The organism is Streptomyces sp. NPDC051452 (genome assembly GCF_044454765.1).
Lineage (GTDB): Bacteria > Actinomycetota > Actinomycetes > Streptomycetales > Streptomycetaceae > Streptomyces.
In genome coordinates this window covers 57,672-114,656 of sequence record NZ_JBITEB010000021.1, presented here as the reverse complement: position 1 = coordinate 114,656, position 56,985 = coordinate 57,672, and the positions used below count along the sequence as shown (strand labels likewise).

Genomic DNA, 56,985 nt, shown 5'->3' with positions numbered 1-56,985 from the left:
CCACACCCCGTACTTCCGCCCGTACACGGAGACCGACGTGGTCGGTTGCGAGCTGGGCGGTGCCGTCAAGAACGTCATCGGGCTGGCCGTGGGCATCGCGGACGGCATGGGGCTCGGGGACAACGCCAAGGGTTCCCTCATCACCCGGGGGCTCGCCGAGACCGCGCGGCTCGGCCTGGCGCTCGGCGCCGACCCGCTGACCTTCTCCGGACTGGCGGGCCTGGGCGACCTGGTGGCCACCTGCTCCTCGCCGCTGTCGCGCAACCACACCTTCGGCACCAACCTCGGCAAGGGCATGACCCTCCAGGAGACCATCGCGGTCACCCGGCAGACCGCCGAGGGCGTCAAGTCCTGCGAGTCGGTGGCGGATCTGGCCCGCCGGCACGGCGTGGAGATGCCGATCACCGAGACGGTCGTCGACATCGTGCACGAGGGCAAGCCGCCCGTGGTCGCGCTCAAGGAGCTGATGTCGCGCAGCGCGAAGCCCGAACGACGCTGAGCGACCCCCCGGCGTCAACGCTGTCTCGGGGCCCTACCACCGGGTACTCTCATCGCGATATGAGCACCGAGAACCTCCCCCAGAGCCCTGAGCAGCCGCGGCGCAAGCCGCGCGTGGCCGTCGTGTTCGGCGGACGCAGTTCCGAACACGGGATCTCCGCGGTCACCGCCGGCGCCGTCCTGGGCGCCATCGACCGGACCAGGTACGACGTCCTGCCGATCGGCATCACCCGGGAAGGCCGCTGGGTGCTTACGGCCGACGAGCCGGAGCGCATGGCCATCACCGACCGCCGCACCCCCGAGGTCGCGGAGCTGGCCGAGTCGGTCGAGGGCGGTGTGGTGCTCCCCGTCGACCCCGGCAACCGCGAGGTCGTCTACAGCGAGCCCGGCTCCGTGCCCAAGGCGCTGGGCGAGGTCGACGTGGTCTTCCCGGTGCTGCACGGCCCCTACGGCGAGGACGGCACCCTGCAGGGCCTCCTGGAGCTGTCCGGCGTGCCCTACGTGGGCGCCGGTGTGCTCGCCTCGGCCGTCGGCCAGGACAAGGAGTACATGAAGCGGGTGTTCACCTCCTTCGGGCTCAAGGTCGGCCCCTACGTGGTGATCCGCCCCCGTGAGTGGGACCGGGACGAGGCCGCCGCTCGCAGGAAGATCGTCGACTTCGCCGGCGACCACGGCTGGCCGCTGTTCGTGAAGCCCGCGCGCGCGGGCTCCTCCATCGGCATCACCAAGGTCGACGACCTCTCCGGCCTGGACGAGGCGATCGCCGAGGCCCGGTCGCACGACCCGAAGATCCTCGTCGAGGCGGCGATCCGGGGCCGCGAGATCGAGTGCGGCGTCCTGGAGTTCGAGGACGGCCCGCGCGCCTCCGTCCCGGCCGAGATCCCGCCGCCGGACGCGCACGCGTACTACGACTTCGAGGCCAAGTACATCGACTCCACGCCCGGCATCGTCCCGGCGCCGCTCACCGAGGAGCAGACCGCCGAGGTGCGGCGGCTCGCGGTCGAGGCGTTCGAGGCGGCCTCCTGCGAGGGGCTGGTGCGCGCCGACTTCTTCCTCGACGAGGACGGCGAGTTCGTGATCAACGAGATCAACACCATGCCCGGCTTCACGCCGATCTCGATGTACCCGCAGATGTGGCAGGCCACCGGTGTTGGCTACCCGGAGCTGATCGACCGGCTGGTGCAGGCGGCGCTGCGCCGCCCGACCGGGTTGCGCTGACCGGACCCGGCGTTCACCGCATGGAGGCGATCCCCTTGGGGATCGCCTTCCTGACCGAGGCCGCGAGATCCGTGAGCACGGTGCTGCCCTCCTCCTGCGCGGACATCCCCTTCGCCAGGCTCACCTGCACATACGCCGTGCGGTTGGCGGTGGTGAACCGCCAGCTGCCGTCGCCCTGCTTCTCCATCAGCCAGTCGACGCCGTCGACCCCGCCCGCGATGGCGTCCGGGTCCGCTCCCTCGGCCACCTTGGGATCGATCATCTTCGGCGGCCGTGTGACACCGCAGCGCAGTATGATCGCCGCGTTTCCCCAGCCCGCCGTGTAGGCGGACCGGGGTTCGGGGTCGTTGCGGCCGTGTCCGTCGAGCTTGGACGGCAGCACCCGGTGCAGCTCCCGGCACACCTTCGCCGTCTTCGCGTCGGGGCTGGGAACCGCCACCGCGGCGTTGTCGTCTGCCGTGGAGCAGCCCGCGACCGCGATCAGCAGCGCGGGCGCGAGCAGGCCGAGGGACCGGTGACGGAAGAAGTTCACCGGCCAAGCGTAGACGGGGGCTACAGATGCACGACCGGACAGGTCAGGGTGCGGGTGATGCCGTCCACCTGCTGGACCTTGGCGACGACCATGCGACCGAGGTCGTCGACCGTGTCCGCCTGGGCGCGCACGATGACGTCGTACGGACCCGTCACGTCCTCGGCCTGCATCACTCCGGGAAGCTTGCCGATCGTCTCCGCGACGGTCGACGCCTTGCCGACCTCTGTCTGGATCAGGATGTACGCCTGTACCACGGAACCTCCAGGGCGGCCACGAGGATCATGTGGGGAAAGGGAACGCCACGGTATCGCGTCGCCGCTGTCCACGGGGAGACCTGCGGGGACCGGGCTTGCGCGCCAGGGTGCCGGCACGACGGAGGTTGACGGTCGTCTCGACCGCGGCGACGGTCACATCGACCGTATCGGGGACACTGATGAAGCGCGACCGGGCACGGCGACGGGGAGACGCGCGACGGGCACGGCAACGCAGAGAAGGGCAGCAAGGGAAATGAAGGGCACTGTTGGTGAGCTCGGGGAGTTCGGGCTCATCAGGGAGCTCACCTCCCGCCTCACCACCACTTCGGCGGTCCGGGTCGGTCCCGGCGACGACGCCGCGGTGGTCGCCGCGCCCGACCGCCGGGTGGTGGCGAGTACCGACATCCTGCTGGAGGGGCGGCACTTCCGCCGCGACTGGTCCACGGCCTACGACGTCGGCCGCAAGGCGGCCGCGCAGAACCTCGCGGACATCGCCGCCATGGGCGCCGTACCGACCGCGCTGCTGCTCGGCCTGGTCGTCCCGGCCGAACTCCCGGTGACCTGGCCCAGCGAGCTGATGGACGGCCTGCGCGACGAATGCCAGGTCGCGGGCGCCTCCGTGGTCGGCGGCGACGTCGTACGCGGCGACACGATCATGGTGTCGATCACCGCGCTCGGCGATCTGCGCAACCAGGAGCCGGTGACCCGGGCCGGGGCCCAGCCCGGCGACGTGGTGGCCGTCACGGGCTGGCTGGGCTGGTCCGCGGCCGGCTTCGCGGTGCTCTCCCGCGGTTTCCGCTCGCCGCGCGCCTTCGTCGAGGCCCACCGGCGCCCCGAGCCGCCCTACCACGCGGGTCCGGCCGCCGCCGGGCTCGGCGCCACCGCCATGTGCGACGTGAGCGATGGCCTGATCGCCGACCTCGGGCACATCGCCGAGGCCAGCAAGGTCCGCATCGACATCCGTTCCGGCGCGATCGACGTCCCGACGCAGATGAACGACATCGGGCAGGCCGTCGGCGTGGACCCGTTGCAGTGGGTGCTGACCGGGGGAGAGGACCACGCGATCGTGGCGACCTTCCCGCCGGACACCAAGCTGCCGGCCCGCTGGAAGGTCATCGGCGAGGTCCTCAACCCCTCGGCGCTGCCCCAGGTGACGGTGGACGGAGCGCCCTGGACCAGCAAGGGCGGCTGGGACCACTTCGGGGACATCGAGTCATGAGCGTGCGCGGGGTGCCGCCGCGTGTACTCACCGTCGCGGGCTCGGACTCCGGCGGCGGCGCGGGCGTCCAGGCCGACCTGAAGACGATGCTGGCGCTCGGCGTGCACGGGATGAGCGTGATCACCGCGGTGACCGCGCAGAACTCCCTGGGCGTCCAGGGCGCCTGGGAGCTGCCCGTGGAGGCGGTGCGCGCCCAGTACCGCAGCGTCGTGGACGACATCGGCGTACAGGCGGTGAAGACCGGCATGCTGGCCTCGGCGGAACTGGTCGAGGCGGTCGCCGAGTTGATCTCCGGCACGGACGCGCCGGCCGTGGTCGACCCGGTGGGCGTCTCCAAGCACGGCGACTCGCTGCTCGCGGCCTCCGCGCTGGACTCGGTCCGCACCAGGCTGCTGCCGGTGGCGACCGTGGCGACGCCCAACCTGGACGAGGTGATCCAACTCACCGGGGTGCGGGTGGAGTCCGCGGACGATCTGCCCCGCGCCGCCGCGGCCGTGCTGGAGTACGGGCCGCGCTGGGTGCTGATCAAGGGCGGCCATCTGTCCGGGGACGCCGTGGACCTGCTCACGGACGGCCGCGCACGGCACTGGCTGCGGGCGCCGCGCCACGACAACCGGCACACGCACGGCACCGGCTGCACACTGGCCTCCGCGATCGCCTCGGGGCTGGCGACGGGCCTGTCCGTGCCGGAGGCGGTCACCCGGGCCAAGGAGTACGTCACCGGGGCGATCGCGGCCGGGTTCGCGCTCGGCGAGGGCATCGGCCCGGTGGATCACGGCTGGCGGTTCCGGTCCCCCGAGTGAGCACGCGGGTACGGCAAAAAGCCGGCCCACCCGAGGGTGGACCGGCTCAGTGCAGCGAACCAGGCAGTGGCCGCGCGCTCAGCTGTAGCGTCAGCGCGAGACCTTGCCGGCCTTGATGCACGAGGTGCAAGCGTTCACGCGCTTCGGCGTCCCGCCGACCACGGTACGCACGCGCTGGATGTTCGGGTTCCAGCGACGGGGCGTACGGCGGTGCGAGTGCGAGATGTTGTTGCCGAAGCCCGGCCCCTTGCCACAGACGTCGCAGTTGGCAGCCACGGGTCACTCCAAAGACTTCAGATGCACTTACGGTTGAACCCGGCATGCCGGGATCAAGGTCCTAGGACCTGAGATCTTGAGTGGCGTTGCCAGGGGGAATGGCCCGATCAGATCGGGCAACCGGAGCAGCATACAACGACTGCGTCCGTACAACGAAACTACCATGGCAGCTCAGGCCCCACTCCCCGCCCTCTTCCGGTCCGCACCGGCTCGGGGTCTACGCTGCCTCCCACGTCCGGCCGGCTCAGGGAGGCGCAGGTGGCGCAGGTGCCGCAGACATTCCTCGATGCTCTCGCGGTGCGCACCTGGTGCTCTCTGGCGCTGCGCGCACTGGGGCGGGCCCGCGAGGAGATCGACGCGATCAACGTCTACCCGGTGGCCGACGGCGACACCGGGACCAACCTCTATCTGACCCTGGAGTCGGCGGCGACGGCCGTGGAGGCGGTGTTCGCCGGGTACGAGACGGGCTCCGGGGAGCCGTCCCTCGCGGACACGGCGCGCGCCCTGGCCCACGGGGCGCTGATCGGGGCCCGGGGCAACTCCGGGACGATCCTGGCCCAGCTGCTGCGCGGCATGGCCGAGGTGCTCGCCGGCGACCCCGGCCCCGGGCGGCCCCACCTCGACGGCACCGGACTGCGGCTCGCCCTGCGGCGGGCCGCCGACTCCGCCCGGCAGGCCGTGGCCCACCCCGTCGAGGGCACCGTCCTGACGGTCGCGTCCGCCGCGGCGGACGCCGCCGAGGAGGCCGAGGGCGACTGCGGGACCGTCGCGCGGGCCGCCTACGAGGCCGCGCGTACGGCTCTGGCGGCGACCCCCGGCCAGCTGGCCGTGCTCGGCCGGGCCGGGGTGGTCGACGCGGGCGGACGGGGCCTGGTGGCGGTGCTGGGGGCGCTGGTGGAGGCGTGCACGGGAGAGGACTGCGCGCAAGAGGTCCCGGCCGCCGCGGACCCCGCCTTCGCCGCGTCGTCCGCCGCGCACGCGCACGAGGCCGCCGCCGCTGCCGCGGAGTGCGCCGACGGCGCGGGGTCGGGCGGCCCCGCCTTCGAGGTGATCTACCTCCTGGAGGCCGACGACACGGCCGTGGCCCGGCTGCGCACCCGGCTCGACGCCCTCGGCGACTCCCTCGTGGTGGTCGGCGGCGACGGGCTGTGGAACGTCCACGTGCACGTCGACGACGCGGGCGCCGCCGTCGAGGCGGGCGTGGAGGCCGGGCGGCCCTACCGGATCCGGATCACGCACTTCGGACTCGGCGACGTCCACACCGGCGGCGAACGGCCACCGCGCGAGCGCGCCCAGCGGGCCGTCGTCGCCGTCGTCCCGGGCGAGGGCCTGGCGGCCCTGTACGCCGAGGCCGGCGCGACCACCGTCCTCGCGCGCCCCGGGGAGCCGCCCGCCAGCGGGGAGCTGGTGCAGGCCGTCCGGCGCGCCCACGCGCGCGAGGTCGTGCTGCTGCCCAACGACGCCGAGCTGCGCCACACGGCCGCCGCCGCTGCCGAGCAGGCCCGCACCGAGGGCATCCGGGTCGCCCTGATCCCCACCCGCTCGGCGGTCCAGGGCATCGCCGCGCTGGCGGTGCACGCCCCGGAGCGCCGGTTCGACGAGGACGTCGTCCAGATGACCTCGGCGGCGGGCGCCACCCGGTACGCCGAGGTCGTCGTCGCCGAACGCCAGTCCTGGACGACGGCCGGCATCTGCCAGGCCGGTGACGTCCTGGGCCTGATCGACGGCGACGTGGCGGTCATCGGCCCGGACGTCACCGCCACCGCCGAGACCGTCCTGGACCGCATGCTCCGGGCCGGTGGCGAACTGGTCACCCTGGTCGTCGGCGACGAGGCCCGGGCCGTCGCCGACCACCTGGAAGCACGCGTCCGCGAGTCCTACCTCGCCGTCGACACGGTGACCTACCCCGGCGGCCACCAGGGCGCCCTGCTCCTCATCGGCGTGGAGTGAGTGGAGTGAGGGCTCAGGCCCCCGGGAGGGTGGCCTGGAGGAGTTGTCCGGCTTCCGCGCGGCGGGCCTGGGCGGTCTCGTCGTCGGTCCCGGTGGCCGGGTAGGCCGCGAGTACACCCTGTGCGCGTGCGGTCGCCTCGGCGGGCCGTCCGAGATCGGCCTCCAGCCATCCCGCGGCGAGTTCGGCACCGGTACGGCCGTGCAGCCCGTCGGCGCCGAGGGTGCCGAACAGCGCGGCCGCCCGGTCCATCTGGACCAGCGCCGCCTCGAACGCGCCCCGGATCACGTCGTCCTCGGCCTCCTCGGCCGCCGAGCGGGCCAGCAGATCGCCGAACTGGCGGTGCGTGTCGGCCAGTTCGGACGTGAGCTGCTCCCGGGCCATCGGGTCGGCCGCGGCCTCCAGCGCGTCCTCGCAGGCGCGCACCGCGTCCGTCATCAGCTCCCGCGCGCCCTCCGCGCCGGACTCCCCGCGCAGCGCCAGCCAGCCCCGGGCACGCAGCGAGCGCACCACGAAGTGCGGGTTGCCCAGCGCCCGCCACAGCTCGCCCGCCCGCGCGTAGGCCCGGTCCGCCTCGTCCGTCAGCCCGGCGCTGCTCAGGGACTCGGCGGCGAGGTGGGCGAGTGTGGCGTGGTCCTGCTGCTCGGGCCAGCCCCGGGCGATGTCGGCGGCCCGCAGCCGGTGCTCGGCGGCCGCCCGGTGCTCGCCCAGCTCGCCCAGGCAGTCCCCGAGCCACCAGTGGGCCTGCACCACCGCCTCCTCGCCGTGCGTCCCGGCGGCCAGGTCCGCCAGCGCCGACTCCAGCACCTCGGCGGCCTCGGCGAACCGCCCCTGACGCAGGAGGAAGCCGCCCAGCTGCTGCCGCGCCCAGGCGCCCAGCGTGCCGCTCTCCCCGGCCTCGTCGGCCCAGTGCGCGGCCTCCAGCGCGTGCTCCGCCGCCTCCGCGGCCTCGCCCCGGGCGCCGATCACCTCGGCCAGCTGAAGGTGCAGCTGCGCCCGCCCGACCGGCTCCACGTACCCGCCGCCGTGTTCCACGGCCGCGCGCAGGGCCCGTTCGGCCCCCGCCAGGTCACCGGCCTGGTGGGCCAGCGCGGCGACCTGCACCTCGTACTCGACCGCGAACCACGGCACGCCCGCCGCCACGTACTCGGCGGCGGCCCGGCGGAACAGCTCCGCGGCCCGCCCGGCGTCGCCGGCGTGCGCGGCCAGCTCGGCGAGCATCGCCCGCGCCTCGGCCGCCCGTGCCGCCAGCCGCACCTCGTCCCCGGCCCGCCCCTCGACCAGCGCCAGCACCTCGCGGACCGCCCGCTCGGCCGCCGCGAGGGCCGCCGGGGCCGCCGGGGCGGAGCCCTCGTGCACCCGCCGCATCAGGATCCGGGCCCGGCTCATCACCACCGCGGCCGTCTGCCGGACCCCGGTGGCCTCGTCGGCGTAGAGCGCGAGCACCTCGTCGTACAGGCCCGCCACCGTGGCGAGGGCCGCGTCCACCTCGCCGTGCAGGGCGTGGACGTACGCCCCGCGCGCGCGTGCCGCCAGGGCCTCGCCGGGGTCGCCCGCCTCGGCGTACAGGGCGGCCGCCCGCTCGAACAGCGCGACACCCTCGGGGCCGCGGGCCATCGCCTCGTGGTCGGCGATCTCCGCGCGGTCGCGGGGCCCGAGGTCGGCCTCCCGCGCCGCCCGGGCGACCGCCGCCCAGGCCTCCAGGGCGTGCGGCCGCAGGGTTTCCGACAGCCGTCTCGCCTCGGCGAGCAGGGCCGCCGGGTCCGGCCCGGCAGGCTCCCGCGGCGCCACGGGAGCGGCCGCCGCCGGTACGGCACGCGCGGTGCGCACGCCCAGCGGCAGCCGCTCCACCAGCGGGCCGCGCGCCATGCGCGCCCGCACCCGGTCGCCGACGTACGAGGTGCCGTTGCGGCGGTCGAACCGCCCGGCCAGTTCCGTCGCCTCCGCGCGCGCGTGGACGGCGAGTTCCCGCGCGGTCCACGTCCGCCCCGCGGGCCCCGGAACCCGCTGCTCGCCGAGCCCCAGCCCGGTCAGCCGGTCCATCAGCAGCGCCACGGCCGCCATGAAGTCGAGCCGGCTGCGCGGATGCCCGGTGTCCGTGAAGTACGCGGGCCGCTCGGCGAGCAGCTCAAGGCCCCGGGCCTCGTTGCCGGTCAGCGCGCAGAACTCCACGTGGTCCGCGTAGGCGCCGCGCATGCTCTCCATGGGGCGCACGAGCCTGAAGCCCCGCAGATGGTGTGCGCGGGCCTCCTCCAGACGGCCGAGGCGCAGCAGCGGGAGCAGCGAGGAGGCCAGGACGGTGTGCGGCTCGTGCGCGCAGCTGTACTCGCCGTCGAGCACCGGCGCCCACAGTTCGAGTGCCTGCGCGTCCCGGCCGCGGCTGACCTGCCAGCTGCCCTGCCCGTGCAGTTCGCAGGCGTGGCAGTCGGCCATCCGGTCCCGGTCGGCGGCCAGCCACGCCGCGTAGGCGCGCTCGGCCCGCTCCAGGTCGCCGATGTGCGCGGCCACACCGAACTCCGCGCCGCGCACGGCCCGTTCGGAGTGCCCGGCGAGCCGGTAGCGGTGCTCCATCTCGCCGAGCCACTTCTCGATCGAGGCGAGCGGAATGTGCGGCTGGTCGAGCATGCCCGCCGACATCCACTTGAAGACCCAGTGCAGCGTGTGCGTCTCGTAGGCGTCGAAGTCCTCGGGCCGTTCGTCCCACAGGCGCAGCAGCCGCGCGAACGGGACGAACATCCTGTCCTTCTCGGAGCTGTAGTTGTAGACCTTCAGCTGGTGTCCGAGCGCCTCGATCACGGCGAGCGGGACGTCCAGCCGCTCCGCCTCGGCGAGCAGGGCCTCCGCGCGCGCGTTGCGTGCCGGCCCCTCCGGCTGTTCGGCGTTCTCCGCCATCGCCCGGCGCAGCGCGTCGAGGTCCGTGATCTCATCCATCAGCGACCGTTCTCCCCATGCGTGGCCCACTCCAGCAGGCCGATGAACGCCCGGTTGAGCAGCGCCGAGTCGGCCGGCCGCAGCGGGCGCTGCGCCATGAGCAGCGCCTGCCCGTACAGCGACTCGGTGGCGGTGCCGATCAGTTCCGGGTCACCCAGCGAACCGATGCGCCGGATCAGCGGGTTGAGGTGGTTGAGCACCAGACGCGCGCGCGGGGCGCTGCCGCGCAGCGAGCCCAGGATGCCCGCCCACAGGTCGTCGGCCCGCTCCTCGGCCTCGGCCCGGGCCTGCTCGTGCCGTGCCGCCCGGTCGTCCAGGTGCAGCGCGGGCACGGACAGCGGGTGGAAGGCGCGCAGTACGACGTCGCAGCCCAGCGGGTCGAGCCTCGCCCGCGCGGCCGCCAGGAAGCCCGACAGCGCCAGCTCCTCGGCCGGGTCCACCGCGTCCAGGTGCGCGGTCACGGTGTCCGCGTCCAGCTCGGCGACCACCGTCCCCGGCCGCACCCGGGGCAGCGCCTCGATCAGCTCGCCGTCGTAGGTGTAGCCGCCGTTGACGACTCCGACGCCCTGGGCGGAGGCGATCGGCGCGACCTGCCGGTACTCCTCGACGGTCCGCGTGAAGTGCACCACCGGGTGCCGGCGCGCGAACTCCTCCAGGGACAGCTGTCCGTCGGTCGTCTCGAACGGCAGCCACGGCAGCATCGTGCGCAGCATGTCGCCGTCGTGCCGGGCGAGGGACTTCACCCCGAGGTGGTGCACGGCGAGGAAGGCCGCGAGCCGCTCCGGGTCGCCGGCGGCGAGCCCGGTCAGCCAGGACCGGATCCGCTCGCCGAGCGCCTCCCGCACCGCCGCGAGGGTCTCGTCCTCGTACAGCGACTCGCGCGAGGCGGTCGGCCGCAGACTGTCGGTGTCGATCACGCAGCGCACGAAGAACGCCCAGTCCGGCAGCAGCTGTTCGGCCCGCTCGGTGAGCAGCATGCCCTTCAGGTGCACGCGGTGCGTCGCCCGCTGGGCCGGGCTGACCGCCGACGGCAGCACGTACGCCACCCCGCGGATCCCGGCCACCGGCACGTCCAGGCCGATCGAGTCCAGCGGGGTGAACCCGAACAGCTCGTGACAGTGCCGGGCCAGCGCCACGCGACGGGCGGCGGGGCCGGGATACGGACGGTCCCAGGGCGCCGGCAGATCGGTGACCGGCTCCTCGTCGACCCGGACGTCGTAGGGCAGCAGCGACCCGAAGTCCCGGGCCAGGGCTCGCACCCGCTCGGGTGACAGCCACTCGGCCGCCCCCGCCCGCGCGGTCAGGTACACCGTCGTACCCGGCTCGGGCCGCTCGCCGTCGGGCAGCGTGCGCACGGTGTAGGACCCGTCGTCCCGGGCCGTCCACTCCACCGGCGGCGCGCCGGGCGTACGGGCGCTGCGGCTGACCACGCGGATCCGCTCGGCGACCACGAAACAGGCGAGCAGCCCGATGCCGAACTGGCCGAGGAAGCCGGAGCGGGCCTCCCGCAGCCCGTCCGCCCGCTTGGAGCTGCGGCCGATGGTCGCCAGCAGCTGGTGCACGTCCGACTCGGTGAGCCCGACGCCGCTGTCCTCCACCCGCAGCCCGCCGTCCGCCGCGTGCAGCCGCACCAGCGCCGGGGCGCCCGGTTCCACGGCCCGCCGGGCGGTGACGGCGTCGACGGCGTTCTGCAGCAGTTCGCGCAGGTAGACCCGGGGGCTGGAGTAGAGGTGATGAGAGAGCAGGTCCACCAGACCGCGCAGGTCGACCTGGAACGTATGAGGCGAATGGGGCGAGGGGGATGACTGGGGAGTCTGGGAGTCCATCGTCACTGCGCCGGCGGGGGAGGAGCGTACGGCGCGGGGTCGGGCGGTCCCGGCTGGAGCGGTGACCGCGAAAGGATGGCAGGAGCGCGCCATCCTAGAGCCGGATCAGCGCGGCTGACCAGGTATTTCCCGGATCCGTCCGGCGGCGCGGGCGCAGAGCGCGCGGCCGCGTCCGGGGAAACCGCAGGCAGCGTCTACGGCATTGTCAGTGCGGTGGTGTGCAATGGATCTCGTGCCCGCACTGGAAGAACCACTGAAACAGCCGCTGAAGTCAGTGCTCGGCCCCGCCACCGCCAAGGTGATGGCCGAGCACCTCGGCCTGCGCACCACCGGCGACCTCCTGCACCACTACCCGCGCAGATACGAGGAGCGCGGCCAGCTCACCCACCTCGCCGACCTCCCCATGGACGAGCACGTCACCGTGGTCGCCCAGGTCGCCGACGCCCGCCTGCACACCTTCGCCTCGGCCAAGGCTCCCCGCGGCAAGGGCCAGCGCCTGGAGGTCACCATCACCGACGGCAGCGGGCGGCTCCAGCTGGTCTTCTTCGGCAACGGCGTGCACAAGCCCCACAAGGAGCTGCTGCCGGGCACGCGCGCGATGTTCGCCGGCAAGGTCTCCGTCTTCAATCGACGCCTCCAACTGGCCCATCCCGCCTACGAGTTGCTGCGCGGCGACAGCGAGGAGGCGGTGGAGACCTGGGCCGGCACCCTCATCCCGATCTATCCCGCCACCGCCAAGCTGGAGTCCTGGAAGATCGGCAAGGCGGTCCAGACGGTGCTGCCCAGCGCCGGGGAGGCCCTGGACCCGCTGCCGGACTCCCTGCGCGAAGGCCGGGGCCTGCTCCCGCTGCCCGAGGCCCTGCTCAAGATCCACCGTCCGCACACCAAGGCGGACGTCGCCGACGCCCGCGCCCGCCTCAAATGGGACGAGGCCTTCGTCCTCCAGGTCGCCCTGGCCCGCCGCCGCCACGCCGACAGCCAGCTCCCGGCCGTACCGCGCGCCCCCCGGCCCGACGGCGTCCTCGCGGCCTTCGACGACCGCCTGCCCTTCACCCTGACCGAGGGCCAGCGCAAGGTCTCGAAGGAGATCTTCGACGACCTCGCCACCGACCACCCCATGCACCGCCTGCTCCAGGGCGAGGTCGGCAGCGGCAAGACGTTGGTGGCCCTGCGCGCCATGCTCGCCGTGGTCGACGCGGGCGGTCAGGCCGCGCTGCTCGCGCCCACCGAGGTCCTCGCCCAGCAACACCACCGCTCGATCACCGAGATGATGGGGGAGCTGGCCGAGGGCGGCATGCTGGGCGGCACCGAGCACGCCACCAAGGTGGTGCTGCTCACCGGCTCCATGGGCGCCGCCGCCCGCCGGCACGCCCTGCTCGACCTGGTCACCGGCGAGGCCGGCCTCGTCATCGGCACCCACGCCCTGATCGAGGACAAGGTCCAGTTCCACGACCTGGGCCTGGTCGTGGTCGACGAACAGCACCGCTTCGGCGTCGAACAGCGCGACGCCCTGCGCGGCAAGGGCAAACAGCCCCCGCACCTCCTCGTCATGACGGCCACCCCCATCCCCCGCACGGTGGCCATGACGGTCTTCGGCGACCTGGAGACCTCCGTCCTGGACCAGCTCCCGGCCGGCCGTTCCCCGATCGCCAGCCATGTCGTCCCCGCCGCCGACAAGCCCCACTTCCTCGCCCGCGCCTGGGAGCGGGTCCGCGAGGAGGTCGAAAACGGCCACCAGGCGTACGTGGTCTGCCCGCGGATCGGCGACGAGGAGGACGACCCGAAGAAGGCCGGCAAGAAGAAGTCCGCCGAGGACGAGGCCGAAAAGCGCCCCCCGCTCGCGGTCCTCGACGTGGCCGACCAGCTGGCCAAGGGCCCCCTCGAGGGCCTGCGGGTCGAGGTCCTGCACGGCAGGATGCACCCGGACGACAAGGACGCCGTGATGCGCCGCTTCGCGGCCGGCGACACGGACGTCCTGGTCGCCACCACCGTGATCGAGGTCGGCGTCAACGTCCCCAACGCCACCGCCATGGTGATCATGGACGCCGACCGCTTCGGCGTCTCCCAGCTCCACCAGCTGCGCGGCCGGGTCGGCCGCGGCTCGGCCCCCGGTCTGTGCCTGCTGGTCTCCGAGATGCCCGAGGCGAGCGCCGCCCGCCAGCGCCTGAACGCGGTCGCCGCCACCCTCGACGGCTTCGAACTGTCCCGTATCGACCTCGAACAGCGCCGCGAGGGGGACGTCCTCGGCCAGGCCCAGTCCGGCGCCCGCTCCAGCCTGCGGGTCCTCGAGGTCATCGAGGACGAGGAGGTCATCGCGGAGGCGAGACGGGAGGCGACGGCGGTCGTGGCGGCCGACCCGGAGCTGGCAGGTCTGCCCGGCCTGCGCACGGCCCTGGACGCCCTGCTGGACGAGGACAGGGAGCAGTACCTGGAGAAGGGCTGAGGCGCGAGCGCCCGAGGGGCGGGGGGCCGTACCTCCGTATGCGGCTACCGCCGTGCGGGCGCGACCAGCCACAATGAACCGTGAAGCCGCCCAGGAAGAAGGACCCCACATGACCCGCGTGATCGCCGGCGTGGCCGGCGGACGCCGCCTCTCGGTGCCGCCCGGCACCGGAACCCGGCCGACCTCGGACCGCGCACGCGAGGCCCTCTTCTCCACCTGGCAGTCCCTCCTCGGCGGCGCGCTGGACGGAGAGCGCGTCCTGGACCTCTACGCCGGCTCCGGCGCCGTGGGCCTGGAGGCCCTGTCCCGGGGCGCGAGCCACACCCTCCTGGTCGAGGCGGACACCCGCGCGGCGAAGACCGTCCGGGACAACGTGCGCGGCCTGGGCCTGCCCGGCGCCGAGGTGCGGACGGGCAAGGCGGAACAGGTCATCCGGACCGCACCCCCCGCCGAGCCGTACGACCTGGTCTTCCTCGACCCCCCGTACGCCGTCGGCGACGACGATCTTCGGGAGATCCTGCTCACACTCCGCACGGGGGGCTGGCTCGCCGGGGAAGCCCTCGTCACCGTGGAGCGCAGCACCAGAGGCGGTGAGTTCCACTGGCCGGACGGCTTCGAGGCGCTCCGGTCCCGTCGCTACGGCGAGGGAACGTTTTGGTACGGTCGCGCCGCCTCTGCGTGCGAAGACGCACGATGACCGGAGTGGAGAGCGAGGGATCACAAGTGCGCCGCGCCGTCTGTCCCGGGTCGTTCGACCCGATCACCAACGGACATCTCGACATCATCGCCCGAGCCTCCCGTCTGTACGACGAGGTCTACGTCGCGGTGATGATCAACAAGTCGAAGAAGGGCCTGTTCGAGATCGACGAGCGGATCGAGCTGATCCGCGAGGTCACCGCCGAGTACGCCAACGTCCGCGTGGAGGCCTTCCACGGCCTGCTCGTCGACTTCTGCAAGCAGCGCGACATCCCGGCCATCGTCAAGGGCCTGCGCGCCGTCAGCGACTTCGACTACGAACTGCAGATGGCCCAGATGAACATCGGCCTCACCGGGGTCGAGACGCTGTTCGTGCCCACCAACCCCACCTACAGCTTCCTCTCCTCCTCCCTGGTGAAGGAGGTCGCGGCCTGGGGCGGCGACATCTCCCACCTGGTGCCCGCGCCGGTCCTGGCGGCCCTGAACAAGCGCCTGCGCAAGGACTGATGGGGCTACAGTCGTCCCGTCCGTCTCCAACCCGGCAGTAGGAAGTGGCGAGCACAGGTGGACGTGCAGAAGAAGCTCGACGAGATCGTCGCCGCGGTCGCCGGCGCCCGGGCCATGCCCATGTCGGCGTCCTGCGTGATCAATCGCGCCGAGCTGCTCGCGATGCTGGAAGAGGTACGTCAGGCCCTGCCCGGCTCCCTGGCGCAGGCGCGCGAGGTGATCGGCGACCGGGAGCAGATGGTCGAGCAGGCCCGGCAGGAGGCCGAGCGGATCATCGAGAGCGCGCACGCCGAACGCGGCTCGCTGATCTCCGACACCGAGGTCGTCCGCCGCTCCCAGGCCGAGAGCGACCGGATCCTCGCCGAGGCCCGCCAGGAGGCCGAGGAGATCCGCGCCGAGGCCGACGACTACGTCGACTCCAAGCTCGCCAACTTCGAGGTCGTCCTCACCAAGACCCTCGGCTCCGTCGGCCGGGGCCGCGAGAAGCTCCTCGGCACCGGGCCCGGCACGGACGAGAACGGCTACGAGGACGAGGACGCCCCCGAGCGCAGCCAGGACCCGCAGACCCTGCGCCACAACGCCGACGCCTACGTCGACGCCAAGCTCGGTGCCTTCGAGGCGGTCCTCGCCAAGACCCTCGACGCCGTCGGCCGAGGCAGGCAGAAGCTGCACGGCCGGATCGCCACCGACGACCTCGGCGCCCTCGCCGACGACACCACGACCTACCAGCACTCCAGCGACGCCGACTACCTCGCCGACCTCGCGGCCCTCGCCGACGCCCCGGCCGAGCGCCCGGCGCCGCCGCAGCGCCCCGCGCAGTCCCCGCCGCAGCAGCAGCCGTCGTACGAGCCGCAGCCCGCCTACGGCTACCAGCAGCAGGACCCGTACGCGGGCTTCCCCCAGCAGCCCGACTACGCCCAGCAGCAGGACCCGTACGGCTACCAGCAGGCCGACCCCTACGCCTATCAGGGCTACGACCAGCAGGCCGCGTACGACACCCAGCAGGGCCAGCAGGCCCAGCAGCCGCACCAGCCCCAGCAGCAGGAGCCCCAGCAGACCCAGCAGGGCTACGCGCTCGACGAGACCAGTCTCTTCGACACCGGCATAATCAGCGCGGAGCAGCTGAGGGCGTACGAACAGGGCCGGGGGCTGTAGCCGCACACCGCGAGCCGCACCGGATTGGGCCCAGAGCGAATGGTCCAGTATCCTGGCTCTTCGGTCGCGTGTATGTCCGCGATCACCGCTGCCCGGAACACCGTCGGGCGGCGCCCCACACGAACTCGAAGATCGAAAGCAGGAATGGCCTCCAACGCGCGCCTCGACCACCGCAACCCCCTCGTGTTCGACACACACGAGCTGGGGCGGCGGCCCGGCGCGCAGCAGCGCCTGACCCGCACGATCGACGCTCCTGGGGACCTCGGTATCGCGGGAGTGATCGGAGTGCCGACAGGCGCCCCGGTCGAGCTCGACCTCCGGCTCGAGTCGGTCATGGAAGGGGTGCTCGTCACAGGCACCGCCCGTGCACAGGCCGAGGGGGAGTGCGTAAGGTGTCTGGAGCCGGTCGAGCAGCAGCTCGAAGCGGACTTCCAGGAGCTGTTCTCGTACCCTGACGCCGACGACCGGGGCCGCGTGACCGCGGAACCGGGCGACGACGCCGAGGACGACGAGGACAGGTTCTACCTCGAGGACGGACTTTTCGACCTCGAACCTCTGCTGCGCGATGCGGTGGTGCTCGCACTGCCGATGCAGCCGGTGTGCCAGGAAGACTGTGCGGGCCTGTGCTCCGAATGCGGAGCGCGGCTCACGGACGACCCGGACCACCACCACGACGCCGTCGACATCCGTTGGGCGGCATTGCAGGGACTCGCCGGTTCACTCGAAGACGGCGAGAAGGACGAGATGAGCGGCGGCGCGCCTCAGTCAGCACGCGCCGACGAGAAGCAGGAGAAGTAGCCGTGGCTGTTCCGAAGCGGAAGATGTCGCGCAGCAACACGCGCCACCGCCGGTCGCAGTGGAAGGCTGCGGTCCCCACCCTGGTTGCGTGCGAGCGCTGCCACGAGCCCAAGCAGCAGCACATCGCGTGCCCGTCTTGCGGCACCTACAACAAGCGCCAGGTCCTCGAAGTCTGAGCCGGCTGGTGAGAGGCACTGTGTCCAGTCCCAAGAAGGCGGAAGACGCCAAGGCGGACGCACCCGCCAAGAAGAAATTGGACAATCAGGCCTCGTCCCACACGCTTCTGGAAGGGCGGCTCGGGTATCGGCTCGAGTCCGCCCTTCTGGTGCGCGCGCTGACCCACCGTTCCTACGCATACGAGAACGGCGGTCTGCCGACGAACGAGCGGCTGGAGTTCCTCGGGGACTCCGTGCTCGGTCTCGTCGTCACGGACACGCTGTATCGCACCCACCCCGACCTGCCCGAAGGCCAGCTGGCCAAGTTGCGGGCCGCGGTGGTCAACTCGCGTGCGCTGGCGGAGGTCGGGCGTGGCCTCGACCTGGGCTCCTTCATCCGGCTCGGCCGTGGTGAAGAGGGCACGGGCGGCCGGGACAAGGCGTCCATCCTCGCCGACACGCTGGAAGCGGTGATCGGTGCGGTCTATCTCGATCAGGGCCTCGACGCGGCGTCCGAGCTGGTTCACCGGCTCTTCGACCCGCTGATCGAGAAGTCCTCCAACCTCGGAGCAGGCCTGGACTGGAAGACCAGTCTCCAGGAGCTGACCGCGATCGAGGGGCTCGGCGTGCCCGAGTACCTGGTCACGGAGACCGGGCCCGATCACGAGAAGACCTTCACTGCTGCCGCCCGCGTCGGAGGCGTCTCGTACGGCACCGGCACCGGCCGCAGCAAGAAGGAGGCGGAGCAGCAGGCAGCGGAATCCGCCTGGCGGTCCATCCGGGCCGCCGCGGACGAGCGAGCCGAGGCGGCGAGGGAAGTCGCCGCCAAGGACGGCGACCCGTCGTCCGCCACCGCCTGACGAAAGCAGCACCGAGCGCCCGCCCCGCCGTTTTCGGATGGGGCGGGCGCTCGGCTCATCCACCGCTGTCGTACGGGGGTCCCGATGCCCGAGTTGCCCGAAGTAGAGGTCGTCCGGCGCGGCCTGGAGCGATGGGTCGCCCACCGCACGGTCGCCGAGGTCGAGGTGCTGCACCCGCGCGCCGTACGCCGGCACCTCGCGGGCCCCGACGACTTCGCGCACCGGCTCAGGGGCCACCACATCGGTACCCCCAGCCGGCGCGGCAAGTACCTGTGGCTGCCGCTGGAGGAGACCAACCAGTCCGTCCTCGCCCACCTAGGGATGAGCGGCCAGCTGCTGGTGCAGCCGCACGAGACGCCGGACGAGAGGCATCTGCGGGTCCGCGTCCGGTTCGCCGACTCCCTCGGCACCGAGCTGCGCTTCGTGGACCAGCGCACCTTCGGCGGGCTGTCGCTGCACGACAACACCCCCGAGGGACTGCCCGACGTCATCGCGCACATCGCCCGCGACCCGCTCGACGAGCTGTTCGACGACGAGGGCTTCCACCAGGCCCTGCGCCGCAAGCGCACCACCGTCAAACGGGCCCTGCTCGACCAGTCGTTGATCAGCGGGGTCGGCAACATCTACGCGGACGAGGCCCTTTGGCGCTCCCGCATCCACTACGAACGCCCGACGGCGAACTTCACCCGCCCGGTCACGGCCGAACTCCTCGGCCACGTACGGGACGTGATGAACGCGGCCCTCGCCGTCGGCGGCACCAGCTTCGACAGCCTGTACGTCAACGTCAACGGCGAGTCGGGCTACTTCGACCGCTCCCTCGACGCGTACGGCCGCGAGGGCCTGCCCTGCAAGCGGTGCGGCACCCCCATGCGCCGCCGGCCCTGGATGAACCGCTCCAGCTACTTCTGCCCGACGTGTCAGAGGGCCCCGCGCGTCTCGTCGTAACGCGCGCGGGAGGTGAGGACGTCGTCCATCGCGCCCTCCACGCAGTGAATGAGCGCCAGCAGCCGCTCGGCGACCCGGCGGCCCAGCGCGGTGAGCTCGTAGTCCACGCGGGGCGGGTTGGTCGGCTGGGCCTCGCGGTGCACCAGCCCGTCGCGCTCCAGCGCGTGCAGGGTCTGCGACAGCATCTTCTCGCTCACCCCGTCGACGCGGCGGCGCAGCTCGTTGAAGCGCAGCGAACCCTCGTACAGCGCGCCGAGCGTCAGTCCGCCCCAGCGCCCGGTGACGTGCTCCAGCGTGCCGCGCGAGGGGCAGGCCTTGGCGAAGACGTTGTAGGCGAGGTCGTCGAGGTCCTGGCTGCTGTCGCTCATACCGGACAGGGTACGCGCAGGCAGCGCTAACCGCTAGGTTGCACTAACTCATGGTTAGTGCTTTCCTTTGGTCATCGTTACCGAGCCCGCCTTCCGAGGAGTGCCATGACCGCCACCACCGCCCCCGTCGTCTCCATCGCCTACCACTCCGGCTTCGGCCACACCGCCGTCCTCGCCGAGGCCGTCCGCGCCGGTGCCGCCGACGCGGGTGCCGAGGTGCACCTGATAAAGGTCGACGACATCACCGACGAGCAGTGGGCCACGCTGGACCGGTCCGACGCGATCGTCTTCGGCTCGCCCACCTACATGGGCACCGCCTCCGGCGCCTTCCACGTCTTCGCCGAGGCGACCTCGAAGCGCTGGTTCGGCCAGGACTGGCGGGACAAGCTGGCCGCCGGCTTCACCAACTCGGCCTCCAAGAGCGGCGACAAGCTGCACACCCTGCAGTTCTTCCAGACCCTCGCCGCCCAGCACGGCATGCACTGGGTCAACCTCGGCCTGCTCCCCGGCTGGAACAGCAGCACCGCATCCGAGAACGACCTCAACCGCCTCGGCTTCTTCGCCGGCGCCGCCGCCCAGAGCAACACCGACGAGGGCCCCGAGGCCGTCCACAAGGCCGACTTGGCCACCGCCGAGCACCTGGGCCGCCGGGTGACCGAAACGGCACACCAGCTCACCCGCGGCCGCGCCACCGCGTAACCCGCCCGCCCACCCCGCCCAACACCCTCCCCGGGCGGACCGGGCGTCGGACACCCCCGTACGGCCCAGAGACGGCCCGTGCGGGGGTGTCGTAGTGCGTGACTCTCGATGCGAACTACGGGCACGGAGGTCGCTGAGGTCTTCCGCCCTGGTTTGCGGGATGCTGACGGCTCCAGGCGGTCAGCTTTGACTGCCATGGTTGCTGTACCTCTGTGCTGTACTGCCATGTCTCCGGACGCAATGATGTCAGCGTGGAGACCGCCAATCTGATCTTGAACTACATCAGAGCCTTAGTCTGGCCGGCTGTCGTGCTGTTTGTCGTGTGGCGGTATCAGAGTCACATCGGCTCCTTGATCCCACGTATAAAGAGCCTTTCGACACCTGCGGGAAGTGTCGAGTTCACCGAGGCCCGAGTGTTGCTGGATCAAGCTACAGCCGCGGCCAACGTGACCGTCCGGGCCAGTACACGTCGTGGCGCACTGCGGCGCTTGGAGCACGCAGCTGAGGTGCTCGAGGGCGGGAAGATCCTTTGGGTTGACGATCACCCAGAGCAGAACACTGCGCTGATCGAACTTTTCCGCACCACCGGCATGGAAGTAGATACCGCCCTGTCGACAGACGAGGCTCTCATGGATCTACGCCGCCACTCGTACGACATCATCTTGAGTGACATCGGGCGCGCCGGAGATCCCCAGGCCGGGATCACTCTCCTGGATGAGTTGGAGCAACTTGGCATCGATACCCCGGCAGTGCTCTTCACGGCTTGGTTCGACGACACAACCGGCAGCCCGCGCCGAGCCTTTGCAGTCACCGAGGTTCCCGACGAGGTGGTCCACTACGTGATCGATCTGATGGAGAGGGCCAGGCTCAGCTGAAGGCTCCTCTGGCACGCAGGGGGTGCGGGGTCACTCGTAGAATCGCGCTGCGCTCAGGGCCCGAGCGATGAACGTCCAGTCGGCGTCGGTCGGTAGCTCCTCGTCGTGGTTCGCGTACCACCCTGGGGCGTCCGACACCCACGCTTCCAGAGCCTCCAGGAAGCTGTCCAGCGTCCGGTTCTCCCACTGGTCGCCGCTCGCTTCGAAGTCCTGCCGAAGGCACCTCAAGAAGCCGCCCAGGGCCTCGAGGTCGGTAAGGCGCTCGTTGGCCTCAAGTCGGAGGGGTGCGCGTTCGTCTCCCCAGTCATCGAGCCTGAGCCTGACTTGGTAGTTGTGCTCCGCGTGATCGACCACGCTCCCACTGATAGCGAACCCCAGTGGGGGAGGAACGGTTCCGGGCGGTGAACTGAAGATCTCTGCCAGCCCCACCGCGTCTGGCACTCCGTCCAACTGCACGAATACGCCGAAGGGCTGTCGGCCGATGACCTTGCCGGTCACGGCGGCGCCCACTGGCAGCGCGCTCACGGTTGCCGGCCAGGCCCGTCGTATGTCCTCGGGCGTCGGATCCCCCACGCCTTTCGGCCACGTGTATTCCGTCATGCGCCGCATCCCCCCGACGATCGTGAACTTGAACCTATGGCCTCATCCCCATCAGGCCGATCGCCGGGGACCATGGGCGTTGACCAACCGGTCCTACGCCTCGGCCGATCGTCCACTGAGGTAGCGTGCGTAGGACTCTGACCTGCGGCTATCTCAGTAGCCGAAGTCCTGCGTCCACCAAGGGCCGCCCGAGCCGAAGTGCACGCCGACGCCGAGGGTCTTGAAGTCGCAGTTCAGTATGTTCGCGCGGTGGCCGGGGCTGTTCATCCAGGCATCCATCACGGCCGCCGCCGTCGCCTGGCCGCGGGCTATGTTCTCGCCGCCGAGGTCGGTGATGCCGGACTTCGCCGCCCGGTCCCACGGCGTCGCGCCGTCCGGGTCGGTGTGGTCGAAGAAGCCCCGCGCGGCCATGTCGTCGCTGAAGGCCGAGGCCAGACCGGTGAGCGAGGAGTTCGCCGCGAGCGCGCTGCAGCCGACCTTCGCCCGCTCCTGGTTGACGAGTGCCAGCACCTCCGCCTCGGCGACGGCCTCGTTCGACACCGTCCCCGGGGCCTGGGTCGCCGCCGGCGCCTTGGTCGCCTCGCGTGGCGGGGCCGTCTTCGGCGGCGCGGACGGCGTCGTCCTCGGCGCGGGAGGCGCGGGCTTCGAGGCCGACGGCCTCGACGGAGCGGGGGTGGGCGACGACGGCTTCGGAGCGGAAGCGGAAGCGGAGGCGGAGGCGGAGGCCGACGGGGGCGAGGCCGTGGTCGGGGAGGTGGACGGGTCGGGGGAGCCCGCGTGCCCGGTGTCGCCGGCGGCGGGGGCGGGGCTCACGTGGCCGTCGGCGCTGCCCGAGGTGCCGCCCTGTTCGCTGGCCGTGTTGCTGGGGGTGCCCGCCGCCGGTGGCCGCTCGCCGCCGGTGGTGTGCGTGCTGCCGCCGAGCTGGTAGTTCTGCAGGCCCGGCACCACGCCGGTGGCCACCGCGGCCGTACCGAGCGCGACGGCCGCCGACACCCCGAGCAGACCCGCGCGCACCGGGCGTCCGGCCTTCCCGCGGTGCCGGCGTCCGCCGGACGGACCGCCCGCCGGGGTGAAGCCGCCGCCGGCGGAAGCGACCGGCAGGCCGTCGTCGTCCGCGAAGAGGTAGGCGTGCGCCCGGGCGTTGGTCTCGGCATAGGCCTCGGGGTTCAGATAGGGCGCGATGCCCCTGGGCGCCTGCCCGTCCGCGGACCAGTGCCGCGGCTCGGCGCCCACGCCGTCGGATCCCTGCGCGTGCGCGGCCGTCGTGGCGCGGCCGGCGGCGGAGCGTCGGTGGCGTCCCATGTCCTGGCCCTCTTCCTCGTGCTCGCGGTCGACCGGTGCCCGCGCGGTGAGTGGCCCCCCTGGTCGACCCACTTCACTCGATCGAGTGAGTTTCATATGAGATGCATCGGGAGCGGACGCTACCGCATGGCGTCTGAGGGCGACGTGTCCCGAGCGACATCGGGCGGTTAGGTTGCACCCATGAGCGAGGAAGTACGGCTGGTCGCCTGGGTGCGTGGACACGTCCAGGGCGTGGGTTTTCGCTGGTTCACGCGTGCGAGGGCGCTGGAGATCGGCGGCCTGAGTGGTTTTGCTCTCAATTTGGCCGACGGCCGGGTCCAGGTGGTCGCGGAAGGGCCGCGCGAGGACTGCGAGGGACTGCTCGACTGGCTCGTGGGCGACGACACGCCCGGACGCGTCGACGGCGTCACCGAGATCTGGGACACACCCCGCGGCGGCTACGACGGCTTCGCCATCCGCTGAGCCGGATCTGCGCAAACCCGCGGGCGAGGGCGTCGCGAACTGCCCGAGGCACATGCGGAAAGCGGAAACGACCTGGTGGTTGCCAAGGACGGCGTGGCGTGGCAGGCTCCGCTGGTACAGCTGATCGCCACGTCCCGAGGGCCCCGGACGAGTCGCGGCGCCGCCGTTCTCCGGCCGCGCGCACCGGGTGTGCCCGCCAATACGGGGTGTGATCGTGTTGACCGTCAAACTTTTTGGTGAGACGCTGAAAGCCCCGCGCACCTTAGCTGTTTGGCATGGAGCAACACCAGAGCAACACCCGGATGTGTCAAGCACGCGGGTGCGAATCCCTCACGACCCACACCGCATCGGTCGGTCACTCAGTGTGGAGGACCATCCATCATGGCAAAGGCGCTTCTCGGTTACGTCGGCGGCTCCGACCCTCGACTCCTCGCCGAGATGCGACGGCTGCAGCAGCGCGTACAGGACCTGGAGTCCGAGCTCGGACGGATCCAGGCGGAGAACGAAGCGCTGACGGCTGCCGCTTCTCAGGACAGGATCATGGAGAGCATCGACGCACACCAGGCGGAGCCTGCGCTCACCTGATCACTGCATCGCTCCACTACGGCAGCACCGTTTGGGCTGCTCGTATCAACCTCAGTTGATCCGGCGGCTGGCGCCCAGCCGTCAGAGTTGCAAGGGACGCTTCGGCGTCCCTTCTTTCTTCCGCCGTGCTTTCTTCCCCCGTGCATCCTTTCACCCTCTTCAACGTACGGTCTGCCCTGCGGGTTCATCGGCGAAACCGCGGGGTTGCGAAGGTTCATGGAGTGAGATAGCGGCGCCCGGTAGAGTCCGGCGGCGTGCACCTCAAGGCCCTGACCCTGCGCGGCTTCAAGTCGTTCGCCTCCGCGACCACACTCCGGTTCGAACCGGGCATCACCTGTGTCGTCGGACCGAACGGCTCGGGCAAGTCCAACGTCGTGGACGCGCTCAGCTGGGTCATGGGCGAGCAGGGCGCCAAGTCCCTGCGCGGCGGCAAGATGGAGGACGTCATCTTCGCCGGCACCACCGGGCGCCCGCCGCTCGGCCGCGCCGAGGTCTCGCTGACGATCGACAACTCCGACGGCGCGCTGCCCATCGAGTACGCCGAGGTCACCATCACGCGGATCATGTTCCGCAACGGCGGCAGCGAGTACCAGATCAACGGCGACACCTGCCGACTGCTCGACATCCAGGAACTCCTCTCCGACTCCGGCATCGGCCGCGAGATGCACGTCATCGTCGGCCAGGGTCAGCTGGACTCCGTCCTCCAGGCCGACCCCATGGGCCGCCGCGCCTTCATCGAAGAGGCCGCGGGCGTCCTGAAGCACCGCAAGCGCAAGGAGAAGGCGCTGCGGAAGCTGGACGCGATGCAGGCCAACCTCGCGCGCGTGCAGGACCTCACCGACGAACTGCGGCGCCAGCTCAAGCCGCTGGGCCGGCAGGCGGCGGTGGCGCGGCGGGCCGCCGTCATCCAGGCGGATCTGCGCGACGCCCGGCTCAGGCTCCTCGCCGACGACCTCGTCCGCCTGCGCGCGGCCCTCGAGGCGGAGATCGCCGACGAGGCGGCCCTGAAGGAGCGCAAGGAGAGCGCCGAGGGCGAGCTGGGGAAGGCACTCCGGCGCGAGGCCCTGCTGGAGGACGAGGTACGGCGGCTCACACCCCGGCTGCAGCGTGCCCAGCAGACCTTCTACGAGCTGTCCCAGCTGGCCGAGCGCGTGCGCGGCACCATCTCGCTGGCCGACGCCCGGGTGAGGAGCGCCACCTCCGCACCCGTCGAGGAGCGGCGCGGCCGGGACCCCGAGGACCTGGAGCGCGAGGCCGCCCGCGTCCGCGAGCAGGAGGCCGAGCTGGCAGCGGCCCTGGAGGCGGCGCGGCGGGCACTGGACGACACGGTCGGGCACCGCGCGGAGCTGGAGCGGGAGCTGGCCGTGGAGGAGCGTCGCCTGAAGGACGTGGCCCGCGCCATCGCCGACCGGCGCGAGGGCCTGGCCCGGCTCTCCGGCCAGGTCAACGCGGCCCGCTCGCGCGCCGCCTCGGCCCAGGCCGAGATCGACCGGCTGGCCACGGCGCGTGACGAGGCACAGGAGCGCGCGGTCCGGGCCCAGGAGGAGTACGAGGCCCTGAAGGCCGAGGTCGACGGACTCGACGCCGAGGACGTGGACCTGGCCGAGCGGCACGAGACGGCCAAGCGGCGGCTCGCCGACGCCGACTCCGCACTGGGCGCGGCCCGTGAGGCGGTCACGGCGGTGGAGCGCCGGCGCGCCGCGACCCAGGCCCGCCACGAGGCACTCGCCCTGGGCCTGCGCCGCAAGGACGGCACCGGCATACTGCTCGGCGCCCGGGACACCCTCACCGGGATCCTCGGCCCGGCGGCGGAGCTGCTCACCGTCACACCGGGCCACGAGGTCGCACTGGCCGCCGCGTTCGGCGCGGCGGCGGACGCCATCGCCGTGACCACCCCGGCCTCGGCAGCCGAGGCGATCCGCCTCCTGCGCAAACAGGACGCCGGCCGAGCGTCCCTGCTCCTCACCACCCCCGCACCCGCTCCACACCCCCTGACACCCACGCCCCCGCCCCACCCGGCGGAGCCCGCCCCCGAGGAGCCCATCCCCGCGGAGCGCCTCGTCCGCGGCCCCGCCGAACTGATGCCCGCCGTACGCCGCCTCCTGCGCGGCATCGTCGTCGTCGGCACCCTGGAGGACGCCGAGGACCTCGTCCACGCCCACCCCGAGCTGACCGCGGTGACCGCCGAGGGCGACCTGCTCGGCGCCCACTTCGCCCACGGCGGCTCCGCCGGCGCGCCCAGCCTGCTGGAGGTCCAGGCCTCCGTGGACGAGGCCGCCGCCGAACTGGCCGACCTGGCCGTGCGCTGCGCCGGACTCGCCGAGGAGCAGGACGCCGCGGCCGAGCGGCGCGCACGCGCGGCCGCCCTGGTGGAGGAGCTGGGAGAGCGCAGGCGGGCCGCCGACCGGGAGAAGTCGGGCGTGGCCCAGCAACTGGGCCGCCTCGCCGGACAGGCGCGCGGGGCGGCCGGCGAGGCCGAGCGTTCGGCCGCGGCCGCCGCCCGGGCTCAGGAGGCCCTGGAGAACGCCGTACTGGACGCCGAGGAGCTGGCGGAGCGGCTGGCCGTGGCCGAGGAGATGCCGGTCGAGGAGGAGCCGGACACCTCCGCGCGGGACCGGCTCGCCGCCGACGGGGCCAACGCCCGGCAGACCGAGATGGAGGCCCGGCTCCAGCTGCGTACGCACGAGGAACGGGTCAAGGGGCTCGCCGGCCGGGCCGACTCGCTCGACCGGGCCGCCCGCGCCGAACGCGAGGCACGCGCGCGTGCCGAGCAGCGCCGGGCCCGGCTGCGGCACGAGGCGGCGGTGGCGGAAGCCGTGGCCTTGGGCGCCCGGCAGCTGCTCGCGCACGTCGAGGTGTCCCTCGCCCGGGCCGAGCGGGAGCGGGCCGCCGCCGAGGCCGCCAAGGCGCTGCGGGAGCAGGAGCTGACGGCCGCGCGCACGGCCGGGCGTGACCTGAAGGCAGAACTGGACAAGCTGACGGACTCGGTGCACCGCGGCGAGGTGCTCGGTGCCGAGAAGCGGCTGCGCATCGAGCAGCTGGAGACCAGGGCGCTGGAGGAGCTGGGCGTCGAACCGGCGGCCCTGGTGGCGGAGTACGGGCCGCATCTGCCGGTGCCGCCCTCGCCCCCCGCCGAGGGCGAGGTGTTGCCCGAGGACCCCGAAGACCCGCGCAACCAGCCGAGGCCCTTCGCGCGCGGCGAGCAGGAGAGGCGGCTCAAGGCGGCCGAGCGGGCATACCAGCAGCTGGGCAAGGTCAACCCGCTGGCGCTGGAGGAGTTCGCGGCGCTGGAGGAGCGGCACAAGTTCCTCGGCGAGCAGCTGGAGGACCTGAAGAAGACGCGCGCCGATCTGCTTCAAGTGGTGAAGGAGGTCGACGAGCGGGTCGAGCAGGTCTTCACCGAGGCCTACCGGGACACGGCCCGCGAGTTCGAGGGCGTCTTCGGCCGCCTGTTCCCCGGTGGCGAGGGGCGCCTGGTGCTCACCGACCCGGGCGACATGCTCGCCACGGGTGTGGACGTCGAGGCGCGTCCGCCCGGCAAGAAGGTCAAGCGGCTCTCCCTGCTCTCCGGCGGCGAGCGCTCACTGACCGCCGTAGCGCTGCTGGTGTCCATCTTCAAGGCCCGGCCGAGCCCGTTCTACGTCATGGACGAGGTCGAGGCCGCGCTGGACGACACCAACCTCCAGCGGCTGATCCGGATCATGCAGGAGCTGCAGGAGGCCTCGCAGCTGATCGTGATCACGCACCAGAAGCGCACGATGGAGGTGGCCGACGCGCTCTACGGCGTCTCCATGCAGGGCGACGGCGTGTCGAAGGTCATCTCGCAGCGTCTTCGCTGAGGCCCTTTCGAGACCATTCCGAGATCCACCACGAGATCAACTGACGGCATGTTCACTTCTTGAACACAGAAGGCCTCGACGTATCTCAAAACTCACAGCCGTCGAACTATTGACTTCGAAACTTGAAGGCATAGTCTCTGCAACGTTGCTTTTACCTTCAGGTGTGAGTGGTGTGAACCTGTGCGCCACTGGATACCTGGAGGAGATCACCCCACCCCGGCAGTGTTGCCGCGGCCCGAGGAGTTTTTCGTGACCAGCACTGCGCAGGCACCTCAGCCAGGAGCCAGGACGGCTCATCCCGAGCATCTCGGGCATGTCATCTTCATCGCGGCTGCGGCCGCCATGGGCGGATTCCTCTTCGGCTACGACAGCTCCGTGATCAACGGCGCGGTCGAGGCGATCCGCAGCCGCTACGACATCGGCTCCGCGGCCCTCGCGCAGGTCATCGCGATCGCGCTGATCGGCTGTGCCATCGGCGCCGCCACCGCCGGCCGCATAGCCGACCGGATCGGCCGCATCCGCTGTATGCAGATCGCCGCCGTCCTGTTCACGATCAGCGCCGTCGGTTCCGCGCTGCCCTTCGCGCTGTGGGACCTCGCCTTCTGGCGCATCATCGGCGGCTTCGCCATCGGCATGGCCTCCGTCATCGGCCCCGCCTATATCGCCGAGGTCGCCCCGCCGGCCTACCGCGGCCGGCTCGGCTCCTTCCAGCAGGCCGCGATCGTGGTCGGCATCGCCGTCTCCCAGCTCGTCAACTGGGCCATCCTGAACGCCGCGGGCGGTGACCAGCGCGGCAAGCTGCTGGGCCTGGAGGCCTGGCAGGTCATGCTCGGCGTCATGGTGATCCCGGCCGTGCTGTACGGCCTGCTCTCCTTCGCGATCCCCGAGTCGCCGCGCTTCCTGATCGAGGTCGGCCGCAAGGAGCGCGCCCGCGAGGTGCTCAAGGAGGTCGAGGGCGACAAGATCGACCTGGACGCCCGGATCGCCGAGATCGAGCACGCCATGAAGCGGGAGCACAAGTCCTCCTTCAAGGACCTCCTGGGCGGCTCGTTCTTCTTCAAGCCGATCGTCTGGATCGGTATCGGCCTGTCGGTCTTCCAGCAGTTCGTCGGCATCAACGTCGCGTTCTACTACTCCTCGACGCTGTGGCAGTCGGTCGGCGTCGACCCGACGAACTCGTTCCTCTACTCCTTCACGACGTCGATCATCAACATCGTCGGCACCGTGATCGCGATGATCTTCGTGGACCGCATCGGCCGCAAGCCCCTGGCCCTGATCGGCTCCGTCGGCATGGTCATCGGTCTGGCCCTGGAGGCCTGGGCGTTCAGCTACCACCTCGTCGACGGCAAGCTGCCGGCCACCCAGGGCTGGGTCGCCCTCGTCGCCGCCCATGTGTTCGTGCTCTTCTTCGCCCTGTCGTGGGGCGTGGTGGTCTGGGTCTTCCTCGGCGAGATGTTCCCGAACCGGATCCGCGCCGCAGCGCTCGGTGTCGCCGCCTCCGCGCAGTGGATCGCCAACTGGGCCATCACCGCGAGCTTCCCCTCGCTCGCCGACTGGAACCTGTCCGGCACCTACATCATCTACACGGTCTTCGCCGCGCTCTCCATCCCCTTCGTGCTCAAGTTCGTCAAGGAGACGAAGGGTAAGTCGCTGGAGGAGATGGGCTGAGCCGCAGCCCCTCGAAGCCCGAGGAGTAGGGCCAAGTCCCCGCTGCCCCTCTCCTCGCACCGTCCGCCGCCCCCGGCCCGGCCACCACCGGACCGGGGGCGGCGGTGTCGTCACCGCCCGTCACCGGCCTCGGCGGAGGCCTCAGCCCGCCAGCGCCGGAACCACACGCTCCGCGAACAGCGCGAGGCTCCGCCACCCCTCCTCCACCGGCATCCCGCCCGCCAGCGGATGCAGCACCAGGCTGTCGAGGCCCTGCGCCACGCACTGCTCCGGAGTGAGGATCCGGTACACGCCCTCCGCGCGCAGCTCCGCCACCGTGCCGGCCGCCGACCGCACCGCCGAGCGGATCTGCTCCGACTGCCACGAGGCGTACGTCCGCGCCTCGTGCAGGAAATGCTCGCCGTACAACGCCCACGCCCGATCCGGGTCCTCGGCGATGTGCAGCAGGGGGGTCTCGGCCGCGGGCATCATGACCCAGCCCTCGGTGCCGAACTCGGTGAGCCGCTCCTTGTAGTAGGCCTCGAGCTCCGGCAGATGCGCGCTCGGGAAGAACGGCAGGCCCAGCCGGGCGGCCCGGCGGGCGGCGGCCTTCGAGGAACCGCCGACCAGCAGCAGCGGGTGCGGATCGGTGAACGGACGCGGGGTGAGCCGAACCCGTCGGCCCCGGTACGTGAACTCGGTGCCGGACCAGGCCTTCAGCAGCGTCTCCAGCAGCTCGTCCTGAAGCCTGCCCCGGCGCTTCCAGTCGACGTCGAACAGCGCGTACTCCTCCGGCCGGTAGCCGATCCCGGCCACCGTGACCAGCCGCCCGCCGCTGAGCAGGTCGAGGACGGCGATGTCCTCGGCCAGTCGCAGGGGATCGTGCAGCGGCCCGATCACCGCCGACACCGTCACGGCGATGTTCCGGGTCGCCCCGAACACCGCGCCCGCGAAGGCGAACGGCGACGGCAGCCAGTTGTCGTCGACTCCGTGATGCTCCTCGGTCTGCACGGTGGTGATCCCGTGCTCGTCCGCGTACGCCGCCATCTCCAGGGCGGCCCGGTAGCGGGCGGACAGGGCGGCGGGGGTGGCGCCGGGAGCGACGAGGTTGAAGCGTACGACCGTGACGGGCATGGGAAGTCCCCCTCCGGTGCGATGCGGTGGAGGGGGACCGTAACTGACGGAGCGTCAAATGGCCATGCGCCGGGCCGGAGCCGGGCGAGACGCCGGAGTCGGAGCGCAGTGGGGACGCAGTCGCGCGGCGAGGGCCGCGGTCGCGGTGCCTGGTCGAAGCGGTGCCCGGTCGGGCCCGGCGGGCGCCGCGTGAGGCCTCGGCACCGGATCAGTGCCGACCCGCACGGTCCGAACGTCATGACACCGGGGGGACATGGACCGCGGGGACCTGCGGAGGGAAACCCGACGCCTGCCGGACGGGTCGGGGCGAGTCGCCGCCCGGCTTCCACGCCGGCACCGCCGCGAGCGCGTACAGCGTCGTCGCCCGTACATCACGCGGGCCCCGACGCTGTGCACCGTCTCTCCGAAGGACGCGGTCAGCGGCAGTCCGGCGGAGACCTCCTGGCGAAGATGGTCAGGGTCTGCGAGGCGATCGCGAGCGGCGTGCCGGGTCTGGTGGCCCGACGCGACGGAGTCGTCATGACCGTGGCCGCGTCCGACGTCTTGGCCGGCGGGTCGGGCGGATCCGGGCGGTCCGCGACCCGGACAAGCCGCGAGCGCGGGCGCGGGATCGCGAGCCGGCCCCGGACTCCGCCGCCCGTCCCGGCCTGGGGGAGCCGCGGCTCGGCCGGGAGACTTGCGCTTGCTCAGACCTCGACGGTCACGCGGTCCCGGGAGACCGCGGTGGCCTCGCCGGCCTCGCCGGCCTCGGCGTCCGGTGCCGCGGTCGTCGCCGACGGCTTCGGCAGTGCCAGGTAGAGCAGGCCCGAGACGATGATCGTCGCGACCCAGCCGAGGCCGTACTCGCCGATCAGGTTGTTCTTCGCGAGCGGTCCGGTGAACCAGTCCGAGGTGGTGAACATCAGACCCGAGAGCAGGCCGACGGCCCAGGCGGCGACGGCCGCGGGGGAGAAGCCGCCGCGGTACCAGTAGGCGCTGGTGCGGGTGGTGTCGGCCATGGCCTCGCCGTCGTACTCCGTGCGGCGCAGCATGTCCGCGCCGAACACGCCGACCCAGGCGGAGAAGGCGACCGCCAGCAGGGACAGGAAGGCGATGAACGAGCCCATGAAGCTCGTCGCCACCAGCATCAGCACGCCGCCGAAGGCCAGCGAGATCACGGCGTTGACCGAGACCGCCCAGTGCCGCGGCACCTTGAAGCCGAGGGTCTGCGCGGTGAACCCGGCCGAGTACATCGACATCGAGTTGATCAGCAGCATGCCGATCAGCGCGATGCACAGGTACGGCACCGCGATCCACGTCGGCAGGATCTCGCCGAGGAAGGACACCGGGTCGGTGGCCGAGGCCAGGTCCGGCGTGGACACCGCCATCACCGCGCCCATCAGCACCATCGGCAGGACCACGACACCGGCGCCGCCGACCGCCGTGCCCACGATCGCCTTCGAGGAGGCCGTGCGCGGCAGGTAGCGGGTGAAGTCCGGCGCGGACGGGATCCAGCTGACACCGCCGGCCGCGATCATGCCGACACCGGTGATCACCGCGGCCGTGGAGCCGGCGCCGTGGTCCATCACCTTCGACCAGTCGGTGTTCGCCACCAGATAGGCCAGGACCAGCACCGAGAAGACGCCGAAGAGATAGGTGGCGTACTTGTTGCACCTCTGTACGGCGTTGATGCCGAGCCCGGAGATCGCGAAGGTCGCCACGACGAAGACCAGCAGCGTCACCAGGTCCAGGACGCTGTTCGCCTTGAGTCCGAACACCATGTCCAGGATGGTGAGCATCGCGTAGGCGCCGGTGACCGCGTTGATCGTCTCCCAGCCCCAGCGGGCCACCCAGATCAGCGAGCCGGGCAGCAGATTGCCGCGCTGACCGAAGACCGCGCGCGACAGCGCCATGCCGGGCGCCCCACCCCGCTTGCCGGCGATGCCGATCAACCCGACCAGGCCGTACGACACGACCGGCGCGGCCACCGCGACGACGAGCGCCTGCCAGATGTTCAGGTGGTACGCCACGACGAGGCTCGCGCCCATCGTCAGCAGCAGCACGCTGATGTTCGCGCCGACCCAGGTGGGGAACAGCTCGCGCGGCTTCGCGGTGCGCTCGTGGTCGGGAACCTGCTCGATGCCGCGGGTCTCGAGAGCGCCTTCGGTCTCGACGGTTTTGCTCATGAAAGAGGTGCCAGTCATGGGGGGACAGGGGGACGAAGGGACTCTACGCGCGTCAACAGAGTCCTCACCATCGTACTTTGCTCCCACTCCTTGCCATAGGTGGCCTTTGTCTCTGGGAGGAAGCCACAATCGGGCTCCCGTCGTGCCCCATGGCTGATACTGGACGGGTTATGGAAACCATCATCCTTGCCGTAGTCATCGCCGTGGTCGTGCTCGGTGCGCTCGGCGGGCTCGTCGTCGGCAGCCGGCGCAAGAAGCCGCTGCCCCCGCCGCCCCCCGCAGCGCCCGACATCACCGCGCCCCCGGCCGAGCCGCACGTCGGCGACGAGGCCGAGACGCCGCGCGACGAACCGCGCCGGACCATCGAGGAGGTGGACCTTCCAGGCGGCCCGGCACCGGTCGTCGTAGAGGAGCCTCCCACTGTCGAGGCTCCCGGGATCGAGATCCCGGAGCCCACCGCGGGCCGCCTGGTGCGCCTGCGCGCCCGCCTGTCCCGCTCGCAGAACGCCCTCGGCCAGGGCCTGCTCACGCTGCTCTCCCGCGAGCACCTCGACGAGGACACCTGGGAGGAGGTCGAGGACACGCTGCTCACCGCCGACGTCGGCGTGCAGCCCACCCAGGAACTGGTCGAGCGGCTGCGCGAGCGCGTGAAGGTGCTCGGCACCCGTACGCCGGTGGAACTGCGCGGCCTGCTGCGCGAAGAGCTGCTCAAGCTGATCGGCACCGACGTGGACCGCGCGGTGAAGACCGAGCCCGAGGACCGCAAGCCCGGCATCGTGATGGTCGTCGGGGTCAACGGCACGGGCAAGACCACCACCACCGGCAAGCTGGCCCGCGTGCTCGTGGCGGACGGCCGTACGGTCGTCCTGGGCGCCGCCGACACCTTCCGTGCCGCCGCCGCCGACCAGTTGCAGACCTGGGGCGAGCGGGTCGGTGCCTACACCGTGCGCGGGCCCGAGGCCGGCGATCCCGCCTCCGTCGCCTTCGACGCGGTCAAGGAGGGCAAGGAGATGGGGGTCGACGTCGTCCTCATCGACACCGCCGGCCGCCTGCACACCAAGACCGGCCTCATGGACGAGCTGGGCAAGGTCAAGCGGGTCGTGGAGAAGCACGCGCCGCTGGACGAGGTGCTGCTCGTGCTGGACGCCACCACCGGTCAGAACGGCCTGGTGCAGGCCCGCGTGTTCGCCGAGGTCGTGGACATCACCGGCATCGTGCTGACCAAGCTGGACGGCACCGCCAAGGGCGGCATCGTCGTCGCGGTCCAGCGGGAGCTCGGTGTGCCGGTCAAGCTCATCGGGCTCGGGGAGGGCGCGGACGATCTCGCGCCGTTCGAGCCGGAGGCGTTCGTGGACGCGCTGATCGGCGAATAGCGCCCACTGGTCTCTCGTATGGCACGGATTCGTTCCGGACGGCGAGAAGCGCCCGCCCCCGAGGTGCAGTCGGGGACGGGCGCTTCGCTCTTCCCGGCGCGGCACGCGTGGCGCGGCGCGGGGGCCGAACCGGGCTGCGCGCCGGCCGCGCGCGGTCAGGTCACGGCTCGCGACCGGTGGGCCACATAGGCGAGGGTCCCCAGCAGCAGCCGCGCCGCCGGGGGCTTCGTCGCCGAGTCCAGCGCCGGCGGGCGCAGCCAGCGCACCGGGCCGAGGCCGCCCTGGTCGGAGGGCGGCGCGGTGATGTACGTGCCCGGGCCGAGGCCGTGCAGGTCCAGCGCGCGGGGATCGTCCCAGCCGGTGCGGTAGAGCAGCCGGGGGAGTTCGGCGGCGGCACCGGGCCGGACGAAGAACCGGGCGCGGCCGTCCGGGGTCACGGTCACCGGACCGAGCGGCAGGCCCATGCGCTCCAGGCGGACCAGGGCGCGGCGCCCGGCGGCCTCGGAGACCTCGAGGACGTCGAACGCGGTGCCGACCGGCAGCATCACGGCGGCGCCCGGGAACTCCGACCAGGTCCTGGTCACCTCGTCCAGGGTGGCCCCGGCGGGCACGTGGGGCGCGAAGTCCAGCGGATGCGCTCCCGGGGCCGGGCAGTCGCCGTGCCCGCAGGAGCAGACGCCCGCCGCGGCCCGCGCACCCGGCACCACGTCCCAGCCCCACAGCCCGGTGAACTCGGCGACGGCGGTGCACTCCGAGGAACGGCCGCGCCGACGGGTGCCGGAACGGATCTCGCGGATGCCGCCGATCGTGAAGCCCATGCCCCCTCCAACGGGTCCAGCGCGCCGGTGGTTACGACACGGAGCGAGACGGAAGCGGAACGTAACGCTACGGCTCCGCTTGCCCGGTGTGACCCGAGGCCAAGGTGGCGCATCGAAGCTCGGGTGGTGGCGCACCGGAGGCTGTGCGCCCCCGGGTGCTTCACTCCGCCCACTCCCGGACGTCATGTGTCAAGTGAATCGCGTGGCGGCGATCGTGAGTTCATTCGAAGGGGTGGCGAATGGTGGCGTTTCCGGGATCCCCGTGGCTGGTGCGGTGATCGTGGGATTACTGTGAGTGTGCGAGGCCAAGGGGCACATGCACTCGCGGGTATGCCGGAGGCAAGTCGTCAGCTCGTTCGAGGGGTGAGAACCGGCGGACGGGAGGCCGTATATACCGGCATTCTGATAGGGCTTGGCGCAGTAGGCGACAAGTGGTGCGAGGGATGGGGGCGTTCCGGTGGGCAGCAACGGCGGTAGCGGGGAGAACGCTGACAAGCGCCCCAACGAGCTGCTCGGTTCGTGGTTCGTGCGGAGCGGCTGGTCCAAGGGCGAGCTCGCCCGCCAAGTGAACCGCAGAGCACGTCAGTTGGGTGCCAACCACATCTCCACCGACACCTCGCGTGTCCGGCGCTGGCTGGACGGGGAGAATCCGCGCGAGCCGATCCCGCGCATCCTCTCGGAGCTGTTCTCCGAGCGTTTCGGCTGTGTGGTCTCCATCGAGGACCTCGGCCTGCGCGCCGCCCGCCAGTCGCCCGCCGCGTCCGGCGTCGACCTGCCCTGGACGGGCCCGCAGACGGTCGCCCTGCTCAGCGAGTTCTCCCGCAGCGACCTGATGCTCGCCCGCCGCGGCTTCCTCGGCACCGCCCTCGGGCTGTCCGCGGGGCCCTCCCTCATCGAGCCCATGCAGCGCTGGCTGGTGCCCACCCCGGCCTCCCCGGTCCCGCCCCAGCCGGAGAGCGCGTTCGACTCCCGGCGGCCGGGCCGGCTGTCCACACCCGAGCTGGACCTGCTGGAGTCCACCACGCAGATGTTCCGCCAGTGGGACGCCCAGTGCGGCGGCGGACTGCGCCGCAAGGCGGTCGTCGGCCAGCTGCACGAGGTCACCGACCTCCTCCAGGAACCCCAGCCCGCGGCCACCACCCGCAAACTCTTCAAGGTCGCCGCCGAACTGGCCGAACTGGCCGGCTGGATGTCGTACGACGTCGGCCTCCAGCCCACCGCGCAGAAGTACTTCGTCCTCGCCCTGCACGCGGCCAAGGAAGCCGGCGACAAACCGCTCGGCTCCTACGTCCTCTCCAGCATGAGCCGCCAGATGATCCATCTCGGGCGGCCCGACGACGCCCTGGAACTGATCCACCTCGCCCAGTACGGCAGCCGCGACTGCGCCGGCCCGCGCACCCAGTCCATGCTGTATGCGATGGAGGCCCGCGCCTACGCCAACATGGGCCAGCCCGGCAAGACCAAGCGCGCCGTCCGCATGGCCGAGGACACCTTCGCCGAAGCCGACGAGTGGGACGAGCCGGACCCCGACTGGATCCGCTTCTTCTCCGAGGCCGAGCTGTACGGCGAGAACTCCCACTCCTTCCGCGATCTCGCCTACGTCGCCGGCCGCAGCCCCGCCTACGCCTCGCTGGCCGAGCCGCTCATGCAGCGCGCGGTGGAGCTGTTCGCCAAGGACGCCGAGCACCAGCGGTCGTACGCGCTCAACCTGATCGGCATGGCCACCGTGCACCTGCTCCAGCGCGAGCCCGAGCGCAGTACGGAATTCGCCTCGCAGGCCCTGGGCATCGCCAAGAAGGTCCGCTCCGAACGTGTGAACACCCGTATCCGAAAGACGGTCGACACCGCCGTGCGCGACTACGGCGACCTCGCCGCCGTCATCGACCTCACCGATCAGCTCGCCGTCGATCTGCCCGAGACCGCCGAGGCCGTCTGATCCGCCCGGCCCGCCCAAGCCCCGGCCGCGGCCGGTCCTCCCGAACTGCCCGACTCGGCTCCCCCACGCCAGGTCATCGAGAGGCCCGCCGCGGCCGGTCCGTTCTCCCGCGGGATCCCTCGGCGCGACGTTGCGCCACGATAACGATCCCGCCCACCGGTATCCGGCACTTCATCGACGCGTAACACGCAGGCCGCCTTCGTCACCCCGGTGAAACACCGAGGGGCCTCGACCGAAACCGCGCTGCGTCAGTCTCAGGGCGCATAACCGGCCACCCCCTCCACCGACCGGACCGCTCAGGCACCGCCCGCACGGGGCCGTACCAACCGACGAGGAGACGCCGATGGCACCAGCCATCACGCTTGCCGCAGAGGCACCCAAGCTGTCCTCCGCGAACACAGGCTTCATGCTCATCTGCTCCGCCCTGGTGCTGCTCATGACCCCGGGCCTGGCCTTCTTCTACGGAGGCATGGTCCGGGTCAAGAGCACCCTCAACATGCTGATGATGAGCTTCATCAGCATGGGCATCGTCACCCTTCTCTGGGTGCTCTACGGCTTCTCGCTCGCCTTCGGCACGAACAACGCCTTCATCGGCTGGAACCCCGACTGGCTGGGCCTGAGCAACATCGGGCTGACGCAGCTGTGGGACGGCTACACCATCCCGATCTTCGTCTTCATGGTGTTCCAGATGATGTTCGCCATCATCACGCCGGCCCTGATAAGCGGCGCCCTCGCGGACCGCGTGAAGTTCTCGGCCTGGGCGCTGTTCATCGCGCTGTGGGTCACGATCGTCTACATCCCGGTCGCGCACTGGGTCTGGGGCGCCGACGGCTGGGCCTACAAGCTCGGTGTGATCGACTTCGCCGGCGGCACGGCGGTCCACATCAACGCCGGTGCGGCCGCCCTCGGCGTCATCCTCGTCATCGGCAAGCGCGTCGGCTTCAAGAGGGACCCGATGCGCCCGCACAGCCTCCCGCTGGTCATGCTCGGCGCCGGGCTGCTCTGGTTCGGCTGGTTCGGCTTCAACGCCGGCTCCTGGCTCGGCAACGACGACGGCGTCGGCGCGCTGATGTTCGTCAACACCCAGGTCGCGACGGCCGCCGCCATGCTGGCCTGGCTCGCCTACGAGAAGATCCGGCACGGCGCGTTCACCACGCTCGGCGCCGCCTCCGGCGCGGTCGCCGGTCTGGTCGCCATCACCCCGTCCGGCGGCGCGGTCTCCCCGCTCGGCGCGATCGCCGTCGGCGCCATCGCCGGTGTCGCCTGCGCGGCGGCCGTGGGCCTGAAGTTCCGGTTCGGCTACGACGACTCGCTCGACGTCGTCGGCGTCCACATGGTCGGCGGCATCATCGGCTCCCTGCTCATCGGCTTCTTCGCCACCGGCAAGGGCCAGTCCGCCGCCACGGGCGTCTTCTACGGCGACCACACGTTCGGCCAGCTGTGGAAGCAGTGCGCCGGCGTCTTCGCGGTGCTCGCCTACTCCCTGGTCGTCTCCGCCGTCCTGGCCTTCCTGCTCGACAAGACCATCGGGATGCGCGTCTCCCAGGACGAGGAGATCTCCGGCATCGACCAGGCCGAGCACGCCGAGACCGCGTACGACTTCAGCGGCACCGGCGGTGGTGTCATCGGTTCCTCCGCCCCCTCGTCGCCGGCCGCCACGCAGACCAGGAAGGTGGACGCATGAAGCTCATCACCGCCGTCGTCAAGCCCCACCGGCTCGACGAGATCAAGGAGGCCCTGCAGGCCTTCGGTGTCCAGGGACTGACGGTCACCGAGGCCAGTGGCTACGGTCGCCAGCGGGGCCACACCGAGGTCTACCGCGGTGCCGAGTACACCGTCGACCTGGTCCCCAAGATCCGTATCGAGGTGCTGGCCGAGGACGACGACGCCGAGCAGCTGGTCGAGGTCATCGTGAAGGCGGCCCGAACGGGCAAGATCGGTGACGGCAAGGTCTGGTCCCTGCCGGTCGAGACGGCCGTACGGGTCCGCACCGGTGAGCGCGGCCCGGACGCTCTCTGAGCCGCCCCCGCCGGTACGAGAACGAACAGGAGTCGCTGGGTGACACGTACGGACGTACGCAACGAAACGGATGACCCCGGACCCAGCGGCTACGCGGCGGCCCGGCTGCGCCTCCTCACCGAGGGGGCGCGGTCCGGGCCGTCGCGCCGTACCGCGCTCGCCGAGCTGACCGACGACTGGCTGGCCGGACTGTTCACGGCGGCGGCGCGGGGGCTGCGGGGCGTCTCCCTGGTCGCCGTCGGCGGTTACGGCCGCGGCGAGCTGTCCCCGCGCAGCGACCTCGACCTCCTGCTGCTGCACGACGGCTCCGACCCGGGCGCCGTCGCCGCGCTGGCCGATCGCCTCTGGTACCCCGTCTGGGACCTCGGGCTGGCCCTGGACCACTCGGTGCGCACCCCCGCGGAGGCCCGCAAGACGGCCGGGGAGGATCTGAAGGTCCAGCTCGGCCTCCTGGACGCCCGTCACCTCGCCGGCGACCTCGGCTTCACCACTGGGCTGCGCACCGCCGTCCTCGCCGACTGGCGCAACCAGGCGCCCAAGCGCCTGCCGGAACTGCGGGAACTGTGCGCCGACCGCGCGGAACGCCAGGGCGAACTGCGCTATCTGCTGGAACCCGACCTCAAGGAGGCCCGCGGCGGCCTGCGCGACGCCACCGCCCTGCGCGCCGTCGCCGCCTCCTGGGTCGCCGACGCCCCGCGCGAGGGCCTCACGGACGCCCGCCGGCGCCTCCTCGACGTCCGCGACGCCCTGCACCTGGCCACCGGCCGCGCCACCGACCGGCTCGCCCTGCAGGAACAGGACCAGGTGGCGGCCGAACTGGGCCTGCTGGACGCCGACACCCTGCTGCGGCAGGTGTACGAGGCGGCGCGGGTCATCTCCTACGCCAGCGACGTCACCTGGCGCGAGGTGGGGCGGGTGCTGCGCTCGCGGGCCGTCCGCCCCCGGCTGCGCGCCATGCTGGGCGGCGGCAAACCGGTCGCCGAGCGCTCCCCGCTGGCCGAGGGCGTGGTCGAGCAGGACGGAGAAGTGGTGCTCGCCCGCGCCGCACGCCCCGAACGCGACCCCGTGCTCCCGCTGCGTGCCGCGGCCGCCGCCGCGCAGGCCGGCCTGCCGCTCTCCCTGCACGCCGTACGGCACATGGCCGCCACCGCGCGCCCCCTGCCCACGCCCTGGCCCGCCGAGGCGCGCGAACAGCTGGTGACCCTCCTCGGCTCCGGCCGCCCCACGGTGGAGGTATGGGAGGCCCTGGAGGCCGAAGGCCTGGTCAGCCGGATCCTGCCCGACTGGGAACGCGTCCGCTGCCGCCCGCAGCGCAACGCGGTCCACGTCTGGACGGTCGACCGGCACCTGATCGAGACCGCGGTCCGCGCCTCCGCCCTGGCCCGCCACGTCAGCCGCCCCGACCTGCTGCTCGTCGCCGCCCTGTTGCACGACATCGGCAAGGGCTGGCCCGGAGACCACTCGGTGGCCGGCGAGATCATCGCCAAGGACGTGGCCGCGCGGATCGGCTTCGACCAGGCGGAGGTGGGTGTGATCTCGGCGCTCGTCCGCCACCACCTGCTGCTCATCGAGACGGCCACCCGGCGCGACCTGGACGACCCGGCCACCGTCCGCTCGGTCGCCAAGGCCGTAGGCACCCAGAGCACCCTGGAGCTGCTGCACGCCCTCACCGAGGCCGACGCCCTCGCCACCGGCCCCGCGGCCTGGTCCTCCTGGCGCGGCTCGCTCGTCGCCGACCTGGTACGACGCGTCGCCGCCGTCCTCGCCGGGGAAACCCCCGACGAGCCCGAGCCCGCCGCGGCCACGGCCGAGCAGGAACGCCTCGCCGTCGAGGCCTTCCGCACCGGTGGCCCGGTCCTCGCCCTGCGCGCCCGGACCGAGCCGGTCACCGACGAGGAGCCCCCCGGCGGACCGCAGCCCCTCGGCGTCGAACTGCTCATCGCCGTACCCGACCAGCCCGGCGTGCTGCCCGCGGTCGCCGGCGTCCTCGCCGTGCACCGCCTCACCGTCCGCACGGCGGAGCTGCGCGCCCTGCGGCTGCCCGGCGACGTCGACGACGGCTCGGTGCTGCTGCTCAACTGGCGCGTCGCCGCGGAGTACGGCTCCCTGCCCCAGGCGACCCGGCTGCGCGCCGACCTCGTCCGCGCCCTGGATGGCTCCCTCGACATCGCCGGCCGCCTCGCCGAACGGGACGCGGCCTACCCCCGCCGCCGCGGCTGGACCGCCCCGCCCGCGCGGGTGACCGTGGCCCCGGCGGCCTCGCACCACGCCACGGTGATCGAGGTCCGCGCCCAGGACGCCCCGGGTCTGCTGCACCGCATCGGCACCGCCCTGGAGAAGGCGGCCGTACGGGTGCGCAGCATGCACGTCAGCACACTGGGATCGAACGCCGTCGACGCCTTCTACGTCACGACCGGCACCGGCGCGCCGCTGCCCGAGCAGGACGCGGCGTCGACGGCCCGGGCGCTGGAGGAGACACTGCGCGGGTGACCCTGTCCCGGTGACTTCGGCGCCGGGATACCCTGGAGGGCGATTCCCTGAAGACCGTCACCGACCCCGAGGACCGCGAGCGCCGTGTTCGACACTCTCTCCGATCGCCTGTCAGCGACTTTCAAGAACCTGCGCGGCAAGGGACGGCTCTCCGAGGCGGACATCGACGCCACCGCACGCGAGATCCGTATCGCGCTCCTCGAGGCGGACGTGGCCCTCCCCGTCGTCCGCACGTTCATCAAGAACCTCAAGGAGCGCGCGCTCGGCGCCGACGTCTCCCGGGCCCTCAACCCGGCCCAGCAGGTCCTCAAGATCGTCAACGAGGAACTGGTCACCATCCTCGGCGGTGAGACCCGCCGGCTCCGGTTCGCCAAGCAGCCCCCCACCGTGCTCATGCTCGCGGGTCTGCAGGGTGCCGGTAAGACCACCTTGGCGGGCAAGCTCGGCCGGTGGCTGAAGGAGCAGGGCCACTCGCCGCTGCTGGTGGCCTGTGACCTCCAGCGTCCCAACGCCGTCAACCAGCTGAGCGTCGTCGCCGAGCGCGCGGGCGTCGCCGTCTACGCGCCCGAGCCCGGCAACGGCGTCGGCGACCCGGTGAAGGTGGCCAAGGACTCCATCGAGTTCGCGAAGTCCAAGGTCCACGACATCGTGATCGTGGACACCGCCGGCCGCCTCGGTATCGACGCCGAGATGATGCAGCAGGCGGCGGACATCCGCGACGCCGTCTCCCCGGACGAGATCCTCTTCGTCGTCGACGCGATGATCGGCCAGGACGCGGTCAACACCGCCGAGGCCTTCCGCGACGGCGTCGGCTTCGACGGCGTGGTGCTCTCCAAGCTCGACGGTGACGCCCGCGGTGGTGCCGCCCTGTCGATCCGGCAGATCACCGGCAAGCCGATCATGTTCGCGTCCAACGGCGAGAAGCTGGACGACTTCGACGCGTTCCACCCTGACCGGATGGCCTCCCGCATCCTCGACATGGGTGACCTGCTCACCCTGATCGAGCAGGCGGAGAAGACCTTCAGCCAGGAAGAGGCCCAGAAGATGGCCTCGAAGCTGGCGTCCAAGAAGGGCCAGGAATTCACCCTGGACGACTTCCTGTCCCAGATGGAGCAGGTCCGCAAGATGGGCTCCATCTCCAAGCTGCTCGGCATGCTCCCGGGCATGGGACAGATCAAGGACCAGATCCAGAACCTGGACGAGCGGGACGTGGACCGCACCGCGGCGATCATCAAGTCGATGACCCCGGGCGAGCGCCAGGACCCGACGATCATCAACGGCTCCCGCCGCGCCCGTATCGCCAAGGGTTCCGGTGTCGAGGTCAGCGCGGTGAAGAACCTCGTCGAGCGGTTCTTCGACGCCCGCAAGATGATGTCCCGGATGGCCCAGGGCGGCGGTATGCCGGGCATGCCGGGGATCCCGGGCATGGGCGGCGGCCCCGGCCGGACCAAGAAGCAGCCGAAGAAGGCCAAGGGCAAGCAGCGCTCGGGCAACCCGATGAAGCGCAGGCAGCAGGAGCTGGAGGAGGCCCAGCGCCGCGAGGCCGCGGCCCAGGGCGGCGGCGCGTTCGGCCTGCCCGAGCAGGGCGGCCAGGACTTCGAGCTGCCGGACGAGTTCAAGAAGTTCATGGGCTGATCGGGAAGTGAAGGCCTGGCTCGGGCCGGTCGAGCGCTGAGCCGGCCCGTCGTGGCGACTCTGGGGCGCCCTCCGCGCGGGGGCGCCCTTCGCGCGTGTTCCCCCTGGTCCCACCCGCCCTACGGGATCCGGTCCCACCCGCCCGGCGGGTTCCGGTGACACCCGACCCACCGATGCCACCCGCCCCGGCCCACCCGGGACTCAGCCGCCCTTGGCACGCGCCGTACGCGAGACCGGGCGGTCCGGGCAACGCGCGTCGCCACGGCCTCGGCACGCGGGGCGCGGCGGGTTCGCCGGGCGGACGGGCCGGTGGGGTCAGGGCACGCGGGCTATGAGGTAGCGGAAGACGTTCGGCATCCACACGGTCCCGTCCTGGCGCCGGTGCGGATGCAGGGCCTCCGTCAGCTCCTTGTCGACCTGCCTGGCGTCGGTCGCCGCCATCGCCGTGTCGAACAGGCCGGTCGAGAGCAGCCCGCGTACGGCGCTGTCCACGTCGGCGTACCCGAACGGGCAGGCCACCCGGCCCGAGCCGTCCGGCTTCAGCCCCGCCCGCTGGGCGACCTCCTCCAGATCGTCCCGCCGGGCCGGCCGCCAACCGCGCCCCCCGGGCAGCGGATCGGCCGGTTTCCTGGCCGCCCGCAGCACCGAGGAGGTCGCGCAGCGCTCCGGCGGGCCCCAGCCGGCCAGCACCACGGCGGCTCCCCGCCGGGCCGGCGGCAGCGCGGCCGCCAGCTGCTCGGCGAGCCCCTCCGAGTCGCCCGCCAGGCAGCCGACCGGCTCGAAGACGGTCACCAGGGTGTACCCGGCCGTCTCCGCGTCGGCCGCGTCCCCCGGCGCGCCGTCGAGGAGCCTCGCGGTCGCACGCGCGCGCGTGCCGCGACCGCGGCAGCCGCCGCGCGGGGCGTCCGGCAGCAGCCGTTCGCGCGCGAGGGCGAGCCGTTCACGGCAGGAGTCGACCCCGGTCACCGTGGCCCCCCGGGACGCCGCCATCAGCAGGGCGAGGCCGGAGCCGCAGCGCAGCCCCAGCAGCCGGGTCGCGGGGCCCACTTCCAGCCGTTCGTAGACCGCCTCGTAGAGCGGGACCAGCATCCGCTCCTGGATCTCGGACCAGTCACGCGCGCGTGCGCACAGATCCACCCGGGGTACGCACTCCGCGTGAGACCGGTGCTGCCGCACGAGCGTAGGTGTCATAGGTAAGCGCCCCAATCCGCCGACAGTTCGCCGCTGTGCCCGGTTGCGTGGCCCCCGTGCCGTGCGCGCGCACTTCCCACGTATGCCAGGTAACTCCCGGCTCGCGGTGCCGTCCAGGGGTCGTGGGCCCCGGCTTGGTGTCCGGACGCGAGAGTGGCGAGATTTCACGTCCCGGCAATCTGGACGGCTCTACGGTGACCGCTCCGGCGGAACGGGCCGGTGCCGGGGGTCGCCGCCACTCGCGGTAACGTCACGGCCGTCACGGACGCTGACCAAGACGGGGGCCTCGCCCAGAGCGGCCGAAACGCCCCTTGCGCAGCCGCCGGGCACGGTCGCACTCGCGTACTACCCGCCGGTCGTAGTGCGGCCTACGCACCAGCTTGGTAGGAGCTGTGAGGCTTCTCCGCAGATCAGCGCACCCGCCCTCGTCAGGACGCATCAGTGCCAACTGACGGGTACGTGCAAATTATTTGGGATGGCCCGGAATAGGAACACAGTGGCACCCCCGCTCGTTGTCATTACGTGAGCACGACACAGACACCACCTGTTCTCGCCGCGGAGCTGGCACAGGCGTGGGCCGACATTCAGCGGTACCACCCCGAGCTGCCCGACCTCGCCGCGCCAGAATCCCTGATCGGAGAGTCGTCGTCCGCGTGCGGGCACGAACTCTCCTTCGAGCGACTGCTCCATGAGGCAGTCCACGGCATCGCCGCCGCCCGCGGGGTCCGCGACACCTCCCGCGCCGGCCGCTACCACAACCGTCGTTTCCTCGCGATCGCCGAGGAGCTGGGCCTCGACCACCCCGAGGAGCCGCACCCGAGCAGCGGTTTCTCGCTGGTCACGCTCAACCCCGAGGCGAAGCGGCGCTACCGCCCGACCATGGAGCGCCTGCAGCGCGCGCTGAAGGCCCACACGGCGGCCACCTCCTCCGACACCACCCGCACCTTCCGCGGACCGGCGGCCCGGCACGGCTCCTCCGGCGGCGGCGTCCGGGTCAAGGCGGTCTGCGACTGCGGGCGCAACGTCCGGGTGGTCCCCTCGGTGCTGGCCCAGGCCCCGATCGTGTGCGGCGGCTGCGGCAAGCCGTTCCGCATCCCGGAGGTCATGGGGGCGGCGTAGGCGCGGACCGCGACAGTGCCGGCATCTCGTGGGTGCCGGACGCGGACGGCGAACTCCAAGGGCGGCGCATCCGACGTACCTCACCTCCACGCCGGATGCCGCTGCCCCGCGCCCGGCCGGCGCACCCCGGCGGGCTCACCCACCCGCGGCCCGGAGCGGCCCACGGGGTGTGGCACAATGGTCAGCTGTACTCGACAGTCGCATAGGACCCCTCTCTCCTCCGGCTGACGCGTCCATCGGGCACTCGGGTACCGCAACCCCACGCGGCAATCTGCCGTGCCCAACCACGTCAATCCAGGAGAATCCACTCCCGTGGCAGTCAAGATCAAGCTGAAGCGTCTGGGCAAGATCCGTTCGCCTCACTACCGCATCGTCGTCGCCGACTCCCGTACCCGCCGTGACGGCCGGGCCATCGAGGAGATCGGCAAGTACCACCCGACCTACAACCCGTCGGTCATCGAGGTGGACGCCGACCGCGTCGCGTACTGGCTGGGTGTCGGCGCGCAGCCGACCGAGCCCGTGCTCGCCATCCTGAAGAAGACCGGCGACTGGCAGAAGTACAAGGGCGAGCCCGCCCCGGCGCCGCTGCTCGTCGCCGAGCCGAAGGCCGCGCGTCCGTCGTTCGAGGCTCTCGGCGGTGACGACGACGGCAAGGGTGAGGCCATCACCCAGAAGAAGAAGGCTGAGAAGAAGGACGAGGCCCCGGCTGAGTCCGAGTCGACCGAGGCCTGAGCACCATGCTCGAAGAGGCGCTTGAGCACCTCGTGAAGGGCATCGTCGACAACCCTGACGATGTGCAGGTCGCCTCGCGCGACCTGCGCCGCGGTCGCGTGCTCGAGGTCCGGGTCCACCCGGACGACCTCGGCAAGGTGATCGGCCGTAACGGCCGCACCGCACGCGCTCTGCGTACCGTCGTGGGCGCCATCGGCGGCCGCGGTGTCCGTGTCGACCTCGTCGACGTGGACCACGTCCGCTGACGCTTCATCGCAACCGGCTCGGGCCGGGGAGGGCCACTGGGCCGTCCCCGGCCCGCAGTCGTACGACAGGAGATCTGTACACGTGCAGCTGGTAGTCGCACGGATCGGCCGCGCCCACGGCATCAAGGGCGAGGTCACCGTCGAGGTACGTACCGACGAGCCCGAGCTGCGGCTCGCCCCGGGCGCCGTCCTGGCCACCGACCCGGCTTCCACCGGGCCCCTCACCATCGCCACCGGCCGCGTCCACAGCGGCCGTCTGCTGCTGCGCTTCGAGGGCGTCACCGACCGCAACGGCGCCGAGGCCCTGCGCAACACCCTGCTGATCGCCGAGATCGACCCCGAGGAACTCCCCGAGGGCGAGGACGAGTACTACGACCATCAGCTCATGGACCTCGACGTGGTCACCGCGGACGGCACGGAGGTCGGCCGGATCACCGAGATCTCGCACCTGCCCTCCCAGGACCTGTTCATCGTCGAGCGCCCCGACGGCAGCGAGGTGCTGATCCCCTTCGTGGAGGAGATCGTCGCCGAGATCGACCTGGTCGAGCAGAAGGCGGTCATCACCCCGCCCCCCGGTCTGATCGACGACCGCGCGGAGATCGCCTCCGCCCGGGACGCCGCCGCCGAGGACGACTCCGCCGAGGACGACTCCGCCCGGGACGCCGCGGAGGGCGAGGACTGACATGCGTCTCGACGTCGTCACGATCTTCCCGGAGTACCTGGAGCCGCTGAACGTCTCCCTCGTCGGCAAGGCACGCGCGCGCGGCCGGCTGAACGTGCACGTCCACGACCTGCGCTCATGGACGTACGACCGGCACAACACGGTCGACGACACGCCGTACGGCGGCGGCCCCGGCATGGTCATGAAGACCGACCCCTGGGGCGACGCCCTGGACACGGTCCTCGCGGACGGCTACGAGAGTGGCGCCTTCGCCCCCACGCTGATCGTCCCCACCCCCAGTGGCCGTCCGTTCACCCAGGAAGTGGCCGTCGAGCTCGCCGAGAGCCCCTGGCTGATCTTCACCCCGGCCCGTTACGAGGGCATCGACCGCCGCGTGACGGACGAGTACGCCTCCCGGATGCCCGTCCGCGAGGTGTCCATCGGCGACTACGTCCTCGCGGGCGGCGAGGCGGCCGTCCTCGTCATCACCGAGGCCGTGGCCCGGCTGCTGCCCGGCGTCCTCGGCAACGCCGAGTCCCACCGGGACGACTCCTTCGCCCCCGGCGCCATGGCCGACCTCCTGGAAGGCCCCGTCTACACCAAGCCGCCCGTCTGGCGCGGCCGGGACATCCCCGAGGTGCTGCTCAGCGGCCACCACGGGAAGATCGCCCGCTGGCGCCGCGACGAGGCCCTGCGGCGCACGACGGCGCACCGGCCCGAACTGATCGCGCACAGCGCCCCCGCGGCCTTCGACAAGAAGGACCGCGAGATGCTCTCCATCCTGGGCTGGGAACCGGACCCCGAGGGGAAGCCGTACGGCCGATTTTGGCGCCGGGCCGAGGGCGTGGAAGAATAGGCCGCTGCTGTGCGTCCGTCCGGTGTGCGCCCCTGCCACAGGGGGACACGACGCCCACCCCGATCCGCGCGGCACCCTCATGTACACCTATCTCCCGTTGATGACCTGTGGCATCAGCGAAGAAAGCAGACGAAATGTCTCACCTGCTCGACACCGTCGACGTCGCGTCGCTGCGCAGCGACATCCCGGCCTTCCGCCCGGGTGACACCGTCAACGTCCACGTCCGCGTCATCGAGGGCAACCGCTCCCGTGTGCAGCAGTTCAAGGGCGTTGTGATCCGCCGCCAGGGCTCCGGTGTCCGCGAGACCTTCACGGTCCGCAAGGTCTCGTTCTCCGTCGGCGTGGAGCGCACCTTCCCGGTGCACACCCCGATCGTCGAGAAGATCGAGCTGGTCACCCGTGGCGACGTGCGCCGCGCCAAGCTGTACTACCTCCGTGACCTGCGCGGCAAGGCCGCGAAGATCAAGGAGAAGCGCGACAACTGAGTGCTTGCCCGGCGTCACGGCGGGGCCGGATAACATCTGGCACCGATGGACACCGAAGCACAGCCGACGGAACGCGACCGCTCCTCCCATCCGGACTCCCCGGGTGCGGAGGGCCGGTCGCGTTTCGCGTTGGTGGAGCGGCTCGCGGCCTGGCTGCCGGGCGGCCGGATCACCTTCACCCTCTTCGCCTGCCTGGCGTCCCTGCTGCTCGTCAACACCTTCGTGGCGCAGCCCTTCCAGATCCCCAGCGGATCCATGGAGCCGGGATTGAGGATCGGGGACCGCGTTCTCGTAAATAAGTTGGCATACCGTTTCGGTGGCCAGCCGCGCCGCGGCGACGTGATTGTGTTCGACGGCACCGGGTATTTCGGGGACGCGGACTACGTCAAACGTGTCGCCGGAGTAGGGGGAGACCACGTGGTCTGCTGTGACACGAAGGGGAGGATCGAGGTGAACGGCCGGCCGGTCGACGAGACGTCGTTCCTCCACTCCGGGGACAGCGCCTCCAGCGTGCCCTTCGACGTCGCCGTGCCCGCGGGCCGCCTCTTCGTCCTCGGCGACCACCGCGACGACTCCAGCGACTCCCGCGACCACCTCGGCTCGCCCGGCGGCGGCATGATCCCCGTCGGTGACGTCATCGGCCGGGCGGACTGGATCGTCTGGCCCTACGACCACTGGACCCGTCTGACGCGGCCGTCCGCCTACGCGCGCGTGCCCGCCCCCGCGGAGGGCAGCCATGGGTAACCGCGGCAAACCACGCGGGGCGCCCGACACCCCCGCCGACCACCTGCTGCCCACCGGGACCCGCCGCACCGCCGCGGTGCCCGGCAGCGGCCGCACGCGCGCGGAGCGCCGCAAACTGCAGCGCAAGGTCAAGCGCAAGCGCCGACGCTCGGCCGTCCGGGAGATCCCCCTCCTGGTGGGCGTCGCCGTCCTGATAGCGCTGGTCCTGAAGACCTTCCTGCTCCAGGCGTTCGTGATCCCGTCCGGCTCCATGGAGCAGACGATCCGGATCGGCGACCGGGTGCTGGTCGACAAGTTCACCCCGTGGTTCGGCGCCAAGCCGCAGCGCGGGGACGTCGTCGTCTTCCACGACCCGGGCGGCTGGCTGGCCGACGAGCAGACCGCCAAGAAGCACGACCCCATCGTCGTCAAGCAGTTCAAGGAAGGCCTCACCTTCATCGGCCTGCTGCCCTCCGACAACGAGAAAGACCTGATCAAGCGGGTCATCGGGGTCGGCGGCGACCACGTCAAGTGCTGCGACGCGCAGGGCCGCATCACCGTCAACGGCGTACCGCTCACCGAGGGCGCCTACATCTACCCCGGCGACGCGCCCTCCGCGACCCCCTTCGACATCACCGTGCCCAAGGGCCGGCTGTGGGTGATGGGCGACCACCGCGGCAACTCGGCGGACTCCCGCTTCCACCAGAACACGTCCTACGGCGGCACGGTCTCCGAGGACTCCGTCGTCGGCCGGGCCATGGTCATCGGCTGGCCGGTCGGCCACTGGACGCGCCTGCGGGAACCTAAAACCTTCGCAAGCGTCTCCGACTCCGTGTCGGGGGCGGCCGCGGGCCCCCGGCCGTCGCATAGGGTTGTGTCCGAGGATCAGCACGGACTGACCCGACTCCCGACCCCTGCGGAACTCCCGCTCGTTATGGGAGTGGTGGGCCTGCACCGCATCCGGGGCAGGCGGCGGCACGGAGTAAGGAGTTGGCGTGGGGGATGTGGCGGTTGGCGCACGTTCGGGACACGACGGCGAGGAACACCGCGGGCACCCCGGGGAAGCGCACGTCCCCGTACCGGACGGCGCCATGACCCCCGGGAATGACGCGGCGTCCGGCGGCGAGGGCACACCGCGGGACGAGCAGCGGGCCCCCACCCAGGACGGGGGCGAGGCCGCGAGCCCGCCGAGGAAGCAGCGCTCCTTCTGGAAGGAACTGCCGATCCTCGTCGTCATCGCGCTGGTCCTGGCGTTGCTGATCAAGACCTTCCTGGTGCAGGCGTTCTCCATCCCGTCGGACTCGATGCAGAACACCCTCCAGCAGGGGGACCGCGTCCTGGTCGACAAGCTCACCCCGTGGTTCGGCTCCGAGCCCGGCCGTGGCGAGGTCGTCGTCTTCCACGACCCGGACAACTGGCTGGCGGGCGAACCCGCGCCCAACCCCAACGCCGTGCAGAAGGTCCTCAGCTGGATCGGCCTGATGCCGTCCGCCGAGGAGAAGGACCTGATCAAGCGGGTGATCGGAGTCGGCGGCGACACGGTCGAGTGCAACAAGACCGGTCCCCTGACGGTGAACGGCAAGGCGCTCAACGAGCCGTACGTCTACCCCGGCAACACCCCCTGCACCGACGACGACCTGGGCGGCCAGTTCAAGGTGAAGGTGCCCAAGGGCTACATCTGGGTGATGGGCGACCACCGCCAGAACTCCCGCGACTCCCGCTACAACCAGTCCGACAAGCACCACGGCATGGTGCCGGTGAAGGACGTCGTCGGCCGCGCGATCGTCAAGGCCTGGCCGATCAACCGCTGGGGCACCCTGCCGGTTCCGGACACCTTCGACCAGCCCGGCCTCGGCCGACAGTCCTCCGCCGCCTCCCTCGTCCCGGCGCCCGGGGGCGTGACCGTGGCCGCGCTGCTGCCGGTCGTGGTGTGGCGGCGCCGGCGTACCGACCGGACGCGGTCCACGGCCGACCGGACGACGGCCACCGGCACCCGCTGACCCGCCACGCCCCGCACCCCCGCACGCTTCGCGGACGGCCCCGGCCGTCCGGGACGTGCGGGTGACCTGCGGGAGGGGGCTGCCCCCGTTCGGTACCGCCGGGTAGGGTGCGGGTCCATGGGTGGCGAGAGCATGACGCGTACGGCCCCGCACGGCGGTGGCACCGGCACGGCACGGGCCGGTGGCGGCCGGATCGGGCAACGGTTGTCCGGGATCGCCGTGGCGCTGGGCCTGGTGCTGTTCCTCGGCGGGTTCGGGTGGGCGGCCGTGAGCTACCGGCCGTACACGGTGCCGACCAGCTCCATGACCCCCACCATCGACGCCGGCGACCGCGTGGTCGCCCAGCGCGTCGACGGTGACGAGGTGCGGCGCGGTGACGTCGTCGTCTTCGAGGACAAGTCCTGGGTGAGCAACGCCAAGGTGGTCAAGCGCGTCGTGGCGGTCGGCGGCGACACCGTCTCCTGCTGCACCGACGGCAAGCTGACCGTCAACGGCAAGCGGATCGACGAGCCGTACCTGCCCGCCGGCAGCCTGGCCGAGATCAAGGGCTTCCCGACCGTGACGGTCCCCAAGGGCCGGCTGTTCCTCCTCGGCGACGAGCGCCAGGGCTCCCTGGACTCCACCGCCCACCTCACGGACGCGGCACAGGGCACGGTCTCCCGCGACGCCGTCTCCGCGCGCGTGGACGCCGTCGTCTGGCCCTGGAACGGCATGCTCAAGCGCCCCACCGGCTTCGAGGCCCTCGGCGCCCTCTCCCGGCCCGGCCCGCTGCGCACCATCGAACTGCTGATCGTCGCCGGTGCCGTCTTGATCCTCGGCGGCGGCGCGTACGGTCCGATCGCCAAGCGCCTCGGCGGCTCACGGGCCCGCACCGAGCCGGGGCCGGCCGGTGCCCGCTGAGCCCACCCTGCCGGGCGAAGAGGGGTACGAGGGCGCCCCGCGCAAGGTGGCCCGGGTGGTCCTCCTCGACCCCGAGGACCGCATCCTGCTTCTGCACGGACACGAGCCGGACGACCCGGCCGACGACTGGTGGTTCACCCCCGGCGGCGGCCTGGAGGGCACCGAGACGCGGGAAGAGGCCGCGCTGCGGGAACTCGTCGAGGAGACCGGCATCACCGAGGTCGACCTCGGCCCCGTACTGTGGCGGCGCCGGTGCTCCTTCCCCTTCGCCGGCCGACGCTGGGACCAGGACGAGTGGTACTACCTGGCCCGTACGAGTCAGACCGCCACCGCCGCGACGGGCCTGACCGAGCTGGAGCGGCGCAGCGTCGCCGGAGCGCGCTGGTGGACGTGCCGGGAACTGACCCGGGCACATGAGACGGTGTATCCGACCAGACTCGCCGAGCTGCTGCAACGGCTGCTCGACGAAGGTCCCCCGGCCAGGCCGGTGACCCTCGACACGGAAATCGTCTGAGGAGGCCCGGGACTGGCGCACAATGGTGGGATCGCACGGCTGAAGGGGAACATGCCATGAGCGCCGAGGACCTCGAGAAGTACGAGACCGAGATGGAGCTGAAGCTCTACCGGGAGTACCGAGACGTCGTCGGTCTGTTCAAATACGTGATCGAGACCGAACGGCGCTTCTACCTCACCAACGACTACGAAATGCAGGTGCATTCGGTCCAGGGCGAGGTGTTCTTCGAGGTGACCATGGCCGATGCCTGGGTCTGGGACATGTACCGGCCGGCTCGCTTCGTCAAGCAGGTCCGCGTCCTCACTTTCAAGGACGTGAACATCGAGGAACTGAACAAGAGCGACCTGGAGCTCCCGGGCAGCTGATCGCCCTCCCCGCACGAGTGACGGGGTTATCCACAATCGCCGGGCCGTCCACCATGATCAACAACTGTGGACGGGATGCGTGACGGTTGGCGCCGGAGGTGGTGCCGACATGAACAAGGCACGCAGTGCACTCGGCAAGTACGGCGAGGACCTGGCCGCGCGGCGGCTGGTCCAGGCCGGCATGACGGTCCTGGAGCGCAACTGGCGCTGCGGACGGTCCGGTGAGATCGACATCGTGGCCCGTGACGGGGACGCGCTCGTCGTCTGCGAGGTGAAGACCCGCAGGGACGCGTCCTTCCAGCATCCGATGGCCGGGATCACCCCGGAGAAGGCGGCACGGCTGCGCGGCCTCGCCGAACGCTGGACCCAAGCCCACGGGGGAGCCCCGCCGGGAGGCGTCCGCATCGACCTGATCGGCGTCCTGCTGCCCCGCCGCGGCGCCCCGGCCGTCGAACACGCCCGGGGGGTGGCCTGAATGGCGTTCGCCCGCACATGCTCCGTGGCCCTGGTCGGCGTCGAGGGCGTGGTCGTCGAGGTCCAGGCCGATCTCGAACCAGGCGTGGCGGCCTTCACCCTGGTCGGCCTCCCGGACAAGAGTCTGACCGAAAGCCGCGACCGGGTCCGGGCGGCGGTGGTGAACTCGGGCGGCGAGTGGCCGCAGAAGAAACTCACCGTCGGACTCAGCCCGGCCTCGGTGCCCAAGGCCGGCTCCGGCTTCGACCTGGCCGTGGCCTGCGCCGTGCTCGGGGCCGCCGAGCGGATCGACCCCCGCGTCCTCGCCGACATCGTCATGATCGGGGAACTGGGCCTGGACGGCCGGGTGCGGCCGGTGCGGGGCATCCTGCCCGCGGTCCTGGCGGCGGCCGACGCGGGATACGAGCAGGTCGTCGTGCCGGAGTGCGCCGCCGCCGAGGCCTCGCTGGTCCCCGGCGTGTCGGTCCTCGGCGTCCGGAGCCTGCGGCAGCTCATCGCCGTCCTGACCGACGAGCCGGTCCCGCACGAGGAGCCGGAGGAACAGGGGCGTCCGGACCCCCTGCTGGCCGGTCTGCGCGTACCGGGCACGGGCGCCGCCACCGGCATGCACAGCCTCGGCACCGCGCAACACGAGTGTGACCACGACCTGGCCGACGTCGTGGGCCAGACCTCGGCCCGTACGGCCGTGGAGGTGGCCGCCGCCGGTGGACACCACCTCTTCCTCGAGGGACCGCCCGGCGCGGGCAAGACCATGCTCGCCGAGCGCCTGCCCGCCGTCCTGCCCCGGCTCACCAGAGAGGAGTCGCTGGAGGTCACGGCGGTGCACTCGGTGGCCGGGCTGCTGCCACCGGGCAAGCCGCTCATCGACGTCGCCCCCTACTGCGCCCCGCACCATTCCGCGACGATGCAGGCCCTCGTCGGTGGCGGCGCAGGCATCGCCCGGCCGGGAGCCGTGTCCCTCGCCCACCGCGGGGTGCTGTTCCTGGACGAGGCACCGGAGTTCCGCAGCCAGACGCTCGACGCCCTGCGGCAACCGCTGGAGTCGGGCCACGTCGTGATCGCGCGCAGCGCCGGCGTGGTCCGGTTCCCGGCGCGCTTTCTGATGCTGCTGGCGGCCAACCCCTGTCCGTGCGGGCGTTTCTCGCTGCGCGACTCCCTGTGCGAGTGCCCGCCCTCGGCGGTCCGCCGGTACCAGTCCCGTGTGTCGGGTCCACTGCTGGACCGGGTGGACCTGCGTGTCGAGGTCGATCCGGTCAGCCGGGCCCAGCTCGTCGAGCCCGGCGCCCGGGGCGAGACCACCGCGACGGTGGCCGACCGGGTGGCCACGGCCCGGCTGCGGTCGGCCGCCCGTCTGGCCGGCACTCCCTGGCGCACCAACAGCGAGGTACCCGGCCGGGAACTGCGCGGCCGCTACCACGCCGTGCCCGGCGCCATGGACGAGGCCGAGCGCGGTCTCGAGCGAGGCGTGCTCACGGCCCGGGGGATCGACCGGGTGCTGCGCGTCGCCTGGACGGTCGCCGACCTCGTGGGGCACGACCGCCCCGACGCGACCGACGTCGCCCTGGCCCTGCAACTGCGCACCGGCGTCCCCCGAGGAGTACCGATGGCGATCGGAGCCCTGACATGACCGCGGGGGAGGACCCCGACGGCGAGCGGCTCGGGCGGGTCTTCCTCGCCCGGGTCCTGGAACCGGGGGACGAGGTCGGAGGGAGGTGGGTGCGAGAGGCAGGGGTCGCGGAGGTGACGCGGCGGCTGCGCGAGGGCCGGGAGCCGTTGCCCGGGGTGAGCGTGACGCGGTGGGCGGGACTCGTCGCACGGGCCGGGCACGCACAGCCGGCGCGGGACCTCGCCACGGCCGAGGCCGCCGGGGCGCGGTTCGTGTGCCCCGGGGACGCCGAATGGCCCGGTCAGCTCGACGACCTCGCGGACGCCCGCCCCCTCGGCCTGTGGGTGCGCGGACGGCCCAGCCTGCGCGTGTGGGCGCTGAGATCCGTCGCCCTGGTGGGGGCCCGGGCCTGCACCGAGTACGGCACCCATATGGCGGCCACCCTCGCCTCGGGCCTCGCCGAGCACGGCTGGGTCGTCGTCTCCGGAGGCGCGTACGGCATCGACGGCGCCGCGCACCGCGGCGCCCTCGCCGCCCGCGGAGCCACCGTCGCCGTCCTCGCCTGCGGCGTCGACCGGACCTACCCCCGTGGACACACCGCGCTGATCGGCAGGATCGCGGAACAGGGACTGGTCGTGGGCGAGTTGCCGCCGGGCGATCACCCCACCCCGAGCCGCTTCATCCTCCGCAACCGGGTCATCGCCGCCCTCACCCGGGGCACCGTCGTCGTGGAGGCCGCCTGCCGCAGCGGCTCGCTGGCCACCGCCCGGGCCGCGCAGCGTCTCGGCCGGTTCACCATGGGCGTGCCCGGCCCGGCCACCAGCCCCCTGTCCGCCGGCGTCCACGAACTGCTGCGGGCGGAGGCCACCCTGGTCACCGACGCCGCGGAAGTCGTCGAACTCGTCGGAGACATCGGTGAGCTGGCCCCGCCCCGGCAAGGGCCCGTCCTCCCGCGCGATCTGCTGGCACCGGCCGTCCGGACCGTCCTCGCCGCGCTGCCCGGTGACCGGGCCGCCCCCGTCGAGGAGATCGCGCTCGGCGCCCGGACCACACGCGACGAGGCGATCGCGAGACTGTACGAACTCCGAGCACTTGGTTACGTCGAACGACACGGCGATGGCTGGAAGTTGACACGCCAGGCGATGATCTCGGTCCGAGACGGTCGACGGCCGTGTTGACCGAGCGTGTTCGGCCGTCCGGGGGAACCCTCGACGCCCTTGAGGTTTCCCGGAGTTGGCCCCTGCGGCCGGTCACGCAGAGCGAGCCCCGAAAGGTCGCGGCGGGGCCGGCCGGGGGCCCCGCGCACGGGTGGAGCGCCCTTTGTTCGCACACCGCGACACCTCAGTCACGCTACGCTCACGAAGACGTCGACGCAGAACGCGCCAACTCGACATCAGACCGACAGCTCACCCAGGCAGCCCACTTCATCCCACGACCCCCACCCTTCCCCGCTTCACGGCACTTCACAGCACTTCACGGCAGAACGGCACAAGGCGACGAATGCCCCAGCACACCTCCGGGTCCGACCGGGCGGCGATCCCCCCAGCCGCCCGCGACGGTGGCAGCGTGCGGCCGCCCGCTCCCTCGACGCTCGACGAACTGTGGCGGTCGTACAAGGCGACGGGGGACGAGCGGCTGCGGGAGCAGCTGATCCTGCACTACTCGCCGCTCGTGAAGTACGTGGCGGGCCGGGTGAGCGTCGGCCTGCCGCCCAACGTGGAGCAGGCGGACTTCGTCTCCTCGGGTGTCTTCGGGCTGATCGACGCGATCGAGAAGTTCGACATCGGCCGGGAGATCAAGTTCGAGACGTACGCGATCACCCGGATCCGCGGCGCGATGATCGACGAGCTGCGGGCGCTGGACTGGATCCCCCGCTCGGTCCGGCAGAAGGCGCGCAACGTCGAGCGCGCCTACGCCACCCTGGAGGCCCGGCTGCGGCGTACCCCGTCCGAGGTTGAGGTCGCCGCCGAGCTGGGCATGGAGGTCGACGAACTGCACGCCGTGTTCAGTCAGTTGTCGCTGGCCAACGTGGTCGCCCTGGAGGAACTGCTGCACGTCGGCGGCGAGGGCGGGGACCGGCTCAGCCTGATGGACACGCTGGAG

At 71.9% G+C, this 56,985-nt stretch carries 53 protein-coding genes and 1 pseudogene (2 of these 54 running past the window's edge); 41 read left to right on the top strand and 13 right to left on the bottom strand.

Annotated features, from left to right (window positions below; genetic code table 11):
- On the top strand, positions 1–499 hold the final stretch of the coding sequence (locus tag ACIBA9_RS34415) for an NAD(P)H-dependent glycerol-3-phosphate dehydrogenase (RefSeq protein WP_393899936.1). Its footprint begins 512 nt before the window's first position; the window shows 499 of its 1,011 coding nt (coding positions 513–1,011); its start codon lies off the left edge, out of view; it ends in the stop codon at positions 497–499.
- Positions 500–558: 59 nt separating this feature from the next.
- Positions 559–1,716, top strand: coding sequence for a D-alanine--D-alanine ligase family protein (locus ACIBA9_RS34410; protein ID WP_399369246.1), 1,158 nt, complete (start codon positions 559–561; stop codon positions 1,714–1,716).
- Between the two features lie 13 nt (positions 1,717–1,729).
- Here ACIBA9_RS34410 and ACIBA9_RS34405 read toward each other — a convergent pair whose 3' ends face one another.
- Complete coding sequence (locus ACIBA9_RS34405; RefSeq protein ID WP_399369244.1) at positions 1,730–2,248, bottom strand: DUF3515 domain-containing protein; 519 nt, start codon at positions 2,246–2,248, stop codon at positions 1,730–1,732.
- Between the two features lie 20 nt (positions 2,249–2,268).
- Complete coding sequence (locus tag ACIBA9_RS34400) at positions 2,269–2,502, bottom strand: Lrp/AsnC family transcriptional regulator (RefSeq protein ID WP_399369242.1); 234 nt, start codon at positions 2,500–2,502, stop codon at positions 2,269–2,271.
- 253 nt (positions 2,503–2,755) lie between these two features.
- On the opposite strand from ACIBA9_RS34400, the gene ACIBA9_RS34395 reads away from it, so the two are divergent.
- Both ACIBA9_RS34395 and thiD read left to right on the top strand, forming a co-directional pair.
- On the top strand, positions 2,756–3,721 hold the full coding sequence (locus ACIBA9_RS34395) for a thiamine-phosphate kinase (RefSeq protein ID WP_362160957.1): 966 nt from the start codon (positions 2,756–2,758) through the stop codon (positions 3,719–3,721).
- Positions 3,718–4,524 (top strand): bifunctional hydroxymethylpyrimidine kinase/phosphomethylpyrimidine kinase, encoded by an 807-nt coding sequence (gene thiD / locus ACIBA9_RS34390; protein ID WP_399369240.1) that lies wholly within the window; start codon positions 3,718–3,720, stop codon positions 4,522–4,524. Before ACIBA9_RS34395 ends, thiD begins: the two co-directional genes overlap by 4 nt.
- A gap of 90 nt (positions 4,525–4,614) precedes the next feature.
- On the opposite strand, the gene rpmB is transcribed toward thiD, so the two are convergent.
- Positions 4,615–4,800 carry a 50S ribosomal protein L28 gene (gene rpmB / locus ACIBA9_RS34385; protein ID WP_004924906.1) on the bottom strand — a complete coding sequence of 62 codons (186 nt, stop codon included), beginning with the start codon at positions 4,798–4,800 and terminating at the stop codon, positions 4,615–4,617.
- Between the two features lie 258 nt (positions 4,801–5,058).
- Between rpmB and ACIBA9_RS34380 the strand changes: the two genes are divergently transcribed.
- On the top strand, positions 5,059–6,750 hold the full coding sequence (locus tag ACIBA9_RS34380) for a DAK2 domain-containing protein (protein WP_399369238.1): 1,692 nt from the start codon (positions 5,059–5,061) through the stop codon (positions 6,748–6,750).
- A gap of 13 nt (positions 6,751–6,763) precedes the next feature.
- Here ACIBA9_RS34380 and ACIBA9_RS34375 read toward each other — a convergent pair whose 3' ends face one another.
- Together ACIBA9_RS34375 and ACIBA9_RS34370 are read right to left on the bottom strand one after the other, a co-directional pair.
- Positions 6,764–9,679, bottom strand: coding sequence for a tetratricopeptide repeat protein (locus ACIBA9_RS34375; protein ID WP_399369236.1), 2,916 nt, complete (start codon positions 9,677–9,679; stop codon positions 6,764–6,766).
- Positions 9,679–11,505: an HSP90 family protein gene (locus ACIBA9_RS34370; RefSeq protein ID WP_399369234.1), complete on the bottom strand. Its 1,827-nt coding sequence runs from the start codon at positions 11,503–11,505 to the stop codon at positions 9,679–9,681. Before ACIBA9_RS34370 ends, ACIBA9_RS34375 begins: the two co-directional genes overlap by 1 nt.
- 223 nt (positions 11,506–11,728) lie before the next feature.
- Between ACIBA9_RS34370 and recG the strand changes: the two genes are divergently transcribed.
- The 8 genes from recG to mutM all read left to right on the top strand — a co-directional run bounded on the left by recG (position 11,729) and on the right by mutM (position 19,064).
- Entirely contained in the window at positions 11,729–13,948 is a 2,220-nt protein-coding gene (gene recG / locus ACIBA9_RS34365) for an ATP-dependent DNA helicase RecG (protein ID WP_399369232.1), read from the top strand.
- 109 nt (positions 13,949–14,057) lie between these two features.
- The gene (gene rsmD, locus ACIBA9_RS34360; protein WP_399369230.1) at positions 14,058–14,645 is read left to right on the top strand and encodes a 16S rRNA (guanine(966)-N(2))-methyltransferase RsmD; all 588 of its coding nucleotides are present in this window, start codon (positions 14,058–14,060) and stop codon (positions 14,643–14,645) included.
- Positions 14,646–14,671: 26 nt separating this feature from the next.
- The gene (coaD, locus tag ACIBA9_RS34355; RefSeq protein WP_399369269.1) at positions 14,672–15,151 is read left to right on the top strand and encodes a pantetheine-phosphate adenylyltransferase; all 480 of its coding nucleotides are present in this window, start codon (positions 14,672–14,674) and stop codon (positions 15,149–15,151) included.
- Positions 15,152–15,208: 57 nt separating this feature from the next.
- Positions 15,209–16,306 carry an ATP synthase F0 subunit B gene (locus ACIBA9_RS34350; protein WP_399369228.1) on the top strand — a complete coding sequence of 366 codons (1,098 nt, stop codon included), beginning with the start codon at positions 15,209–15,211 and terminating at the stop codon, positions 16,304–16,306.
- Positions 16,307–16,450: 144 nt separating this feature from the next.
- Positions 16,451–17,104: a DUF177 domain-containing protein gene (locus tag ACIBA9_RS34345; RefSeq protein WP_362161179.1), complete on the top strand. Its 654-nt coding sequence runs from the start codon at positions 16,451–16,453 to the stop codon at positions 17,102–17,104.
- A 2-nt stretch (positions 17,105–17,106) separates the two neighbouring features.
- The gene (gene rpmF, locus ACIBA9_RS34340; RefSeq protein WP_003951102.1) at positions 17,107–17,280 is read left to right on the top strand and encodes a 50S ribosomal protein L32; all 174 of its coding nucleotides are present in this window, start codon (positions 17,107–17,109) and stop codon (positions 17,278–17,280) included.
- Positions 17,281–17,288: 8 nt separating this feature from the next.
- Entirely contained in the window at positions 17,289–18,119 is an 831-nt protein-coding gene (gene rnc, locus ACIBA9_RS34335; RefSeq protein ID WP_362160976.1) for a ribonuclease III, read from the top strand.
- A gap of 84 nt (positions 18,120–18,203) precedes the next feature.
- On the top strand, positions 18,204–19,064 hold the full coding sequence (mutM, locus tag ACIBA9_RS34330) for a bifunctional DNA-formamidopyrimidine glycosylase/DNA-(apurinic or apyrimidinic site) lyase (RefSeq protein WP_399369225.1): 861 nt from the start codon (positions 18,204–18,206) through the stop codon (positions 19,062–19,064).
- Here the strand turns inward: mutM and ACIBA9_RS34325 are convergent.
- A complete protein-coding gene (locus ACIBA9_RS34325) occupies positions 19,037–19,432 on the bottom strand; it encodes a helix-turn-helix domain-containing protein (RefSeq protein WP_362160980.1) in 396 nt (131 codons plus the stop codon). The two genes, mutM and ACIBA9_RS34325, sit on opposite strands and share 28 nt — an antisense overlap.
- Positions 19,433–19,537: 105 nt before the next feature.
- Between ACIBA9_RS34325 and ACIBA9_RS34320 the strand changes: the two genes are divergently transcribed.
- Positions 19,538–20,131, top strand: a complete 594-nt coding sequence (locus tag ACIBA9_RS34320; RefSeq protein WP_362160983.1) for a flavodoxin family protein — start codon at positions 19,538–19,540, stop codon at positions 20,129–20,131.
- 251 nt (positions 20,132–20,382) lie between these two features.
- Positions 20,383–21,006 carry a response regulator gene (locus ACIBA9_RS34315; protein ID WP_399369223.1) on the top strand — a complete coding sequence of 208 codons (624 nt, stop codon included), beginning with the start codon at positions 20,383–20,385 and terminating at the stop codon, positions 21,004–21,006.
- A 30-nt stretch (positions 21,007–21,036) separates the two neighbouring features.
- Here the strand turns inward: ACIBA9_RS34315 and ACIBA9_RS34310 are convergent, their stop codons facing one another.
- Together ACIBA9_RS34310 and ACIBA9_RS34305 are read right to left on the bottom strand one after the other, a co-directional pair.
- A complete protein-coding gene (locus tag ACIBA9_RS34310; RefSeq protein WP_399369221.1) occupies positions 21,037–21,606 on the bottom strand; it encodes a hypothetical protein in 570 nt (189 codons plus the stop codon).
- Between the two features lie 153 nt (positions 21,607–21,759).
- Positions 21,760–22,908 (bottom strand): CAP domain-containing protein, encoded by a 1,149-nt coding sequence (locus tag ACIBA9_RS34305; RefSeq protein WP_399369219.1) that lies wholly within the window; start codon positions 22,906–22,908, stop codon positions 21,760–21,762.
- A gap of 180 nt (positions 22,909–23,088) precedes the next feature.
- On the opposite strand from ACIBA9_RS34305, the gene ACIBA9_RS34300 reads away from it, so the two are divergent.
- The 4 genes from ACIBA9_RS34300 (at position 23,089) to ACIBA9_RS34285 (ending at position 29,462) form a co-directional block, all read left to right on the top strand.
- Positions 23,089–23,370 (top strand): acylphosphatase, encoded by a 282-nt coding sequence (locus tag ACIBA9_RS34300; RefSeq protein ID WP_362160988.1) that lies wholly within the window; start codon positions 23,089–23,091, stop codon positions 23,368–23,370.
- Positions 23,371–23,751: 381 nt separating this feature from the next.
- Complete coding sequence (locus ACIBA9_RS34295; RefSeq protein WP_030346494.1) at positions 23,752–23,955, top strand: hypothetical protein; 204 nt, start codon at positions 23,752–23,754, stop codon at positions 23,953–23,955.
- Between the two features lie 254 nt (positions 23,956–24,209).
- Complete coding sequence (gene smc / locus ACIBA9_RS34290; RefSeq protein WP_399369217.1) at positions 24,210–27,794, top strand: chromosome segregation protein SMC; 3,585 nt, start codon at positions 24,210–24,212, stop codon at positions 27,792–27,794.
- A 249-nt stretch (positions 27,795–28,043) separates the two neighbouring features.
- Positions 28,044–29,462, top strand: coding sequence for a sugar porter family MFS transporter (locus ACIBA9_RS34285; RefSeq protein WP_399369215.1), 1,419 nt, complete (start codon positions 28,044–28,046; stop codon positions 29,460–29,462).
- Positions 29,463–29,603: 141 nt separating this feature from the next.
- On the opposite strand, the gene ACIBA9_RS34280 is transcribed toward ACIBA9_RS34285, so the two are convergent.
- From ACIBA9_RS34280 to ACIBA9_RS34270, 3 genes and pseudogenes are all read right to left on the bottom strand, one after another.
- Positions 29,604–30,575: an LLM class flavin-dependent oxidoreductase gene (locus ACIBA9_RS34280; protein WP_393899926.1), complete on the bottom strand. Its 972-nt coding sequence runs from the start codon at positions 30,573–30,575 to the stop codon at positions 29,604–29,606.
- Positions 30,576–30,778: 203 nt separating this feature from the next.
- A pseudogene (locus ACIBA9_RS34275) lies at positions 30,779–31,096 on the bottom strand (hypothetical protein); the annotation flags it as partial.
- Positions 31,097–31,261: 165 nt separating this feature from the next.
- Positions 31,262–32,740: a cytosine permease gene (locus ACIBA9_RS34270; RefSeq protein WP_399369213.1), complete on the bottom strand. Its 1,479-nt coding sequence runs from the start codon at positions 32,738–32,740 to the stop codon at positions 31,262–31,264.
- Between the two features lie 170 nt (positions 32,741–32,910).
- Between ACIBA9_RS34270 and ftsY the strand changes: the two genes are divergently transcribed.
- The gene (gene ftsY / locus ACIBA9_RS34265; protein ID WP_362161001.1) at positions 32,911–34,113 is read left to right on the top strand and encodes a signal recognition particle-docking protein FtsY; all 1,203 of its coding nucleotides are present in this window, start codon (positions 32,911–32,913) and stop codon (positions 34,111–34,113) included.
- Between the two features lie 155 nt (positions 34,114–34,268).
- On the opposite strand, the gene ACIBA9_RS34260 is transcribed toward ftsY, so the two are convergent.
- Positions 34,269–34,931 carry a bifunctional DNA primase/polymerase gene (locus tag ACIBA9_RS34260; protein ID WP_362161004.1) on the bottom strand — a complete coding sequence of 221 codons (663 nt, stop codon included), beginning with the start codon at positions 34,929–34,931 and terminating at the stop codon, positions 34,269–34,271.
- Between the two features lie 457 nt (positions 34,932–35,388).
- Here ACIBA9_RS34260 and ACIBA9_RS34255 point away from each other — a divergent pair, with 457 nt between their 5' ends.
- The 5 genes from ACIBA9_RS34255 (at position 35,389) to ffh (ending at position 43,011) form a co-directional block, all read left to right on the top strand.
- Positions 35,389–36,867: a hypothetical protein gene (locus tag ACIBA9_RS34255; RefSeq protein WP_399369211.1), complete on the top strand. Its 1,479-nt coding sequence runs from the start codon at positions 35,389–35,391 to the stop codon at positions 36,865–36,867.
- A 343-nt stretch (positions 36,868–37,210) separates the two neighbouring features.
- Positions 37,211–38,551, top strand: coding sequence for an ammonium transporter (locus ACIBA9_RS34250; protein WP_399369209.1), 1,341 nt, complete (start codon positions 37,211–37,213; stop codon positions 38,549–38,551).
- Positions 38,548–38,886 (top strand): P-II family nitrogen regulator, encoded by a 339-nt coding sequence (locus ACIBA9_RS34245; protein ID WP_362161012.1) that lies wholly within the window; start codon positions 38,548–38,550, stop codon positions 38,884–38,886. Before ACIBA9_RS34250 ends, ACIBA9_RS34245 begins: the two co-directional genes overlap by 4 nt.
- A 39-nt stretch (positions 38,887–38,925) precedes the next feature.
- On the top strand, positions 38,926–41,376 hold the full coding sequence (locus tag ACIBA9_RS34240; RefSeq protein ID WP_399369207.1) for a [protein-PII] uridylyltransferase: 2,451 nt from the start codon (positions 38,926–38,928) through the stop codon (positions 41,374–41,376).
- An 84-nt stretch (positions 41,377–41,460) separates the two neighbouring features.
- Positions 41,461–43,011, top strand: a complete 1,551-nt coding sequence (ffh, locus tag ACIBA9_RS34235) for a signal recognition particle protein (RefSeq protein ID WP_399369205.1) — start codon at positions 41,461–41,463, stop codon at positions 43,009–43,011.
- A gap of 315 nt (positions 43,012–43,326) precedes the next feature.
- Here the strand turns inward: ffh and ACIBA9_RS34230 are convergent, their stop codons facing one another.
- Positions 43,327–44,202: a class I SAM-dependent methyltransferase gene (locus ACIBA9_RS34230; RefSeq protein ID WP_399369203.1), complete on the bottom strand. Its 876-nt coding sequence runs from the start codon at positions 44,200–44,202 to the stop codon at positions 43,327–43,329.
- Between the two features lie 522 nt (positions 44,203–44,724).
- Between ACIBA9_RS34230 and ACIBA9_RS34225 the strand changes: the two genes are divergently transcribed.
- The 16 genes from ACIBA9_RS34225 to whiG form a co-directional block, all read left to right on the top strand.
- Positions 44,725–45,321: a hypothetical protein gene (locus tag ACIBA9_RS34225; protein WP_362161021.1), complete on the top strand. Its 597-nt coding sequence runs from the start codon at positions 44,725–44,727 to the stop codon at positions 45,319–45,321.
- Between the two features lie 312 nt (positions 45,322–45,633).
- Positions 45,634–46,053, top strand: a complete 420-nt coding sequence (gene rpsP, locus ACIBA9_RS34220) for a 30S ribosomal protein S16 (protein WP_399369200.1) — start codon at positions 45,634–45,636, stop codon at positions 46,051–46,053.
- 5 nt (positions 46,054–46,058) lie between these two features.
- A complete protein-coding gene (locus ACIBA9_RS34215) occupies positions 46,059–46,298 on the top strand; it encodes an RNA-binding protein (RefSeq protein WP_005479813.1) in 240 nt (79 codons plus the stop codon).
- 82 nt (positions 46,299–46,380) lie between these two features.
- Positions 46,381–46,980, top strand: a complete 600-nt coding sequence (gene rimM / locus ACIBA9_RS34210; RefSeq protein WP_399369198.1) for a ribosome maturation factor RimM — start codon at positions 46,381–46,383, stop codon at positions 46,978–46,980.
- Between the two features lies 1 nt (position 46,981).
- Complete coding sequence (gene trmD, locus ACIBA9_RS34205; protein WP_399369196.1) at positions 46,982–47,815, top strand: tRNA (guanosine(37)-N1)-methyltransferase TrmD; 834 nt, start codon at positions 46,982–46,984, stop codon at positions 47,813–47,815.
- 134 nt (positions 47,816–47,949) lie between these two features.
- Positions 47,950–48,300, top strand: a complete 351-nt coding sequence (gene rplS / locus ACIBA9_RS34200; protein ID WP_362161030.1) for a 50S ribosomal protein L19 — start codon at positions 47,950–47,952, stop codon at positions 48,298–48,300.
- Between the two features lie 45 nt (positions 48,301–48,345).
- Positions 48,346–49,044 (top strand): signal peptidase I, encoded by a 699-nt coding sequence (gene lepB, locus ACIBA9_RS34195; protein WP_399369193.1) that lies wholly within the window; start codon positions 48,346–48,348, stop codon positions 49,042–49,044.
- On the top strand, positions 49,037–50,131 hold the full coding sequence (lepB, locus tag ACIBA9_RS34190) for a signal peptidase I (protein WP_393899920.1): 1,095 nt from the start codon (positions 49,037–49,039) through the stop codon (positions 50,129–50,131). Before lepB (ACIBA9_RS34195) ends, lepB (ACIBA9_RS34190) begins: the two co-directional genes overlap by 8 nt.
- Positions 50,019–51,023, top strand: coding sequence for a signal peptidase I (gene lepB, locus ACIBA9_RS34185; RefSeq protein WP_399369191.1), 1,005 nt, complete (start codon positions 50,019–50,021; stop codon positions 51,021–51,023). Before lepB (ACIBA9_RS34190) ends, lepB (ACIBA9_RS34185) begins: the two co-directional genes overlap by 113 nt.
- A gap of 117 nt (positions 51,024–51,140) precedes the next feature.
- On the top strand, positions 51,141–51,923 hold the full coding sequence (gene lepB, locus ACIBA9_RS34180) for a signal peptidase I (protein ID WP_362161041.1): 783 nt from the start codon (positions 51,141–51,143) through the stop codon (positions 51,921–51,923).
- Positions 51,913–52,437: an NUDIX hydrolase gene (locus ACIBA9_RS34175; protein WP_399369188.1), complete on the top strand. Its 525-nt coding sequence runs from the start codon at positions 51,913–51,915 to the stop codon at positions 52,435–52,437. Before lepB (ACIBA9_RS34180) ends, ACIBA9_RS34175 begins: the two co-directional genes overlap by 11 nt.
- A 56-nt stretch (positions 52,438–52,493) precedes the next feature.
- Entirely contained in the window at positions 52,494–52,802 is a 309-nt protein-coding gene (locus ACIBA9_RS34170) for a DUF2469 domain-containing protein (protein WP_006139554.1), read from the top strand.
- A gap of 79 nt (positions 52,803–52,881) precedes the next feature.
- Positions 52,882–53,277, top strand: a complete 396-nt coding sequence (locus ACIBA9_RS34165; RefSeq protein ID WP_399369186.1) for a YraN family protein — start codon at positions 52,882–52,884, stop codon at positions 53,275–53,277.
- On the top strand, positions 53,278–54,903 hold the full coding sequence (locus ACIBA9_RS34160) for a YifB family Mg chelatase-like AAA ATPase (protein WP_399369184.1): 1,626 nt from the start codon (positions 53,278–53,280) through the stop codon (positions 54,901–54,903).
- On the top strand, positions 54,900–56,060 hold the full coding sequence (gene dprA, locus ACIBA9_RS34155; RefSeq protein ID WP_399369182.1) for a DNA-processing protein DprA: 1,161 nt from the start codon (positions 54,900–54,902) through the stop codon (positions 56,058–56,060). The genes ACIBA9_RS34160 and dprA overlap by 4 nt, the downstream gene beginning before the upstream one ends.
- A gap of 322 nt (positions 56,061–56,382) precedes the next feature.
- Positions 56,383–56,985, top strand: the 5' portion of a protein-coding gene (gene whiG, locus ACIBA9_RS34150) for an RNA polymerase sigma factor WhiG (RefSeq protein ID WP_399369180.1). Its footprint extends 240 nt past the window's final position; only the first 603 of its 843 coding nucleotides appear in the window; it begins with the start codon at positions 56,383–56,385; its stop codon lies off the right edge, out of view.

Bases quoted from the DNA above. Each gene is read 5' to 3' on its own strand.
- ACIBA9_RS34410 (WP_399369246.1), top strand. From the start codon at position 559: ATGAGCACCGAGAACCTCCCCCAGAGCCCTGAGCAGCCGCGGCGCAAG.
- ACIBA9_RS34395 (WP_362160957.1), top strand. From the start codon at position 2,756: ATGAAGGGCACTGTTGGTGAGCTCGGGGAGTTCGGGCTCATCAGGGAG.
- thiD (WP_399369240.1), top strand. From the start codon at position 3,718: ATGAGCGTGCGCGGGGTGCCGCCGCGTGTACTCACCGTCGCGGGCTCG.
- ACIBA9_RS34375 (WP_399369236.1), bottom strand. From the start codon at position 9,679: ATGGATGAGATCACGGACCTCGACGCGCTGCGCCGGGCGATGGCGGAG.
- ACIBA9_RS34370 (WP_399369234.1), bottom strand. From the start codon at position 11,505: ATGGACTCCCAGACTCCCCAGTCATCCCCCTCGCCCCATTCGCCTCAT.
- recG (WP_399369232.1), top strand. From the start codon at position 11,729: ATGGATCTCGTGCCCGCACTGGAAGAACCACTGAAACAGCCGCTGAAG.
- rsmD (WP_399369230.1), top strand. From the start codon at position 14,058: ATGACCCGCGTGATCGCCGGCGTGGCCGGCGGACGCCGCCTCTCGGTG.
- ACIBA9_RS34345 (WP_362161179.1), top strand. From the start codon at position 16,451: ATGGCCTCCAACGCGCGCCTCGACCACCGCAACCCCCTCGTGTTCGAC.
- mutM (WP_399369225.1), top strand. From the start codon at position 18,204: ATGCCCGAGTTGCCCGAAGTAGAGGTCGTCCGGCGCGGCCTGGAGCGA.
- ACIBA9_RS34325 (WP_362160980.1), bottom strand. From the start codon at position 19,432: ATGAGCGACAGCAGCCAGGACCTCGACGACCTCGCCTACAACGTCTTC.
- ACIBA9_RS34320 (WP_362160983.1), top strand. From the start codon at position 19,538: ATGACCGCCACCACCGCCCCCGTCGTCTCCATCGCCTACCACTCCGGC.
- ACIBA9_RS34310 (WP_399369221.1), bottom strand. From the start codon at position 21,606: ATGACGGAATACACGTGGCCGAAAGGCGTGGGGGATCCGACGCCCGAG.
- ACIBA9_RS34305 (WP_399369219.1), bottom strand. From the start codon at position 22,908: ATGGGACGCCACCGACGCTCCGCCGCCGGCCGCGCCACGACGGCCGCG.
- ACIBA9_RS34300 (WP_362160988.1), top strand. From the start codon at position 23,089: ATGAGCGAGGAAGTACGGCTGGTCGCCTGGGTGCGTGGACACGTCCAG.
- ACIBA9_RS34295 (WP_030346494.1), top strand. From the start codon at position 23,752: ATGGCAAAGGCGCTTCTCGGTTACGTCGGCGGCTCCGACCCTCGACTC.
- ACIBA9_RS34280 (WP_393899926.1), bottom strand. From the start codon at position 30,575: ATGCCCGTCACGGTCGTACGCTTCAACCTCGTCGCTCCCGGCGCCACC.
- ACIBA9_RS34270 (WP_399369213.1), bottom strand. From the start codon at position 32,740: ATGAGCAAAACCGTCGAGACCGAAGGCGCTCTCGAGACCCGCGGCATC.
- ftsY (WP_362161001.1), top strand. From the start codon at position 32,911: ATGGAAACCATCATCCTTGCCGTAGTCATCGCCGTGGTCGTGCTCGGT.
- ACIBA9_RS34260 (WP_362161004.1), bottom strand. From the start codon at position 34,931: ATGGGCTTCACGATCGGCGGCATCCGCGAGATCCGTTCCGGCACCCGT.
- ACIBA9_RS34250 (WP_399369209.1), top strand. From the start codon at position 37,211: ATGGCACCAGCCATCACGCTTGCCGCAGAGGCACCCAAGCTGTCCTCC.
- ACIBA9_RS34245 (WP_362161012.1), top strand. From the start codon at position 38,548: ATGAAGCTCATCACCGCCGTCGTCAAGCCCCACCGGCTCGACGAGATC.
- ACIBA9_RS34230 (WP_399369203.1), bottom strand. From the start codon at position 44,202: ATGACACCTACGCTCGTGCGGCAGCACCGGTCTCACGCGGAGTGCGTA.
- ACIBA9_RS34215 (WP_005479813.1), top strand. From the start codon at position 46,059: ATGCTCGAAGAGGCGCTTGAGCACCTCGTGAAGGGCATCGTCGACAAC.
- trmD (WP_399369196.1), top strand. From the start codon at position 46,982: ATGCGTCTCGACGTCGTCACGATCTTCCCGGAGTACCTGGAGCCGCTG.
- rplS (WP_362161030.1), top strand. From the start codon at position 47,950: ATGTCTCACCTGCTCGACACCGTCGACGTCGCGTCGCTGCGCAGCGAC.
- lepB (WP_399369193.1), top strand. From the start codon at position 48,346: ATGGACACCGAAGCACAGCCGACGGAACGCGACCGCTCCTCCCATCCG.
- lepB (WP_393899920.1), top strand. From the start codon at position 49,037: ATGGGTAACCGCGGCAAACCACGCGGGGCGCCCGACACCCCCGCCGAC.
- lepB (WP_362161041.1), top strand. From the start codon at position 51,141: ATGGGTGGCGAGAGCATGACGCGTACGGCCCCGCACGGCGGTGGCACC.
- ACIBA9_RS34170 (WP_006139554.1), top strand. From the start codon at position 52,494: ATGAGCGCCGAGGACCTCGAGAAGTACGAGACCGAGATGGAGCTGAAG.
- ACIBA9_RS34160 (WP_399369184.1), top strand. From the start codon at position 53,278: ATGGCGTTCGCCCGCACATGCTCCGTGGCCCTGGTCGGCGTCGAGGGC.
- dprA (WP_399369182.1), top strand. From the start codon at position 54,900: ATGACCGCGGGGGAGGACCCCGACGGCGAGCGGCTCGGGCGGGTCTTC.